This is a genomic window from Pseudomonas brenneri (genome assembly GCF_007858285.1).
Classification (GTDB): Bacteria; Pseudomonadota; Gammaproteobacteria; order Pseudomonadales; family Pseudomonadaceae; genus Aquipseudomonas; species Aquipseudomonas brenneri.
In genome coordinates this window covers 1-57362 of sequence record NZ_VFIL01000010.1, presented here as the reverse complement: position 1 = coordinate 57362, position 57362 = coordinate 1, and the positions used below count along the sequence as shown (strand labels likewise).

Genomic DNA, 57362 nt, shown 5'->3' with positions numbered 1-57362 from the left:
GCGCTCAACCGGCGGCGCTGCTGGGTACCAATAAGGTCGCGGCCGCCTGCGGCACCGCATTCGCGGCCCGGTCCTTCGTGCGCAAGGTGGTGATCGACTGGGGGCTTGTGATCCCTGCCGCCTGCGCGGCTTTTGTCATGGCTTTCTTCGGCGCCGCCACGGTGTCGTTCGTACCCCAGTCGATGATCCGGCCGGCGGTGCTGGTGTTGATTGTACTGATGGCGATCTACACCTTCTGGAAAAAGGATTTCGGCGCCCTGCACAAACCCATGCGCATCGGTACCAAGGAAAAACTGCTGGCGATCGTCATCGGCGGTGCCATCGGTTTCTACGATGGTCTGTTCGGTCCCGGCACTGGCAGCTTCCTGATCTTCCTGTTTATCCGCTGCTTCGCCTTCGACTTTCTTCATGCCTCGGCATCGGCCAAACTCGTGAACATCGCGACCAACGTCGCGGCACTGATGTTCTTCATTCCGACGGGTAACGTGCTCTACCTGATCGCAATCCCCATGGCGGCATTCAACATCCTGGGCGCGCTCACTGGCACCTGGCTGGCGGTTCACAAAGGCGTGCCTTTTGTCCGGGCTCTATTCCTGGTGTTACTGGTGATTCTGATCAGCAAACTGTCCTACGACCTGCTCCTGTAAACCTGAGGAAAACTACATGCATCCCATGTTCGATCGCCTCGTGGCACTACTCGATGCCCGCTCAGCCTCCTACCGGGTGTTGATGCACGATGCCGAGGGCCAGTCGGCGCGCGTCGCCGAAATCCGTGGCACCGAGCCCGGCCAAGGCGCGAAGGCCATGCTTTGCTCCCTCAAGGGGCAGGCCGGACCCTATGCACTGGTGATACTGCCGGGCGACCAGAAGCTGGACATGAAGAAAGTCGGAGCAGCCCTGGGCGGGAAAAAAGCCGAGCTGGTGAAGGCCGAAACCGCCATGGAACTGACCGGGTGCCGGATCGGCGCCATCCCTCCTTTTGTTTTCGATGAGCGGATTCAATTGATCGTCGATCCGGCCTTGACCACGGGCTACGCTGAAATAGCCTTCAACGCGGGGCGACTGGATGCGTCGATGGTGCTCGATACGCAGGATTACCTGGCGATTGCCATGCCTCGATTGCTGGATATCAGCCAGGCCTGAGCAGAGGTTTTCACATACGTGTCTAGTCCTGAGGTCCGCAATCGGCCAAACGCATCCGTTTACATCGATAGGGGTCATGCAGCAACGTAGACAAGAACCGGCTGGAGGCAAGTGAGCGGCGGTGCCGAATCAAGCATGTCGGTCGATTCACACCATGGATAGCTGCGACCTTGAAGCCAATCCATTATCTTGCGCATATGCTGGGAAGGGCACTCCAACATGTGTTCGATAGTAATGGACAGTTGAATGGCCAGGCCGCTTTGCGGTGAAAAGACCCAATGATATTCCCCGCAGCCTACACGCAACTCTCCAGTCGCTTTTGTTGACATGCCAACCAGCCATTTGCACTTATGAACATTTGCCTCGGGCTCTGGAGGGGCACCGAAGCAGAATGTATAAACGTTCTCATATTGCAGGCTAAAGCTGCGTACGAGTACTTCAGCAATAGCTTCGCGCCCTTGGACGTTGGGAGGAAACAGGATGGTGTTTGTCTGCACTAGCACGTTAAGCGTTGCGTCTGGGCTGAAAGCATGTTGCAACAGGTCAGGCCGATTTCCGTCCTTGCCGAAGATGTAGCTCTCAATCGCTTTGCTGGCATTTTTCATGCACAAATCCTAGTGCTGTCACAGGTTGGCTAATCGGGATTGCGCGCGGATTATGGGTTAACCGAAACTTCCCCCTGCGCGGACTTTGGTACATCAAACACTTTATCGAAGACCCACTGAAACGCCAGCGCGTAAAAGAAGAAGAAAACGAACAGCCCCAGATCGGTGACCAGTGCAGCCCACCAAGAAATCTCCAGCCACCATGCCACCAGTGGTACCAAGAGTAGAACTAGCCCGCCCTCAAAACCCAGTGAGTGGAGTAAACGTCTGCCCAACGTGCGAGTACGCTGTGGCTGATGCGCTTCCCAGCATTCAAAAGCGTAGTTAAACAGCACGTTCCACAGCAGCGCGCATACAGATAACATCAACGACAGCGCACCCGCATGGGCCAGGCCTTCGTCGTATATCAACGAGATACTGGGCGATAGCACCGCAACAGCGATTGATTCATAGAGGATGGCTTGAAGAATTTTTCGCGAAGGTCCTTGCATGGTGTTTTCCCAAGGGTGGGTAGATCGAATACCTGCGACGGTATCGCTGCGTACACACCAAGAAAAATGAGATAAATTGAATGCTCATCAATTCAATTCATCTAGGGAACGATGCGTGTTTTCCACTCTTGCGCTTAACGCGCTGCGCACCTTCGAGTCGGCTGCGCGACTGGGTAGTTTTAAAGCGGCAGCTGAGGAGCTATCTGTCACCCCCGCGGCCATTTCCCACCAGGTCAAGGCGCTGGAAGCCCGCCTCGGAGCGATGCTGTTCAAGCGGACTGGACAAGGTGTGGCATTGACCGAAGAGGGCGAGTTGCTCTATCGCCAGACTCATCGCGCCTTATTAGACATTCGCCGCAGCCTGGAGGCTTTCTATCCGGACACTGTTCCCCAAACCCTGACCATTTCCACTACGCCGGGCTTGGCGGCAGCCTGGCTGATTCCACGGCTGGGTGGTTTCTATCGGAGCTTTCCACACGTCAATGTGCGGGTCGATACCCGTAACGAACTAGTCGATCTGCTGCGTGATTCCAGCATCGATCTTGCTATTCGCTCGGTCAGCCGCGATGACCCGAAGTTGTTCTGTCAGGCGCTAATGAACGAGCAATTCTCGGCTTACGGCGCCCCAGGTCTGGTGGCCTCGCTGAATGTAAATCAGATCGAACTGATCAACCTGCACTGGAAAATCCCGGGAGCATTTTCAATCAACTGGGAAAGCTGGTGCGCGGCCGCAGAATGCCAGACCTGGCTCGAAACGGCGCAGATGCGTGAGTTCGACGATGAGCATTTTGCTTTGAGCGCTGCGATTGCGGGTCATGGGCTGGTGCTGGCAAGCAATGTACTGGTAGCCGACAGCCTCAGGGATGGAGAATTAGTGGCCTATAGACCAGAAGTAAGCCTGCCTGGTCCGCGTTACGTTGCGGTGTGCGTGCCAGGACGGGAGCGGCAGGTGCATGTGAGTGCGTTCCTGATGTGGCTGGCAGGTGCCGCTCTACAGGATGGGTGACGATACTTGTTTGCTGCTTCTTGCGACAGGCAGTAATCGACCCAAAGCTGTCGGTCAAGAACGCCGAAGACATGAATGCATTCATGCACTCATGTCGTTCAGACGCAGTTCAGATCATTGCTTGATCAAATCCCCCGGTTTCCATGCCTTGTCGAAGAACGCCTTGGTCGGGCCATATAACCGCAGAATCACGAAGTAGCCTTCGCCCGGCAGGGTTTTGATCCAGTTTTTGCCGGCGCCCGGTGAGTTCGGGCCGAAATGCACATCGATCGAGCCGTCGGCGTTGGTGACGGGCTTGTCCATGGTGTTCAGCGACGGGAACGGCTGGCCGTTATCCAGGCCTGATGCAGTGATCGAGTCATACGCCGTCACCGACCAGAACAATGCCGCCGGAATGCCTTTGGGCAGGTTCAGCGAGTAGCTGTTGCTGCCGGACAGGAATTGGCCTTTGGCATCGACGAAGGTGGCCGGGTACTTGGCACCGACGTTTTCCATGTTCACCGCCATGCCCGGGCTGGCCGAGTAGGCATTGGTGAAAAAACCGGTGCGCGGGTCGATGTAATTGAAGGTGTCGGCGGTGAACGTCGCATTGCCGGGGAATACGTTCAACCACTTGCGATCCGGATACCAGGTGCCATTGGCGACAATGGTTTGCGGCGTGTAGGAAATGGCATGGCCGATCTTGCTGGCGGTTTTCGCTGCCTTGTCGAGCAGGTCGCGGGTGGCTGGCTCCGGTTTGAACGGTTTGCCTTTAACGATACCCAGAGCGGCGAGCATGCCGCGCATTTCCATGTCTTGCGGGTCAACGTATTCGTGATCGATGAACCGCGACAGCATGTCGAACGCACTGCCGTCGGAGGGGTAGAGCATGTTGACTGGAGTTTTCGAGGCGTTGGGGAATTCCATCGCTTTGGCCGTGGCCTGTTTGCCCAGTGGATAGATGCGCGTCTGCTCCATGACTGCGACCGGTGCCTCCAGTTGTTTCGGGTCCTTGAAGAATCCGCGCCAGAACACGAACACACCGTAAGTGCGCGAGCGGTAAGTCAGGTAGCCCGGCGGTACCTCGCCCTTGTAGTCCGGTGGCAGCACCAGATACTTGGCACCCTTGCCTTTGTCCGGTCCCGGCAGCCCGACATCACCACACCATTGGCGACCTTCGATCTGGCCCTCGGAGCAGATCGGCCGTTGGAAGAAGTCATCGAGAATGCCCTGCAAGCCTGGCGGGACTTCGATCACCATCGGGCCGTCCTGCTTGAGATCCAGATAGCCCATGGCATAGATCACGTCGGAATTGGGCGTGGTGACGCGGGTCTTGGCGTTGAGGCGGTCCTTCCAGATCGGCAGCACGTTGTAGCCGGCACCGAAGGCTTTTTCCGAACCTTCTTTCATGGCGTACATGTTCAACGCCGGCAGTGCCCAGATGTACGACTGCACGGCACGCTGGAAAAGCAATTCGTTTTGCAGTTGCGCCACGCCCTCCAGTGTTGGATAGCCGCCGGCAAAAGGCAGATCGGCCAACTGTTCATAGTGCGTGGCCGCCTGGGCGCTGAGGCTGATCGAGATGGCCAGGCCCGTTGCAGTCAGTGATTTTGCAAATGTGCTCATCGCGAACGTCCTGTTCTGGTCAATTGGTTTTCAGTACGGCTGGGGGCACCCACTGGCCATTCAGCGCGGCCGGTTCAGGCCAGTAGGCGCGGATGTACAGCGAGAAATCAGCACCTTGGGGCGTCGGCAGCCAATTGCTTTCCTTGTCCTTGCCCGGTGATTCGCTCTGCACGTAAATCGTCAACGAACCATCGGCATTGGCCTGCAGTGATTTGTTCTTGGTGCCGATCGAATAGCGCTTAAGGTCATTCGGGGAAAAGAAGTGCTGCTCGTTGTACAGGGTCAGCGACCAGAAGCCTTTAACCGGCGGCAGTTGCCCCTTGGCAAAGGTCACGGAGTAGCTGTTCAGCCCATTGAGACGCGTACCGGACTTGTCCAAGTCCTGATAGAAGTATTTGGTCTCTTTCTGTTGGTTGACGAAAATATTCGAGCGCGCCACGGCGGTACGGCTGAAGTAGTCGGTGCCAAACGCTGCACCGTTGCTGATGGTGCTCCAGTGATCCGGCAGTTGTAGGCCATAGTTGCGGAACTGCAACAGCGGATCGATCACTTCGCTGTCGGCTTTTTTCGCTTCATCGATCATCGCCGCTTTCAGTTGCGGATCAGCCTTGGCGATGGCCGCGAGGGTGGCCATCTGCGCGTAGCGGGCTTCTTCGCCCGGCAACGGTTTGGCGTCCTTGAGTAGCGCCGGCAACTCGTCGAAGAATTTCTCCGGCATCACCCATTTGGTTTCGCCGCTGCCCGCCGCCTGCGCCGGGAATTTTGGCAGTTTCGCCCAGTCCCGGTGTTTGACCTTGCCGTCGTATTGCGACAACGGGTACATATCCACGCCCGACAGCGACGCTTGAATGGCTGTGCGGTCGGCTGCGGTATCGTCCTGGAACACTCGGGGAATCACGAAGCCGGTGCTGGTACGTGCCCGAAAGACTTTGGTGATGCCCGCAGGCACCTTGCCATTCCAGTCAGGGCCAACCAGCAGATAGAAGCCGGGTTTGCTGCCGTACATCTTGCCGAGTTCGGCAAAGCTATCGGAGCGTAGATCCACCACCTGATACACCCAAAAACGGCTGCCGAAGTCCGGCACTTGCAGCACGACCGGTTCCAGATCCAGCGCGATGCTGCCCGCGCCGTACACCACATCCTGATTCGGGCATGCGACCAGCCGTTCCGCCGGATCAATGTAATCACTGAGCATCGACAGTCGATTGATCGGCGCGACCGGAACGATGCCACCCATCAAGCCCGGTTCGGGCAGGTCTTTGAAGGCCTGGCGACGGTTGAAAATATTGGCCATCGGCCAACCCCAGAAATACGCTTCACGCGCCATCATGCGCACATAGGGTTCGGTGACCTTGGTGCCGGCGACAGGCCCGGCAACGGAAGCTTCGCCAGCGTAGCTGGGTGGCACCAGCAGGGATGTGGTTGCCAGTGCACCGAGCAGCGTCAGTGCGAACAGGTTCAGGCGATGGGGCGATTGATTCATAAAAGCATCCTTACTTGCGGGATCACCTTTTGCTGGTGAGTCGCAGGAAAGATAGCTCAAGTTTGGTGGGGTGACGCTTGATCGGCTTGAACGTCAGCTTTTGGCCGGTTTCTGCCTTTTGTGGCGGGCTTCAATCGGCCAGAGGCAAGCATTCGAAAATTTTACGAAGCCGGGGGGCGTTCACTCATTCATAACGAACAGCCCGTTGGTCGGTCCGCTGCAGGCGGCGGTCGAACTTGATTGATGGTACCGAACTAATCATCCGCTCAAGGTTTTTTGGCACGCCGATGAGGTCGCTTGCAGTATCTGGTCCGAAGAAGCGAGGTTGGATTAGAATAAAAAATTCTAGCAACTGAGTTTCGCAGAAGCCTTTATCATGACGATTTAGTGGGCGCCAATAATATGATTTAAAGGGGGGGAGGTTGTGAATGTAGTTGATAGTTTAAAGGTTAAGTATCCCGGAGCTATTGCATGGCAATTTGGGGATACTCCAGAAATGGCCGATGAGCTGGCTGAGCTTGTTGTTAACGGAATAAAAACAGCCGGGTGTAGCTCGCTCTCGTCATTCAAGCGTGAAGAAGAACCACCAACTATTGGCGGTTACAGCATCATTCTCAACAGCAGGGGAGAGCCTGTATGTGTCATTAGAGTTATTTCGATGCGTATCATTCGTTACTGCGACGTAGATCAAGATCTTGCAAGGAAGGAAGGCGAAGGGGATCTCAGTCTTAGGTACTGGATGCAGGGTCATAAAAATTTTTTCCAAAGGGAGGGCTCGTTTGACGAGTCTATGGAGCTTGTGGCAGAAGAATTTGAGTTGATGGAAGTATTGTAAAAGACAAGGTTCTCAAACTAACTGTTTTTAGCATGTAAGTGTTTGGAGTAGCTTGTCTTTATCTAGTGGTAATGTTCGTTTTTGGCCGATCGCTGCCTGTCGCAAGGTGCTTCAATCGACCCAAAGCAACCCTTGATGTATGTTTGTTGCCGCCAAACGTTATTGGCATTCATGGAGGAGTCTGACTGATGGCACGTGTGGGATTGATACTGACCCCCGGTTTTGCGGACTGGGAATATGCGTTCATTGCCGGAACTGCGTCCCCGTTTTACGGGATCGATGTCAGGTTTTTCGCTTCTACTACGGGGCAGTTCTGCTCGCAGGGTGGATTGGCTGTAACGGTTGATTGCAGTTTGCAACAATGTTTGGACTGGAAACCGGACGTTGTTGTCGTCATTGGCGGAATGATCTGGGAAAGTGCAGAAGCACCGGATATTCGAGACTTTCTTCATGCCAGTCGTGCAAATGGAGCGACACTTGCCGGTATTTGTGGGGGAACGCTGGCACTTGCTAGGGCCGGGCTTCTCGACACGGTGCCTCATACCTCGAACAGCGCTGACTTCTTAAAGCAAAATGCCGTAGGTTATGAAGGGCGCACGCTTTATCGAAATAGCCCAGTCGCTGTGGTTGCAGACGGCATCATAACGGCTCCGGGCCCTGCACCTGTTAGCTTCACCTGCGCAGTGTTCAAAGGTGCCGGGCTATCTTCAGAGATCATTTCTCAGTTCAGGTCAATGTTGGCTGCGGAACATCGGTGACTGCTTCGTCTTGCAAAACAACCGATCCAGATGATGTGTTCGAGTGGCCACTCTTGGCCGAAAACTGCCCCCTCATCCCCATACCGGTCTACCATGCCACCCCGGCAGCGGCCAAGCGCGCTATCGGCCCCAAGTCCTCAAGGTATCGCCAATGACCACGCTATCGCGCAACACACCATCCCTCACTTCATCCGAGGTGCCGCAATGAGCATCGACCAGATCAGCCTGCCCAAGGGTGTTGGCCCGCACGCGGCCAAATTGCTGGACGCGATCACCGGTGCCAGCACCCTTGAAGACTTGAACCGCGCGGGCGGTAAGGCTGAGGGTTTTGTGTTGGGGCTGGAGTCCAGCAAGGCCATCAAAAGCCAAATTGCCGAGTCGTTGTATGTGGCGTATGACGATGCGGCGAGTCATCGGGCGGGTGAGTTGAAGGGCTAGCCGGTGCAGGACGTTTCACGGTCGAGGCGTTTGGCTGTGTCGCTCAGTGGGTGGATGGCCAGCAAGGCGCTGTGGCTGTGCTTTTCACAGCGTCAGACTTAATAACCACCCCAGTCCGCCGCTTCCCACAACCACCAGCCACGGTGGCAGTTTCCAGAGCATCAGCGCCATCAGGGCGATTAACGCCAGGCCCAGGTCTTGTGCGGTGAATATCGCGCTGGTCCACACCGGCTGGTACAGCGCCGCCAGTAACAAACCCACCACCGCAGCGTTCACACCGGCCAGTGCGGCTTGTGTGCGGGGGCTTTGGCGTAGGTTTTCCCAGAAGGGCAAGACGCCGAATATCAGTAAAAACGACGGCGCGAAGATTGCCAGCAACGCGATCAGGCCACCCCACCAGGGGTTGATGGCGGCGCCGAGGAAGGCGGCGAAGCTGAACAGCGGGCCGGGTACGGCTTGGGCGGCGCCGTAGCCTGCGAGGAACAGGTCGTTGCTCACCCATTGGCGCGGCACCACTTCGGCTTGCAGCAGCGGCAGTACTACGTGGCCGCCGCCGAATACCAGCGAGCCGGTGCGGTAGAACGCGTCTATCAGGGTCAAGGCGAGGTTGGGCAGTGCTTGGGCGAGGAGCGGCAGGCCCACCAGTAATATCAGGAACAATGCCAGCCACATCGCGCCCGTGGGACGGCGGATCGGGATTGGCAGGGGTTCGTGGGCGCCGCCGTATGCAGGTTTGAAGAGCAGCAGGCCAACTACGCCGGCGCTGGCAATGATGGCCACCTGGGCCCAGGTAAATGGAAGCAGCAGGGCGGCGGCGGTCGCCAGTAGCATCAGGCTGATGCGGCCCGCGCTGCGGCACAGGTTGCGCGCCATGCCCCACACCGCCTGGGCGACCACGGCCACGGCCACCACCTTGAGACCGTGCAGCGCGCCGGCCGGGATGGCCGAGCCGTGCTGGGTAAGGCCCAGGGCAAACAGGCTCAGGAGCAAGGCCGACGGCAAGGTAAAACCGACCCAGGCCGCGACTGCGCCGCCGTAGCCCGCGCGTGCCAGGCCCAGAGCGATGCCGACCTGGCTGCTGGCCGGGCCGGGGAGGAACTGGCAGAGGGCGACTAGGTCTGCGTAACTGCGCTCGGTCAGCCAGCGGCGCCGGGTGACGAATTCGTCGCGAAAATAACCCAGGTGCGCGACGGGGCCGCCGAAGGAGGTCAGGCCCAGGCGCAGGAAGATCAGGAAAACCGACCAGGTGCTGCTGCGGTGATCAGTGGGGGAATTGGCCACGAGTAGAGTTCTCTGGGGCGGATGAGATCGGGGCTTTTACCTCACCCCGCCGCACGGTGCAGTTTTTTCACCCGGTACATATCACCATCGGCATGGCTGAGCAGGGTGTCGGCGTCTTCGCCATCGGCGGGGTACAACGCTACGCCGATGCTGCATGACGGCATGGTTACCCCGCCAAATTCAGCACCCAGGGGGGCGGCCATGACAGCAAGGATCTGTTGCACTTTTTCGGTCACGGCGTCTTCTGACTGCAGGTCTGTCAGCAGCACGGTAAATTCATCACCACCCATGCGCGCGACGGTGTCGGTTTCGCGCACGCAACCTTCCAGGCGCCGGGCAATTTCACACAGTACGCGGTCGCCGGCGGCATGCCCGTAACCGTCGTTGATACCTTTGAAGTCGTTGAGGTCGAGGAACAGCAACGCCAGGCTGCTGCTGTGGCGGCGTGCCCGATGCAGGGCCGAGTCCAGGCGATCGCTGAACAGCGAGCGGTTGGTCAGGGCGGTCAGCGGGTCGTGATGGGCGAGGAAGCGCAGTTCTGTCTCGGCCTGGGTGAGGGCCGTTATGTCCCGTGCCACGCCGATCCGCGCGCCGACGTCCTCGGACCAGAAAGCTGCCCACAGGATATGCACCACCCCACCATCCTTGCGGATGTAGCGGTTGCGAAAGTCCACATGGGGCTGGCCGTTCATCACCCGGATAATCGAGGCCCGGGTGGCCGCCAGGTCTTCAGGGTGCATGTAGTCGGTGATCAGGGTTCCGGTCAGCTCTTCGGGTCGATAACCGAGCAGCGTCTCGCAGGCATCACTGACAAATGCAATCTGGTTGTCCCGGTCGACCACGAAAACCGTGTCCAGCATCAGGTGGATCAGTTTGGGATACAGCGCTTGTAGGTCGACGTGCATAGGTCAGGGCGGTCCGGGTCAAAAACGCCCTGATCATATCCCGATCACGCTGGGGGACGGCGAGGAATCTCGTCGGATTACGTGCGATCGACCCATACCGTTTGCGCGTTGCAGAACTCTCGCACGCCGAAGTGCGACAACTCACGGCCAAACCCACTCTTTTTCACCCCGCCAAACGCCACCCGAGGGTCGGACACGCTGTAGGCGTTGATAAAGATGCCGCCGGTTTCCAGTTGGTTGGCGATGCGGCGTGCCTTTTGCGGGTCGGCGGTGAAGAGGCTGGCGGTGAGGCCGAATTCGCTGTCGTTGGCCAGGGCCACGGCGTGTTCGGCGTCGCGCGCGGTGATGATCGAGGCCACGGGGCCGAACAGTTCCTGTTTGAACGAGGTCATCTGGTCGGTGACGTTGGCCAGGACGGTGGGTGCGTAGTAGTTGCCCGCGCCTTCGATGGGGTGGCCGCCGAGCAGCAGGGTGGCGCCTTCGTCGAGGGTCGCCCGGACCTGGCCGTGCAGCTCGTCGCGCAAGTCGAAACGGGCCATGGGGCCGATGTACGTGTCGCTTGAGGTCGGGTCGCCCATCACCAGTTGACGGCTGGCGTCGAGGAACTTGGCGGTGAAGGCTTCGACCACGCCTTGCTCGATGATCAGGCGCTTGGCGGCGGCGCAGACCTGGCCGGAGTTCTGGAAGCGTCCGATCACGGCAGCTTGCACGGCGGCATCGAGGTCGGCGTCGTTGAGCACGATGAACGGGTCGGAGCCGCCCAGTTCGAGCACACACTTTTTCAGCGCGGCGCCGGCCTGGGAGCCGATGGCGATGCCGGCGCGCACGCTGCCGGTGAGGGTCACGGCGGCGATGCGTGGGTCAGCGATGGCTTGGGATACGCCGTCGGCGGTCACGTTGATCACTTCGAACAGGCCCTCGGCGAAACCGGCTTTGTCGAAGGCCTGTTTCATCAGGTACGCACTGCCCATCACATTGGGCGCGTGTTTGAGTACGTAGGTGTTGCCGCTGAGCATGGTCGGTACGGCGCCGCGCAGCACTTGCCAGACCGGGAAGTTCCACGGCATCACGGCGAGGATCGGGCCCAGTGGACGGTATTCGATCTGGGCGTGGCCGTTGTCTACCAGCGTCGGTTCCGGGGTGAGCATGGCCGGGCCGTGGGCGGCGTACCACTCGGCCAGCAAGGCGCATTTTTCGATTTCGCCACGGGCCTGGGCGATGGGCTTGCCCATTTCCAGGGTGATCATTTGCGCCATCGTTTCGGCTTGTTCGCGCAGGGCGCTGGCCAGGGCCGGGAGTAGTTCGGCGCGTTGTGCCACGGGGGTGTTGCGGCCGCTGCGAAAGGCGCTGCTGGCGCGGGTGAGGGCGGCGTCCAGTTGTGCGGCGGATTGGTACGGGTAGCTGGCCACGGTTTCGCCAGTGGCGGGGTTGATCGACAAGGCATGGGTCTGATGAGTAATGGCGTTCATGGCACCGTCCTGCGCAGTATTTGGGAAGGTGCCCAGCGTACGGCGCTGTACCTTTTCCGGGAACTGAATAATATTAAGCAATACGTTCACGTTTGGAGAATGATTTGGACCTGGTGCAGTTGGAGATTTTCAAGGCTGTGGCCGAGCAAGGCAGCATCAGTGCGGCCGCGCAGTTGATTCATCGAGTGCCGTCGAACCTGACCACGCGCATCAAGCAACTGGAGCAGGACCTGGGCGTCGAGCTGTTTATCCGTGAGAAAAGTCGACTGCGCCTGTCGCCTGCCGGCTGGAATTTCCTCGGCTATGCGCGGCGTATTCTCGACCTGGTGCAAGAGGCCCGCGCCACCGTGGCGGGGGAGGAGCCCCAGGGGCCGTTTGCCCTGGGCTCGCTGGAAAGCACCGCGGCTGTGCGTATCCCGGCGTTGCTTGCGGCGTATAACCAGAAACACGCCAAGGTGGAGCTGGACCTGACCACCGGGCCATCGGGGACGATGATCGAAGGTGTGCTGTCGGGACGCCTAGCGGCGGCGTTTGTCGATGGCCCGGTGCTGCACCCGACCCTGGAAGGGGTCGCGGTGTTTGAGGAAGAAATGGTGGTGATCGCGCCGCTGCACCACGCGCCGATCACCCGTGGCCAGGATGTGAACGGGGAGAGCATCTATACCTTTCGCTCCAACTGCTCATATCGGCACCACTTTGAGCGCTGGTTTTCCCAGGATGCATCGGTGCCCGGCAAGATTTTCGAGATGGAGTCGTACCACGGCATGCTCGCCTGCGTCAGTGCCGGCGCGGGGTTGGCGTTGATGCCACGCAGCATGCTGGAGAGCATGCCGGGGTTTACCACGGTGAGCGTGTGGCCACTGGCGGATGAGTTCCGCCTGCTCGACACCTGGCTGATCTGGCGGCGAGGGACGGTGTCGCAGAGCCTGGACAGTTTTGTGCGGTTGCTCGAAGAGCGGGGGACACTGTAGGAGTGATCCCGCCCACCTTTGTTCTGTGTCAGCCGCCAAATTGCAGGGTGCCCATCGCCAGTTTGGCCATCAGCGCCGTGGCGCCCAGTTGCACCAGCCACAAGGCCAGGCCGCCGAGGAACACGCCCAGGGCCACTTGCAGGACCAGGCTTTTTTGCCGCTTGGCTTGAGGCGTGCGCGGGGTGAAGTGGTCCAGTTCGTCGCGGTCGGCACGCAGGTCCAGGTCGTCGTTTCTCATAAAAGTCTCATCGCAAAGGGCAGTCGTGCTTCAGTCTAGGGGGCTTGCCTTGCCAGCGCTGAGCTTTTTGTAGGAGCGAGCTTGCTCGCGAAGAGCGTGAGGGCGCCGCGCTCCTTCAGGGGGCTCGCGTTATTGTTGAGGTTTTTCGTCGGAACGCCGCCCGGAGACAAGCTCGCTCCTACAGGGGCAAGGCACAAAAAAGGGGAAGCCATTGGCTTCCCCCTTCGTACTACGCGATCAGGCTTACAGCACCTGCACAATCGCCTTGGTCACTGCACCGATGTTCGCCTGGTTCAACGCCGCCACGCAGATGCGGCCGGTGTCCAGGGCGTAGATGCCGAACTCGCTGCGCAGGCGGGTGACTTGTTCTACGGTCAGGCCGGAGTAGGAGAACATCCCACGCTGGCGACCGACGAAGCTGAAGTCGTGGCCTGGGGCAGCCTTGGCCAGTTCGTTGACCATCTGCTCGCGCATGCCACGGATGCGCAGGCGCATTTGTGCCAGTTCGGCTTCCCACTGGGCGCGCAGTTCCGGGCTGTTGAGCACCGCCGCTACAATCGCTGCGCCGTGGGTCGGCGGGTTGGAGTAGTTGGTGCGGATCACGCGCTTGACCTGGGACAGGATGCGCGCGCTTTCTTCTTTCGATTCGCTGACGATGGACAACGCGCCGACGCGTTCGCCGTACAGCGAGAACGATTTGGAGAACGAGCTGGACACAAAGAAGGTCAGGCCCGATTCGGCGAACAGGCGCACCGCAGCGGCGTCTTCGTCGATACCGTCGCCAAAGCCCTGGTAGGCCATGTCGAGGAACGGCACCAGGTTCTTGGCCTTGACCACTTCCAGCACGTCTTTCCAGTCGGCTGGGCTCAGGTCGACGCCAGTCGGGTTGTGGCAGCAGGCGTGCAGCACGACGATGGACTGGGCGGGCAGGGCGTTGAGGTCTTCCAGCAGGCCGGCACGGTTCACGTCGTGGGTGGCGGCGTCGTAATAGCGGTAGGTCTGCACCGGGAAACCGGCACTTTCAAACAGGGCACGGTGGTTTTCCCAGCTTGGGTCGCTGATGGCGACGACGGCGTTGGGCAGCAGTTGCTTGAGGAAGTCGGCGCCGATTTTCAAAGCGCCGGTGCCGCCGACCGCTTGGGCGGTGATCACGCGGCCAGCGCTGAGCAGCGGCGAGTCGGTGCCGAACAGCAGCTTTTGCACGGCCTGGTCGTAGGCGGCGATGCCATCAATCGGCAAGTAGCCACGGGCGGCGTGTTGCGCCACACGAATGGCTTCCGCTTCGGCAACGGCACGCAGGAGCGGAATTTTCCCCTCCTCGTTGCAGTAAACGCCCACGCCAAGGTTGACCTTGGTAGTTCGGGTATCGGCGTTGAATGCTTCGTTGAGGCCCAGGATAGGATCGCGTGGTGCCATTTCGACAGCGGAGAACAGGCTCATTTTTGCGGCAGCTCTATGGGGGAATGGAGGGACGTGTCGCGCTCCAGCCGAATGCACTAGAGCGGTGCACAAACGGGGAGCTAGTATAGAGGCCAACACCGCTCGCGGCGACAGCCGAAACGGCTTTTCGGCCAAGTTTTTCGGTTTATTTATCGACCGTTAGTCTTATTGCAACATTGATGGTCACAGGCATGTAGGACGATTGCCTTGAAACCCATCACATTCACCTCCACTTCTACAGTTATCATGGTTTCTTCCTACGGCTCGCTCTGGAATTTTGCGGGCGGTGGTCTTTTTCGTTCCCGACGGGTTTACAGTCCGGGGTGACTTCAAGAGGTACGTTATGTCGGATTTCCAACTAGTCACCCGCTTTGAACCTGCTGGCGACCAGCCCGAGGCCATCCGCCTGATGGTCGAAGGCATCGAGGCCGGCCTGGCGCACCAGACGCTGCTCGGGGTGACCGGTTCAGGCAAGACCTTCAGCATTGCCAATGTGATCGCACAGATCAATCGCCCGACCCTGGTGCTGGCACCGAACAAGACCCTGGCCGCGCAGTTGTACGGTGAGTTCAAGGCGTTCTTCCCGAACAATGCGGTGGAGTACTTCGTTTCCTACTACGACTACTACCAGCCCGAAGCCTATGTGCCGTCCTCCGATACGTTTATCGAGAAGGATGCGTCGATCAACGACCATATCGAGCAGATGCGTCTCTCGGCGACCAAGGCGTTGCTGGAGCGCAAGGACGCGATCATCGTCACCACGGTCTCGTGCATCTACGGCCTGGGCAGCCCGGAAACCTATTTGAAGATGGTGCTGCACGTCGATCGCGGCGACAAACTCGACCAGCGCGCCTTGCTGCGCCGCCTGGCGGATTTGCAATACACCCGCAACGACATGGACTTTGCCCGCGCGACCTTCCGGGTGCGTGGCGATGTGATCGATATTTATCCGGCGGAATCGGACCTGGAAGCGATTCGTATCGAGCTGTTCGATGATGAGGTGGAGAGCCTGTCGGCCTTCGATCCGTTGACCGGCGAAGTGATCCGCAAGCTGCCGCGTTTCACCTTCTATCCAAAAAGTCACTATGTGACGCCGCGCGAGACCCTTTTGGATGCCATGGAAGGGATCAAGGTCGAGCTGGCCGAGCGCCTCGAATACCTGCGTTCCAATAACAAGCTGGTGGAAGCCCAGCGCCTGGAGCAGCGCACGCGCTTTGACCTGGAGATGATCCTGGAGCTGGGTTACTGCAACGGCATCGAAAACTATTCGCGCTACCTGTCGGGCCGTGAGTCCGGCGCACCGCCGCCGACGCTCTACGACTACCTGCCGGCAGACGCCTTGTTGGTGATCGACGAATCCCACGTCAGCGTGCCGCAAGTCGGCGCCATGTATAAAGGCGACCGCTCGCGCAAGGAAACCCTGGTGGAATACGGCTTCCGCCTGCCTTCGGCGCTGGATAACCGGCCGATGCGCTTTGACGAGTGGGAAAGCATCAGCCCGCAGACCATCTTTGTATCCGCCACGCCGGGCAACTACGAGGCCGAGCATGCTGGGCGGGTGATCGAGCAACTGGTGCGCCCCACCGGCCTGGTTGACCCGCAGATCGAAATCCGCCCGGCGCTGACCCAGGTCGACGACCTGCTGTCGGAAATCACCAAACGCGTGGCGCTCGAAGAGCGGGTGCTGGTCACCACGCTGACCAAGCGCATGTCCGAAGACCTGACCGATTACCTGGCCGACCACGGCGTGCGGGTGCGTTACCTACACTCGGACATTGACACGGTGGAGCGTGTGGAAATCATCCGTGACCTGCGCCTGGGTACCTTTGATGTGCTGGTGGGGATCAACCTGCTGCGTGAAGGCCTGGACATGCCCGAGGTGTCGCTGGTGGCGATTCTCGATGCCGACAAGGAAGGTTTCCTACGCTCCGAGCGCTCGCTGATCCAGACCATCGGCCGTGCCGCGCGTAACCTCAATGGCCGCGCGATTCTGTACGCCGACCGCATCACCGGCTCCATGGAGCGGGCCATCGGTGAGACCGAGCGTCGCCGCGACAAGCAGATTGCGTTCAACCTGGCCAATGGCATCACCCCTAAAGGTGTGTTCAAGGACGTGGCCGACATCATGGAAGGCGCCACCGTGCCCGGCTCGCGCAGCAAGAAGCGCAAAGGCATGGCCAAGGCGGCCGAAGAAAGCGCCAAGTACGAAAACGAATTGCGCTCACCGAGCGAAATCACCAAGCGCATTCGCCAGTTGGAAGAGAAGATGTACCAGTTGGCGCGCGATCTTGAGTTTGAAGCGGCGGCGCAGATGCGTGATGAGATTGGCAAGTTGCGCGCGCGGTTGCTGACTGTCTGATGTGTGCTGACTGTTGGGGCCTCATCGCAGGCAAGCCCGCTCCCACATTTGAATGTATTCACACATCCGAATATGGGAGCGGGCTTGCCTGCGATGGCGGCGCCTCGGTCTAATGGGCTTCCCCAGCCTTGAGCCCCGCCGGCAACGCCTTGGTCAAAAAGATCGCCAGCATACTCACCGCCAACGCCAACCCGACAAAGTGAAACGCATCGTTATAGGCCATGATCTGCGCCTGCTGATGCGCAATCTCGCTGAGCTTGGCCAGTGCCGCCGTTTCATTGCCAAATGTCTGCGTCAGCGTTGCCATGCGCTCGGCTACTTGCGGGTTGGTCGGCACAATCGCCTCGCGCAAGTAATCAAAGTAGGTCTTGGTCCGCGCATCCAGCAGGGTTGCCAGCAGCGCAATGCCGATGGCACCGCCCAGGTTGCGCAAGATGTTGAACAGGCTCGACGCCGAGCCCGCGTCCTGGGGCAGGATGTACGCCGTGGCGATCAACGAAATGGTGACCATGATCAGCGGCTGGCCAAGGGCTCGGATGATCTGGATCTGGTTGAACTGGCTGCCGGCAAAGTCCGGATTGAGTACGCCCGAGGAAAAACTCGCAAAGCCAAACAGGCCAAATCCCACCGCGCAAAGCCATTTCGGTGACACGTACTTCATCAATTTCGGCACCAGTGGGATCAGGAACAGCTGCGGCACGCCCATCCACATGATCACTTCGCCGATTTGCAGGGCGTTGTAGTTCTGGATCTGCGCCAGGTACAGCGGCAGCAGGTAGATCGAGCCATACAGCCCCACGCCCATGCCCAGGCTGGAAATACTCGACAGGCCGAAGTTGCGGTTGGCCAGGATCCCGAGGTTGATCAGCGGGTTGGGCTTGGACAACTGCACGATGACAAAGGTAATCAGGCTCAACAGCGCGATGCTGCCCAGGCTGACAATCAGGCTCGACTCCAGCCAGTCCTTGCGATGCCCTTCTTCAAGAAACACCTGCAGACAACCGAGGCCCACGGCCAGGGTCAGGATGCCCATGTAGTCGGTGCTTTTGAGTAGCTCCCAGTGCGCGGCCTTTTTCTCCAGGCCGTAGAGCAGGCCGGCGATCATCAACAGGCCTGGCGGTACGTTGATATAGAAGATGTATTCCCAGCCCCAGTTCTCCGTGAGCCAGCCGCCAATGGTCGGGCCAATGGAGGGGGCGAAGGTGGCCGTCATGGCGAACATTGCCATGCCCTTGGCGCGGTGGTGTTCGGGGAGTTTGATCAGGGTCAGGGTAAAGGCCAGAGGGATCAGGGCGCCGCCGGTGAAGCCTTGCAGGGCGCGGAACACAATCATGCTTTCCAGGCTCCAGGCCATGGAGCACATCAGCGAGGCGATCAGGAAACCCACCGAGACCCACACCGCCAGGCGCCGTGCCGATAGCAACTGCACCAGCCAGGCGGTGAGGGGGATCATGATGATTTCGGCGACAAGGTAGGAGGTGGAAATCCATGAGCCTTCTTCCAGGGTGGCCGACAGTGCGCCCTGGATATCTTTGAGCGAGGAGTTGGTGATCTGGATGTCGAGCACCGCCATAAAGGCGCCGAGCATCACGCTCATCACCGCGATCCAGTCGCGCCGGGTCGGTTCGCCGACGGGGCGCAGCAGTTGATCACCGGCCATGGTCAGGGTCTTGGATCTTTACTTTGACGGTGACCGACATGCCGGGGCGGATTTTGCCCTGCAGCGGGTTGTCGGCGGCAAACGTGAGTTTTACCGGGATCCGTTGTACGACTTTGGTGAAGTTGCCGGTGGCATTGTCTGGCGGTAACAGGCTGAACTGCGCGCCGGAGGCCGCGAACAGGCTGTCGACCCGGGCCTCGATGGGCGTGTCGCCGTAGGCGTCGAAGGTCAGTTCGGCCGACTGCCCGGGGGCCATATGGCCGATCTGGGTTTCCTTGAAGTTGGCCTGGATCCAGATGTCCTGGTCGGGAACGATGGACAGCAGGTAGGCGCCGGCCTGCACATATTGGCCATTGCGCGCGGCGCGCTGGCCGATCAGGCCGCTGATGGGTGCGTGGATTTCGCTGCGGGTCAGGTTCAACTCGGCTTGGGCCAGGTCAGCGCGGGCATTGGCGATCTGCGCGTCGAGACGCTTGATCTCGGCGTTCAGGGCGCTGACCTGCTGGCGCTGGCCTTGCAGGTCGGCCTGGGCCTTGGCCACTTGGGAGCGGGCGATATGGCTGTCGGCGGACAGGGTGGTGACGCGTTCTTCCGAGACGTAGCCGGGTTTGCGCAGGGTTTGCGCGCGGGACAAGTCGATCTGCGCGCGGCCCAGGGTCGCCTGGCTGGACGACACCTGGGCATCGGCGGCGGCGATCAGGCTGGCCTGCTGGGTCAGCTTGCTCGTGGCCTGCAAACGTTCGGCCTCACGGGTGGCAAGGGTCGCGTTGGCGCGGTCGATGGCCAGCAAGAAGTCGTCCTGTTCCAGGATGACCAGCAACTGGCCCTTTTCCACATGCTCGTTGTCGCCCACCTTGACCTCGGCGATACGTGCGCCGAGCTGGCTGGAGATCCGCGTTATCTCGCCCTGCACGTAGGCGTTGTCGGTGCTTTCATAGAAGCGCCCCTTGAAGAACCAGTGGGCAAAGAAACCCGCGGCGATCAGGGCGACGATAAACAGGAAGATAAACAGGCGGCGTTTGAGTTGGGCAGGCATGGCGGCGCAGTGTCAGTTACAAAAGGTAATGGAATATAGCCAGCTAACGATCTGGCAAATAGCTATGTCGTGGTTGCAGCCCCAACCTTGGCTTATATGCCCTTTGTTGATCGGCCCACGCTGGAGCCGGGGGGCTTGGGGCTGTTACCATTCGCCCCTTGTTTTATTTTCAGCTTTATTGCCCATTCGAGACCCGCCATGACCACCGTCCGCACGCGCATCGCGCCATCGCCTACTGGGGATCCCCACGTCGGTACTGCCTACATCGCCTTGTTCAACTACTGCTTTGCCAAGCAGCATGGCGGCGAATTCATCCTGCGGATCGAAGACACGGACCAGGTACGTTCGACCCGTGAGTCGGAACAGCAGATTTTCGATGCCCTGCGCTGGTTGGGCATTACCTGGGCTGAAGGCCCGGATGTGGGCGGCCCGCACGGCCCCTATCGCCAGAGCGAGCGCAGCGACATCTACAAGAAGTACACCCAGCAACTGGTCGACATGGGTCATGCCTTCCCGTGCTTCTGCACTGCCGAAGAACTGGACCAGATGCGCGCCGAGCAACAGGCCCGTGGCGAAACCCCACGCTACGACGGCCGCGCGCTGCTGCTGTCCAAAGAAGAAGTGGCCCAGCGCCTGGCTGCCGGCGAGCCTCACGTCATCCGTATGAAAGTGCCGAGCGAAGGCGTGTGCGTGGTGCCGGACATGCTGCGTGGCGACGTGGAGATCCCGTGGGATCGCATGGACATGCAAGTGCTGATGAAGACCGATGGCCTGCCGACGTACTTCCTGGCCAACGTGGTCGATGATCACCTGATGGGCATCACCCACGTGCTGCGCGGCGAAGAATGGCTGCCGTCGGCACCGAAACTGATCCTGCTCTACGAGTACTTCGGCTGGGAACAGCCGCAGCTGTGCTACATGCCGCTGCTGCGTAACCCGGACAAGAGCAAGCTGTCCAAGCGCAAGAACCCGACTTCGGTGACGTTCTACGAGCGCATGGGCTTTATGCCTGAAGCGATGCTCAACTACCTGGGCCGCATGGGCTGGTCGATGCCGGACGAGCGCGAGAAGTTCTCGTTGCAGGAAATGGTCGATAACTTCGACCTCTCGCGCGTGTCGCTGGGCGGGCCGATCTTCGATATCGAGAAGCTGTCGTGGCTCAACGGCCAATGGCTGCGTGACCTGCCGGTGCAAGAGTTTGCCAGCCGTGTGCAGCAGTGGGCGTTGAACCCCGAGTACATGATGAAGATCGCGCCGCTGGTGCAGGGCAGGGTGGAGACGTTCAGCCAGGTCGCCCCGCTGGCCAGCTTCTTCTTTGCCGGTGGCGTGAGCCCGGATGCCAAGCTGTTCGAGTCCAAGAAACTCTCGGGTGACCAGGTTCGCCAGTTGATGCAGTTGATCCTGTGGAAGCTCGAAAGCCTGCGCCAGTGGGAGAAGGATGCAATCACCGCGACCATCCAGGCCGTGGTCGAATCCCTGGAATTGAAGCTGCGCGATGCCATGCCGCTGATGTTTGCCGCCATTACCGGGCAAGCCAGTTCAGTGTCGGTACTGGATGCGATGGAAATCCTTGGCCCTGACCTGACCCGTTTCCGTCTGCGCCAAGCCCTTGATTTGCTTGGTGGTGTGTCGAAGAAAGAAAACAAGGAATGGGAAAAGCTGCTGGGCGCGATCGCTTAAACAGCCTGTTGCAGCGACGAAACCCCGGTTTTCTGGGGTTTCGTCGGTAAGTGATTGTTATCCCGGCAAAAAACTTTGGAAATTGTTGAAAATAAATTTGACACGTTTCCAAACCGCCATTAAGATTTGCCCCGTCCTCACCGATGAGGGGCTATAGCTCAGCTGGGAGAGCGCTTGCATGGCATGCAAGAGGTCAACGGTTCGATCCCGTTTAGCTCCACCAATTTACAGGTTCAAGGTCTGGCCACACCGTCCTTGAATCGATCAGTTCTCAGCGCTGATCAGTTGTACAGAAGGTTTTGTCCCCTTCGTCTAGTGGCCTAGGACACCGCCCTTTCACGGCGGTAACAGGGGTTCGAGTCCCCTAGGGGACGCCAGTTTCAACAAGCAGCTCGAAAGGTCTGCTGCGCCGCGAGGCGAAAAATCCGGGGCTATAGCTCAGCTGGGAGAGCGCTTGCATGGCATGCAAGAGGTCAACGGTTCGATCCCGTTTAGCTCCACCAATTTACAGGTTCAAGGTCTGGCCACACCGTCCTTGAATCGATCAGTTCTCAGCACTGATCAGTTGTATAGAAGGTTTGTGTCCCCTTCGTCTAGTGGCCTAGGACACCGCCCTTTCACGGCGGTAACAGGGGTTCGAGTCCCCTAGGGGACGCCACGATTACCCGCTCTGCGGGATTTTTAAGGGTCATTCAATTATTGAATGGCCCTTTTGTTTGTCTGGCGTTTGGGTTTTCTCCCTCCCTCTTCAAAAAACTTCTTCTGACCAACGGTCGAATTCACCGCTTGCTAAAAAGTATTATGAAGATAATATTTTAACCGTAATATTCGGAGGCCGTCATGAGCGATAAAAAAGCGCAAACCCGTGAACGTATTCTGCAGGCCGCCAGTTCCGCGCTGATCCAGCGTGGCCCGGCCGAACCGAGTGTGGGTGAAGTCATGGGGGCCGCGGGGCTGACCGTGGGTGGCTTCTACGCCCACTTTGAAAGCAAGGACGCCTTGATGCTGGAGGCGTTCGAGCAGCTATTGGCGCGGCGTCGGGCGTCTATCGACGACATGGATCCCAGCCTGACAGGCGAAGAGCGGCGCGCCCTGGTGGCGGCGTTCTACTTGTCGCGCAAGCACCGTGATTCTACCGCCCAGGCCTGCCCGATCCCGGCCACGGTCGGCGAGATGAGCCGCTTGCCGGATGAGTTTCGCGAGGTGCTCAACCAGCACGTCGAACTGATGGCTGCGCAACTGGCCGCCAGCCCGGAAGACACCGACAAGGCCCTGGCCGACATGGCCTTGATGATTGGTGGCCTGGCCTTGGCTCGGGCCTTGGGGCCTGGCGAATTGTCGGATCGTGTATTGCGCGCCTCCAAGTCGGCAGTGCGCTGAACAAGGCTCATGAGCCTGGGGAGTGAATGGATGAGCACCTTGAGCTGGATTCGTCGCGTCAATGGCACCTTGGGCAGGTTGGCGCCGCAGACCATTGCCAATCAGATGCGTCGCGCCTTCATGACGCCGCGGGACTTGCCGCCGAGGGATTGGGAGTTGCCGCTGCTGGCGCAGGCCGAGCGCATTACCTTGCGCTTTGGCCTGTCGGCCCTGCGCTGGGGCCAGGGCCCGACGGTGCTGATGATGCATGGCTGGGAAGGGCGTCCGACCCAGTTCGCCAGCCTGATCGATGCACTGGTGGGCGCGGGTTACTCGGTGATAGCCCTCGACGGTCCGGCCCATGGTCGTTCGCCGGGCCGCGAAGCCCATGTGGTGCTGTTTGCCCGGGCGATGCTGGAAGCTGCCGCTGAGTTGCCACCCTTGCACGCGGTGGTTGGCCACTCCATGGGTGGCGCCAGTGCGATGCTGGCCATCCAGCTGGGCCTGCGCACCAATGCGCTGGTGAGCATTGCTGCCCCTTCACGCTTGCTGGATGTATTGCGCGGCTTTGCTGGCGTAGTCGGCATGCCGGAGCGGGCGCGTGCGGCGTTTATCCAGGAGGTCGAGTATTCCCTGGGCATTCCGCTCAAGCACCTGGATGTGGCTCATTATCAAATGAATATCCCCGGGCTGATCGTGCATGCCGAAGACGATACCTTCGTCCCGGTCAAAGCTTCGCAGATGATTCACGAGGCCTGGTTCGACAGCCGCCTGTTGCGCCTGGAGCAGGGTGGGCACCAGAAGGTCCTGGCCGACCCGCGAGTGGTCGAAGGCGTGCTGGCGCTGCTGGCTGGCTGTCGTGAGCCGGCGCGGCAAACCGCTTGAGTGCAACGATGGGTTACACTGCTCCCCGCCGACACTAATCGACCGGGAGCAGGGCATGGGCTGGGACTTGGCAAAGCCGTTTATCATTGATCTGCAGGTGGCCCCTGAGGACATCGATGGCCTGGGGCATGCCAACAATGCTGTCTATGTGTCGTGGCTGGAGCGTTGCGCCTGGCGCCATTCCCAGCGCCTGGGCCTGGACCTCACCGAGTACCGGCGCCTGGACCGGGCCATGGCAGTGGTGCGCCACGAAATCGATTACCTGGCGGCCGGCTACGAAGGCGATGAGCTGCAACTGGCAACCTGGATCGTCGATTGGGACCAGCGCCTGAAAATGACCCGGCACTTCCAACTGATGCGCCCCAGCGATGGCACCACCTTGTTGCGTGCGCAAACCACCTTTGTCTGTATCGAACTCTCCAGCGGTAAGCCCAAGCGCATGCCGGCGGAGTTTATCGAGGGCTATGGCGTGGCGCTTACGGCATTGTCCATGTAGGAGCGAGCTTGCTCGCGAAGAGCGTGAGTACGCCACGGGTATCAGGTTCCCCGCGTTATCGTTGGCGTTCATCGCGAGCAAGCTCGCTCCTACAGGGGACGGTAGGGTTAACGGTTGCTGTGGGAAACCCAGTAAACTGCGCCACGTTTTTCGTTGAGTGTTTTCCATGCAAATTGCTTTGGCGCCCATGGAGGGGTTGGTCGACAACATCCTGCGGGACGTGCTGACCCAGGTGGGCGGTATCGATTGGTGTGTGACCGAATTTATCCGGGTCAACGACCGCCTGCTGACCCCTGCCTATTTCCACAAGCTTGCTCCTGAACTGTTGCACGGTGCCAAGACCGCTGCGGGCGTGCCGTTGCGCGTGCAGTTGCTGGGCTCCGACCCCGTGTGCCTGGCGGAAAACGCCGCGCTGGCCTGTGAGCTGGGTTCTGAAGTGATTGACCTGAACTTCGGCTGCCCGGCCAAGACCGTCAACAAGTCCCGCGGTGGCGCGGTGCTGCTCAAAGAGCCGGAACTGCTCAACCAGATCGTCGAACACGTGCGCCGCGCTGTGCCAGCGCATATCCCGGTGACCGCCAAGATGCGCCTGGGCTTCGACAGCCCGGACGGCGCGCTGGTGTGCGCCACGGCCCTGGCCGAAGGCGGTGCAGCGCACATTGTGGTGCATGCACGGACCAAGGCTGATGGCTACAAGCCGCCAGCCCATTGGGAGTGGATCCCGCGTGTGCAGGACGTGGTCAAGGTGCCGGTGTTCGCCAACGGCGATATCTGGAGTGTTGATGACTGGCGGCGCTGCCGGGAAATCAGCGGTGTCGAAGACATCATGCTCGGTCGCGGCCTGGTTGCACGGCCCGACCTGGCCCGGCAAATCGCGGCCGCGCGGGCTGGCGAAGAAGTGGTCGAGATGACTTGGGAGCAGATGCAGCCCATGCTCCAGGAGTTCTGGACGCAATCGGTGGCGCAGTTGACTGAGCGCCAGGCGCCTGGCCGACTGAAGCAATGGCTGGCCATGTTGACGCGTAATTACCCGCAAGCCGTTGAGCTGTTCACAGCCTTGCGGCGTGAAACCGATCTGGAGCAAGTCAGCCGCTTGCTGGGGATGCCCCATCCGCAAGCGGTCTGAAAGTTTCTTGAAAATGTCTCTTGAAATGCAATCAGCGGGCCTTATCTAGGGATTACACGATGCCGAATTCGGGTCGTGGAGATAAAAAACCTTGCTGATATTTCAGGAGATTTGACCATGAGTACCGCATTTTCCCTGGCGCCGCTGTTCCGCTCTTCCGTGGGTTTCGATCGTTTCAACGACCTGTTCGAGACCGCACTGCGCAATGAGCCTGGCAGCAGTTACCCTCCCTATAACGTCGAGAAGCACGGCGAAGACCACTATCGCATTGTCATTGCGGCCGCTGGTTTCCAGGAAGACGATCTGGAATTGCAGGTGGAGAAAGGCGTCTTGACCGTCAGTGGCGGCAAGCGCGACACCAAGACCGAGAGCGTCACCTATCTGCATCAAGGCATTGCCCAGCGGGCTTTCAAATTGTCGTTCCGCCTGGCGGACCATATTGAGATCAAGGCCGCTGACCTGAATAACGGGTTACTGAGTGTCGATCTATTGCGAGTTGTGCCGGAAGAAGCGAAAGCCAAACGCATCCCGATCAATGGGGTGCAGAAGCCGGCTCTGCAACACTGAGTGCATGTTTTTAAAATTGTCATCACTTTGAAAAAGGGCGCCTCTGGCGCCCTTTTTTTGTTTAAGGCACTGAGGGAAACGTAGGTGGTTTAACGGGTGGCAGTGATAGTTATGACTAGTTGAGGCATGGTGTTTTATTTTTTTGTACTAGCAGGTATGTGTAACTTGTTTTTGTTTTTATGCAGAATTGGATGTTGTAGAGGAGGTTTTGTTTTTAGGTTTTTCCGGGAGTAACAACTGTATTGTTTGCGCGGGAGATATCATGAGGCGTGTCGCAAGGGGGCAAGCAATGATGACGTTTTTTTTCATTAAGGCAGTTTATTAATGGGTGTGACGTTATTTCTTTCAAGGAAAGGCCTGGAGAACCGGTGTTCTGTAGAAGTCCATAGGTAAAAATCCGAAGTTTTCTATTGGTGTCCTTATGTTTTTGACGATTTCTGGAACTCGAACGATTTTTGCCCCACGAAACCAGTGACTTTGATTCGGTTGCTGCCGCTTCAGGTCGTAAGTAAATAGTGTTCGTTCTGGGTATTTGAATACCCTGGTGCTGTTCTGAGAAGAGGAATGACTAATGTCTTATCTATCTGTTAATAATCCTCCGAGCGTTAATCTCGGTAATCGTCAAGTTGATCTGCCTGCACCGATACCTACTCCACTTGGTGGTAGTGATGCGAGTAAGTTACTTGGCCATAACCCGAAAGTTTTTCCCGAGCAAATCCGGAATGTTGAGGTCGGGCGGGACAGCGCAACCGTTGGTACGGATGCTCTTTCAAAACTGCTTGATATGTTTGAGCTTCTATTCAAGGCCATGCGAGATGTTTTGTCTGGCAAAACAAAATCGCCTGACGCCCAGCCCGCTGCTGATAAGCCTTCTGAGACCAGGCCGCTACCAGGGAGCAACCCGGTGATTGGGGGCAAGGACGCCAAGGTGCAGCTTGAGGCAGACAAGCAACCCGAGAAGAAACCGGACGCCGAAGGCAAGCCAGCGATCCCGGGCAAGGACGCCAAGGTGCAGGTTGAGGCAGACAAGCAACCCGAGAAGAAACCGGACGCCGAAGGCAAACCTGTGGTCCCGGGCCAAGACGCCAAGGTGCAGATTGAGCCTGGCAAGCAACCGGTGGTGATACCGGAGATCAGGATTCTGCCAAGGGTTCCGGGCAAGGATTTGAACGTGTTGTCTGACACTGCTGTTCGGGTGAATGTTGATGTCCATGTGAACAATTGCCACTGTCCTGCACCCCTTCGGCCAGCGGTTCCAGGGGGTGATGTAAGTGTGATGTCTGATACGCAGCCCAAGCCTGCGGTGGTACCTGGGACAGAAGGACGAGTGAGGCCGAGTTTGGAGTCCAAGCCTGCGGTGGTACCTGGTACCGACGCTCAAGTTAAGCCTGATGTAGTTCCTCCGCTTGTCCCGGGTGTGGTACCCGATAAGCCCGTGCCGGATACCGATTTGACTTCTCCCGGTCCTGAGTGTGGTCCTGGTGAGATGAGTTGGACTCGGAATTTTTATCGCCGTCGATAGTCCTTCTCTCGATTTCGTAAACGTCAACTTAAGAGATTAAATTCAATCATTTGCTTCTCCGGCCAGTTGCCGGTCGGAGAGGCCATTTGTGTGGGAGAAAATTATGTCTGTTTTAAGCGTTAATAGAGCTTCTAACGTCATGTGTGATTGTTCAGCAGGGTATGGGATGGTTTTTGGCCAAATAGCTGAGCTCCCCTTGATACGCGCGGCAGGTGTAAATGGATTGCCCTGTAATCCCTCTGTAAATAATAACTTGGCTGAGGTGAATAACTCGATAAAGAATCAGGATGCGGATGTTAATAACATTGTTGCAATGCTCAAATCTTTTTTAAGTCAGATTTCGACCCTATTAGCTGGGTGGAAAGAGAACAAGCCAGTCACTGTGGATGTTGTACCTGATTCTGTTAGTCCTAAGGTCAATCCTACGCCGGTGGTACCCAAGCCAGAGACGAGTCCAGCGCATATTTCTGAGTTGTCGAACAAGCGCAATGGTGCAAAGGCTGACGATATCTGGGGTGGCTTTCGACAGGGGCCTGATGGGAATTGTGTGACCGTCTCGGCGATCAAGGCCGCAATGCATAAATTTGGGCAAAGCCCTACCGATATTTATAAAAGTGTCAGTGAGACTGCGCGCGGGTATGACGTCACGATGCGAGATGGCTTTAACTTGACGTTGACCAAGCCGGAGTTGGCGCAGGCGTCAGCAGGCGCGCGGTTTGTTGGAAGAGATAGAGGGATGCTCAAGGATGCTCAATTCCTATTTGCCGTCAGTTGCAAACGCGCACAGATTGAAAATAACGATGGCAAGGCGGCTAGAAGTTTTAGTGCGGCAATACAGACTCTCAATAATGGTGAGGATGAGTGGGGGGGCGGAGAGGGATTTCTACGTCTGGGGTTGAAAAAGCACATGAAAAAGGTCCCTGTCAGTACGTTGGCAAATGGGCAAGTAGGTATGGTTAATCGGGCTCGTCATTCCGTTGCGATAATTGATGGGAAAGAGGAGTTGTGGGGGAGTAAAGGAAAAGCGCCAAGGTATGGGGATGCAGTGGCGTTGATTGGTTGATTGAGGTTTATTTGTATCTTTGATGGTTGCTATAAGTTTGTAAGGTATAACTATAAAAGTGTGTGTTGTTATCCTGCGCAGGTTTTTTGCTCGCTGTGTTTGTCGGTTTTTAATGTCGGTGGGTCGTCATTTTTTAAATGATGCCTTTGTTGGCGTGTTTTTTAATATTTTAATAGTCGAGGTGTTGTCATGAATGTGGATATGCGTTATCGGTCACTTTTTGAAGGTTACAGGTCGAGTCATGAACCAACCAATAGTTTTTCTCCAGACGCCCTCGTAACGACACGTGGCGAGAAACCCACGGATATCCTGAATGCATTTACAGCGACCAGGCGTGGATTTGGTGAGTGTTTTGACAATAGTACGCATGCCGCGGTTATCAAGTTGATGATGATGACATTTGGTCAAAGTCCACACGGTATGTTCGATGAGGTCAAAGCATCGGGGGATGGGTATGACATTACGATGAAGGATGAATTCAAGGTTCATGTGTCTCATGAGGAGTTAAAGCAGGTTGCAAAGGCTTCGCGATTTTCCGGTAATGACAGTTCGGCCATAATGGATGCCAACTTTGTGCTCGCAGTTTTTACCAAGCGCAAACAAATTTTAGGGGAACAGGGCAGTTTCGAAAAAGTCTTGTTGAAGACGCTTGAAGGTGAGACGACGCAAAATTGCCTGCGGGGCATGGGGGTGATGGGCCTTGCCCAATTTGTGCCTGCAACTGATATGGCCGCTAGTGGTGCGCTGGGGGTCGTGGAGACGCATAATTTTGGCTCGGCTTTTGTTATGGATAATGCCCAGCACAGTTATGGTGAAAAAAAGAGCGTTGATAAACGTTACGGTTATATGTTGTTCAATGATAAGAAAATATCTGATGCAGTGCCTGGGGCGCTCGATAAAAATATTCTGCATTTATCAAGTGTGCCGCTGGGTGTCAGGCCTGCGGATATATGGGGCGGCTTTTACCAGGGCGTAGAAGGCAACTGTGTCACCGTATCGGCGATCAAGGCGGCGATGGTGAGATTTGGGCAAAGTCCGGAAAGTATCTATAAGAAAATTTCCGCCACCGCTGACGGTTATGAAGTCGTTATGAGAGATTCTTTCAAATTGAATGTGACTCACGACGAGTTGAAAAAAGCCCGGCTGGCTTCCAACTTCAAGGGCTCTGATCAGGCGCTGCTGGAGGATGCCAACTTCTTGTACGCCGTGAGTGCCAAGCGGGCACAGCTAGAGAACAACGATGGACGTGGGAACCAGAGTTATGAGGTCGCCATGGAAACGCTGAACGACGGTGAATATCCGGGGTCGGCGCTGCGCAGACTTGGACTGTCTGCCTATGTCCGCGAAAGTACGATTAAGGAGTTGCTAGGGGGAGCCATTGGTACTCTGGCCAACTCCCGGCACTCAGTGGTGGTCATTGACGGGATGTTGGACGTGTATGGGCAAAAGTGCAGCCTGGCCCCGCTGGACTGGCAGGGTTACTTCCAGCGAGCGTTGAAATTGGTGTGATGCTGGGTGCCAGGGCCGAGGATTATCCGGCGATCTTCACGTTTGCGTCCTTGATCTCAATAGCTGCATAAACGCCTCCAGGGGCAATGGTCGGCTGTGAAAGTAACCTTGATACAGATGGCAACCCAACCCTTGCAGGAACGCCAATTGCTCGGATGTTTCCACGCCTTCGGCAATCACCTCAAGGTTGAGGCTGCGCGCCATGGCCACGATAGCGCGGATGATCTCCGCGTCGTTCGGGTCGTGGGTGGCGTCCCGCACAAATGACTGATCGATCTTCAAGGCATCTACCGGCAGGCGCTTGAGGTAGGTCAATGACGAGTAACCGGTGCCGAAATCGTCCATGGCAAAGCTGACCCCGAGTTTTTTCAGGCGGCGCATTTTGCTGATCGTGTCTTCCAGGTTCTGGATCACGATGCCTTCGGTGATTTCCAGTTTCAGCAGGGTGAACGGCAACTGGTGCTGCTTCAGGCTGCGCTCCACCCGTTCGACAAAGTCGTTCTGGCGAAACTGCCGGGGGCTGATATTGACGCATAGGCTAAAGCCCTGCGGCGGCACCAGGCTTTCGGCGATCAGCCGGGCAAACGCGCCGCAGGCTTCGTCGAGGATCCAGGTACCGACTTCGAGAATCAACCCACTGTCTTCCAGGACCTTGATGAACTCTGCCGGTGATTGGGCGCCCAGTTGTGGGTGCTGCCAGCGCACCAGTGCCTCGGCGCCGACAATGCGATTGCCCCGGGCATCGACCTGGGGCTGGTAATGCACGCTGAACTCGCCGCGCGACAACGCCAGGCGCAGGTCCGTCTCCATGCGCAAGCGTTCGCTGGCCGTGCGTTGCATGCTGTTATGAAACATCTGCGTGGTGTTGCGCCCCGAATCCTTGGCCCGATACAGGGCTATATCCGCGCGCTTGAGCAAGTCCGCCGGCGTCGAGCCATGATCGGGAATCAACGCCACGCCGATGCTCGGAGTGACCTGCAAGCGATGGCCATCGAGAAACATCGGTTCGGACAGCAATTCGCGCAGGGTATCGGACAGCAGTTGCACCTGTTTGCTGACCTCCACCCGCGAACCTTCCAGGCCGCTGAGCAGCACCACGAACTCATCGCCGCCCAGGCGTGCGACGGTGTCCTCCATACGCACGCTGGCCTCCAGGCGTGCGGTGACGATTTTCAGCACGGTATCGCCCACCGGGTGCCCGAGGGAATCGTTGATGTGCTTGAAGTGGTCCAGGTCGAGGAACAACAGGGCACCGCGCAGGCTGTGGCGTTTGAGCAGGGCGATCTGCTGGCTCAGGCGGTCCATCAGCAATGCGCGGTTGGGCAGGTTGGTCAGTGGATCGTGATACGCCAGGTGACGGATCTGCGCCTGGGCACTTTTCAGCAGGCTGACATCCCGCGCGGTCAGCAGCAGGCACGGCATTTCATTGAGGGTAATGGGTTCCACCGACACTTCCACTGCCAGCAACTCGCCGCGCTTGTTGTGCCAGAGCATGTCCAGGTGATGGATGCGGCCCTTGATCTGCAATTCGGCCAGCAGCGCGGCACGCTGGTTTTCATCGGCCCAGATGCCGATCTGGTACAGCGTCAGGCCAATGGCCTCTTCGGCGCGGTAGCCGGTCAAGCGACAAAAACCGTCATTGACCTCCACGTAGCGCCCGGTATCGCGCTCGGTAATGGACACCGCGTCGGGGCTTGAGTGGAAGGCCTTGGCGAATTTCTCCTCGCTGGCCTTGAGCGCTGCCTCGGAACGCTGTTGCTGGGTAATATCGCGCAGGGTGGTGACCACACAGGGCTGGTTGTCGACCTTGATCAGCCGGCTGGAAATCATGCAGGTCAGGCGCTGGCCATTTTTGTGGTGGACGATGATCGCCACATTGTTCAGTGCTTGTTCGCGGATCACCTGCTCGATGCGTTGCAGGCGCTGGGTGGGTTCATCCCACAGGTCGATTTGCTCGGCGGTGTGGTTGATGGCTTCGGCGGCGGTCCAGCCAAAGGTCTGGGTAAAACTGGGGTTGATTTCAATGAATTCGCCGCTGGAAAGGCTCGTGACGCAGATCGGGTCGGGGCTGGCGAGGAACAGACTGGCGAACTTCTCTTCAGAGGCGCTCAGGCGCTGTTCGCGTTCCACCTGGTCGGTGATGTCGAGCAAGGTGCCCGCCATGCGCACCGGTGCGCCCTGCTCGTCACGGTAGAGGCGGGCGCGGCTTTCCAGGTAGCGCGAGCTGCCATCTTCCAGTTGCACGCGGTACGTCAGTTGGTAATTGCCGGCCGGGCCTTCACGCAGGGTGCGATAGGCGTCGCGCATGCTGGCGCGCTCTTCATCGGGCATACCTTCAAAAAAAGCGTCGAAGGACTCATGGAACGGATGCGGTTCCAGGCCATGCAACTGCGCCGCCCGGGCTGAGCCATAGAGCATGCCGCTGGGGATATGCCAGTCCCAGGTGCCCAACTGGGCCGAGTCCAGGGCCAGGTCCAGGCGTTCCTGGCTGTCCTTGAGGGCCTGCTCGGCATTCTTGCGCTCAGTGGTGTCGAGGAAGGTACTGATCAGGTAGGCCTGGCCGTCGAGTTCGACTTTTTGCGCGCTCAGGGTACCGTCATGGATTTGCCCGTTGCTGGCGCGAAACTGCACTTCCATGGTGATGGGTTCGCCCTTGCGCTGGGTCGCCTTGACCAGCAAGGCCCGTTGCTCCGGATGCACCCACAGCCCCAGGTCCAGGGTGGTGCGACCAATGGCATCGGCCACCGGCCAGCCGAACAGGCTTTCAAAATACTCGTTGGCCTCACTGATCAGGCCGTCCTCCTGGCGAGTCAGCAGGACCATGTTCGGGCACAGGTGAAACAGTGTGGCGAAGCGTTTTTCCGAGTGGCCGAGGGCATGTTCGCGCTCGCGCTGCTGGGTGGTTTCGCGAATCACCCCGATCATGCGGCGGCGCCCGGATGCGTCCGGCAACAGGCTGCCGTTGATTTCCAGCCAGTGCAGGCTGCCATCCGGCCACTGGATGCGGTGATGCATGGCTTGCTCGAAGGGGGCTCCCGCCAGGACGGCGTGAAATGCCCGTATCACACGGCCACGGTCCTCGGCGGCCAACAGCTCAAGGTAGTCCAGGTCCTTGGGCAGCGGCTGGCGTGGATCGAAACCGAACAGCGCCTGGGTGCCCCGCGACCAACTGATCCGCCCACTGTCGATGTCCCAGCTCCAGGCGCCCAGCCGTGCGGCATTGAGCGCCGCCAACAGTTGCGGGGCATTTTCCCAGTTTTGCTCCGCCTGCTGGGGATCCAGGGCGTGGATGCGTGGCAGCGGCGGAAAGGGATCGACGGGGTTGGGCATTATCAAGGGGCCTTGGCTCGATGGGCATTCGGCGGGGGAGCAGGATCTACAGGCCGCACGGCCTCATGCCGGCATCCCTGCCAGATCGACCTGTGCATCCAACAGGCTCATGAAAGCCCGCGCAGCGTTCGACAGTGTCCTTTCGGTGTGCACGATATAGCCTAGCTGGCGACTGAGCTGTATGCCCGGTAAAGCGATGCTGGCCACTTGATCATCAAGCATAGTGCGCGGCAGCACGCTCCAGGCCAGGCCGATGGACACCATCATCTTGATGGTTTCCAGGTAGTTGGTGCTCATGGCGATGTTCGGCGTCAGGCCCTGGGCTTCGAACAGGCGGTGCACGATATGGTGGGTAAAAGTATTGCCGCCAGGGAATACCGCCGGATGCAGGGCGATGTCGGCCAGGCTGACTGTGCCGTTATTGGCCAGGCTATGTTCGGGTGCCACTACGAAATCCAGAGGGTCATCCCACACCGGCGTGGCCCGCACCAGGGTGTGCGGCTCCGGCGCCAGGGTGATGACGGCCACTTCGGCACGGCCATGGAGGATTTCCTCGTAGGCGACTTCCGAATCCAGGAACTGAATATCCAGGGCTACGTTTGGGTATTCCCGGGTAAACGTGCGCAATACCGGCGGCAGGCGGTGCAGGCCGATGTGATGGCTGGTGGCTAGAGTGAGCCGCCCGCTGACTTCGCCGGTCAGGTTGGTCAGGGCGCGGCGGGTGTCGTCCAGCACATTGAGGATCTGATAGGCGCGGGGCAACAGGGCGCGCCCGGCCTCGGTCAGGCCGACTTCACGGCCCAGCCGGTCGAACAGGCGCACCTTCAATTGCTGCTCCAGCCCCGCAATACGCTTGCTGATTGCCGGTTGCGTCAGGTGTAGCCGTTCGCCTGCACCGGAGAAGCTGCCGGTCTCGGCGATGGCAATAAAAGCATTGAGGTTGGCCAGGTCCATGGTGGTATTCCAGTAGGTTATCCAAAGCATGAAAAATATGAATTTGAGTTATTTAATGTAACGCCATAGCATCAGCCTCACAAGCCAAAGGGTTATTGAATCGTTCAACGCCCAGGGCATAGAAAGACGCTGATGAGGACCGACTGATGGCCGGCAAAACGCTTTACGACAAACTCTGGGATTCCCATGAAGTGAAACGGCGCGATGATGGGTCGTCGCTGATCTACATCGACCGTCACATCATCCATGAAGTGACCTCGCCTCAAGCGTTCGAAGGCCTGCGACTGGCCGGGCGCAAGCCTTGGCGCGTCGACTCGATCATCGCCACCCCGGACCACAACGTGCCGACCACGCCGGAGCGCAAGGGCGGTATTGATGCGATCGTCGACACCGTGTCGCGCCTTCAGGTGCAGACCCTCGACGACTATTGCGACGAGTACGGCATTACCGAATTCAAGATGAATGACGTGCGCCAGGGCATCGTCCACGTGATCGGTCCGGAGCAGGGCGCGACCTTGCCGGGCATGACCGTGGTCTGCGGCGACTCCCATACCTCGACCCACGGCGCGTTCGGCGCCCTGGCTCACGGTATTGGCACTTCCGAGGTGGAGCATGTGTTCGCCACCCAGTGCCTGGTTGCCAAGAAAATGAAGAACATGCTGGTGCTGGTCGAAGGCACCTTGCCGTTCGGTGTGACCGCCAAGGACATCGTCCTCGCAGTAATCGGCAAAATCGGCACCGCTGGCGGCAACGGCCATGCCATCGAATTCGCCGGCAGCGCCATTCGCGACCTGTCCATCGAAGGCCGCATGACCATCTGCAACATGTCCATCGAAGCCGGTGCCCGTGTGGGCATGGTGGCGGCGGATGAAAAAACCGTGGAGTACGTCAAGGGGCGTCCGTTTGCACCGCAAGGCGCCGATTGGGATGCCGCCGTGGAGGCCTGGAAAGACCTGGTCTCCGACACGGATGCGGTGTTCGACACCGTGGTCGAGCTCGACGCCGCCCAGATCAAGCCGCAAGTCAGCTGGGGCACCTCGCCGGAAATGGTCCTGGCCGTTGATCAAAACGTGCCGGACCCGGCCAAGGAAACCGACCTGGTCAAGCGCGGTTCCATCGAACGCGCGTTGAAGTACATGGGCTTGAAAGCCAACCAGGCGATCACCGACATCCAGTTGGACCGCGTGTTTATCGGCTCCTGCACCAACTCACGGATCGAAGACCTGCGCGCTGCGGCAGTCATCGCCAAGGGCCGCAAAGTGGCCGCGACTATCAAGCAAGCCATCGTGGTGCCAGGTTCGGGCCTGGTGAAGGCTCAGGCTGAAGCCGAGGGCCTGGACAAGATCTTCCTCGAAGCCGGTTTTGAATGGCGCGAGCCGGGCTGCTCCATGTGCCTGGCGATGAACCCGGACCGCCTGGAGTCCGGTGAGCATTGCGCGTCCACCTCCAACCGTAACTTCGAAGGGCGTCAGGGCGCCGGTGGCCGTACCCACCTGGTCAGCCCGGCCATGGCCGCTGCGGCTGCCGTCAACGGTCGTTTCATCGACGTTCGCGAATTGATCTGAGGAATACCCGATGAGAGCTTTTACCCAACACACAGGTCTTGTCGCGCCGTTGGATCGTGCCAACGTGGACACCGACCAGATCATCCCCAAGCAGTTCTTGAAGTCGATCAAGCGCACCGGTTTTGGCCCGAACCTGTTCGACGAATGGCGCTACCTGGACGTGGGCTACGCCTATCAGGACAACTCCAAGCGCCCGCTGAACAAAGACTTCGTGCTCAATGCCGAGCGTTACCAGGGCGCCAGTGTCTTGCTGGCCCGGGAAAACTTCGGTTGCGGTTCCAGCCGTGAACATGCGCCGTGGGCCCTGGAAGAATATGGCTTTCGCAGCATCATCGCGCCGAGCTACGCCGACATCTTCTTCAACAACAGCTTCAAGAACGGCTTGTTGCCGATCATCCTGACCGACGAAGAAGTCGATGAGTTGTTTCAGCAGGTGGAGGCCGATGTCGGCTACCAGTTGACCGTCGACCTCGCGGCACAGACCGTGACCCGCCCGGATGGCAAGGTGTATCACTTTGAAGTGGATGCTTTCCGTAAACACTGCTTGATCAACGGCTTGGACGATATCGGCCTGACCTTGCAGGACGGCGATGCCATCGCGGCGTTTGAAACCAAGCACCGGGCCAGCCAGCCTTGGTTGTTTCGTGATGCCTGATTTGCGGTAAGCCGTGCGGGCCCCATCGCGGGCAAGCCCGCTCCCACATTTTGATCTGTGAACACGGTCAAGTGTGGGAGCTGGCTTGCCTGCGATAGCGCCAGTACTAACACCACAAAACCCAAGGAAAACCACCGCCATGACCACCACCGCCCACACCCAAGTCGTGCAAAAACAATTCGGTGAACAGGCCTCGGCCTACCTGAGCAGTGCCGTGCACGCCCAAGGCACCGAATTCGCACTGCTGCAGGCCGAACTGGCCGGGCAGGGCGCGGCACGCCTGCTGGACCTGGGCTGTGGCGCCGGTCACGTGAGTTTCCACGTAGCGCCGCTGGTCAAGGACGTGGTGGCCTACGACCTGTCGCAGCAGATGCTCGATGTGGTTGCCGCCGCTGCCACAGACCGTGGCCTGGACAACATCCGCACCGTCCACGGCGCCGCCGAGCGCTTGCCGTTCGCCGATGGTGAGTTCGACTTCGTGTTCAGCCGCTACTCGGCCCACCACTGGAGCGACCTGGGCCTGGCCCTGCGCGAAGTGCGCCGGGTGCTCAAGCCGGGCGGCGTGGCGGCGTTCGTCGATGTCTTGTCACCGGGCAGCCCGCTGTTGGACACTTACCTGCAAACCGTCGAAGTACTGCGCGACACTAGCCACGTGCGCGATTATTCCTGCGGTGAGTGGATGCGCCAGCTCAGCGAAGCCGGCCTGCATGTGCGCAACAGCAGCCGCCAACGCCTGCGCCTGGAATACACCTCGTGGGTCGAGCGCATGCGCACGCCAGAGGTATTGCGTGCAGCAATCCTTGAGCTGCAAAAGGCGATGGGCCAGGAAGTCCGCGATTATTTCGAGATTCAAGCCGACGGCACCTTCAGCACCGACGTGCTGGTGGTCTGGGCCGAACGCTAATAATTTTCCCGACCTGCCTGTGGGCGGGCCGCTTGATGAAATGAGGAACCCATGAGCAAGCAGATTCTGATTCTCCCTGGCGACGGTATTGGTCCGGAAATCATGGCCGAAGCGGTCAAGGTCCTGGAATTGGCCAACACCAAGTACAGCCTGGGCTTTGAATTGAGCCACGACGTGATCGGCGGTGCCGCCATCGACAAGCATGGCGTACCGCTGGCCGACGAAACCCTGGACCGCGCCCGTGCCGCCGATGCCGTGCTGCTCGGCGCCGTGGGTGGGCCGAAATGGGACAAGATCGAGCGTGATATCCGCCCTGAACGCGGCCTGCTGAAAATCCGCGCGCAACTGGGCCTGTTCGGCAACCTGCGTCCGGCGATCCTCTACCCGCAACTGGCCGATGCGTCGAGCCTCAAGCCAGAAGTGGTGGCGGGCCTGGATATCCTGATCGTGCGCGAGCTGACCGGCGGTATCTACTTTGGCTCGCCACGTGGCGTGCGTGAGTTGGAAAATGGCGAGCGCCAGGCCTACGACACCCTGCCGTACAGCGAGAGCGAAATCCGCCGTATCGCCCGTGTCGGTTTCGACATGGCCCGCGTGCGCGGCAAAAAGGTCTGCTCGGTGGATAAGGCCAACGTGCTGGCCTCCAGCCAACTGTGGCGCGAGATCGTCGAAGAAGTGGCCAAGGATTACCCGGACGTCGAACTGAGCCACATGTACGTCGACAACGCCGCCATGCAGTTGGTGCGTGCACCCAAACAGTTCGATGTGATCGTCACCGACAACCTGTTCGGCGACATCCTGTCCGACCAGGCCTCGATGCTCACCGGTTCCATCGGCATGCTGCCGTCGGCGTCCCTGGACACCCACAACAAGGGCATGTACGAGCCGTGCCACGGTTCGGCGCCGGACATCGCGGGGCAGGGCATTGCCAACCCGCTGGCGACCATCCTGTCGGTCTCGATGATGCTGCGTTACAGCTTCAACCTGAGCGAGGCGGCGGACGCGATCGAGAAGGCGGTGAGCCTGGTGCTGGACCAGGGCCTGCGTACCGGCGACATCTGGTCGCAAGGTTGCACCAAGGTCGGGACGCAGGAAATGGGCGACGCAGTAGTCGCCGCGCTGCGGAATCTGTAATCTCTCGGGCCCGCTTGCAGTTGTTGCTGCAAGGCGGCCCACTTTTTAACAAGGTGTAGTTGCGATGAAACGTGTAGGTCTGATCGGTTGGCGCGGGATGGTCGGTTCCGTGCTCATGCAGCGGATGCTGGAAGAGCAGGATTTCGATCTTATTGAGCCGGTGTTTTTCACCACTTCGAATGTCGGTGGCCAAGGGCCGTCCGTGGGCAAGGATATCGCCCCGCTCAAGGACGCCTACAACATTGAAGAGCTCAAGACCCTCGACGTCATTCTGACCTGCCAGGGCGGCGACTACACCAGCGAAGTCTTCCCCAAGCTGCGTGAAGCCGGCTGGCAGGGCTACTGGATCGACGCTGCGTCCAGCCTGCGCATGCAGGACGACGCAGTGATCGTCCTCGACCCGGTCAACCGCAAGGTCATCGACCAGCAACTGGATGCCGGTACCAAGAACTACATCGGTGGTAACTGCACCGTCAGCCTGATGCTGATGGGCCTGGGCGGCCTGTTCGAAGCCGGGCTGGTGGAGTGGATGAGCGCCATGACCTATCAGGCGGCCTCCGGTGCCGGCGCGCAGAACATGCGTGAGTTGATCAAGCAGATGGGCGCAACCCACGCCGCTGTCGCCGATCAACTGGCCGACCCGGCCAGCGCGATCCTCGACATCGACCGCCGTGTGGCCGAGTCCATGCGCAGCGACGCCTACCCGACCGAGAACTTCGGCGTGCCATTGGCCGGTAGCCTGATCCCGTGGATCGACAAGGAACTGCCGAACGGCCAGAGCCGTGAAGAGTGGAAGGCCCAGGCCGAGACCAACAAGATTCTTGGCCGCTTCAAGAGCCCGATCCCGGTGGATGGCATCTGCGTGCGCATCGGCGCAATGCGCTGCCACAGCCAGGCGCTGACCATCAAGCTCAACAAAGACGTGCCGATCGCCGATATCGAAGGGCTGATCAGCCAGCACAACCCTTGGGTCAAGCTGGTGCCGAACAACCGCGATATCAGCATGCAGGAGCTGAGCCCGACCAAGGTCACCGGCACCCTGAATGTACCGGTGGGGCGTCTGCGCAAGCTGAACATGGGCACCCAGTACCTGGGCGCCTTCACCGTGGGTGACCAACTGCTGTGGGGCGCGGCCGAACCGCTGCGTCGGATGTTGCGGATCCTGCTGGAGCGTTGATCGCTTTTTGGTGTTGAACAAACCCGCGTTCTGGTGACAGGCGCGGGTTTTTTTATTGCTCTTTAGGGCTCTTTCGCGAGCAAGCCCGCTTCACATTTGATTGCATTCACACATCAAAATGTGGGAGCGGGCTTGCTCGCGAAAGGGCCATCAGCCACACCACAAAACCTGGGTTAATTGCCTCACCCCCAACCACCCGGTAAAGTGCCGCTCCCCCCCGCAATGCCCGAGGCAGCCCCCATGACCCAGACCTTTGATATCGCCGTGATCGGCGCCACCGGCACGGTTGGCGAAACCCTGGTGCAGATCCTCGAAGAGCTGGATTTCCCGGTCGGCACCCTGCACCTGCTGGCCAGCAGCGAGTCGGCCGGTGCCTCGGTGCCGTTTCGCGGCAAGAATGTGCGGGTGCGGGAAGTCGATGAGTTTGATTTCAGCAAGGTACAACTGGCGTTTTTCGTCGCAGGCCCGGCGGTCACCTTGAGTTTTGCCCCGCGCGCCACTGCGGCCGGCTGCTCGTTGATCGACCTGTCCGGCGCGCTATCGGCCGAACAGGCACCCCAGGTGGTGCCGGAAGCCAATGCCCAGGTACTGGACGGCTTGAAAAAGCCCTTCCAGCTCGCCAGCCCAAGTCCTTGCGCGACTCACCTGGCGGTGGTCCTTGCGCCGCTGCGCGGCCTGCTGGATATCCAGCGTGTCAGCGTCACCGCCAATCTGGCGGTGTCTGCCCAAGGCCGTGAGGCCGTCAGCGAGTTGGCCCGGCAAACCGCCGAGCTGCTGAATGTGCGGCCCCTGGAGCCCAAGTTCTTTGATCGGCAGATGGCGTTCAACCTGCTGGCCCAGGTCGGCACGCCCGATGCCCAGGGCCATACCAACCTGGAGAAGCGCCTGGTCCACGAGTTGCGCACACTGCTTGAATTACCGTTACTGAAAATTTCCGCGACATGTGTTCAAGCTCCAGTGTTTTTTGGCGATAGCCTGAGCGTGTCCCTGCAACTGGCGTCTGCTGTGGACCTTGGCGCAGTCAGTCGCGTGTTGGAGGCAGCACCGGGCATCGAACTGGTGGAAGAGGGCGATTACCCTACAGCTGTTGGGGATGCGGTCGGTCAGGACGTGGTCTATGTGGGCCGGGTGCGTGCCGGTATTGACGACCCGGCGGAACTAAACTTGTGGCTGACGTCAGATAACGTACGTAAAGGCGCTGCACTTAACGCGGTGCAGCTGGCACAGTTGTTGATAAAACACCTTGTGTAAAAGATACTTGGCGGCAATTTGTAGATTGATTCTAGCTAAGCGCTATGCTTGGCCCCATGCAGGAAAAGTTGCGCGTCGGTGACCTATCGGCTCGCGATGCCGAATGGCAGCGGTACCCAACCTTCTCGCAGGCCGAGGAGTGTTCAAACAAAGGAAGAGGCTATGGTTCAAGTTCGCAAACTGGTGTTAGCAATAGCGGCCGCCTCGGCGCTGTCCTCCGGTATGGCGCAAGCCCTGCAACTTGGGGAGATGACCCTCAAGTCGAAGTTGAACCAGCCGCTGTCGGTGGAGATCGAGTTGCTCGACGTGGGTGGGCTGACTGCCTCCGATATCGTGCCTAGCCTCGCGTCTTCCCAGGCCTTTGTGGATGCGGGTGTCGATCGTCAGGCGTTCCTTGATGAGCTGACCTTTACCCCAGTGCTCAACAGCAGTGGTCGCAGTGTGGTTCGCGTGACTTCCAGCAAGCCGTTGCCCGATTCCTACGTGCGCTTCCTGTTGCAGGTGCAATGGCCCAATGGCCGATTGATGCGTGACTACAGCGTATTGCTGGACCCGGCCAAGTTCGAGCAAAAGGCCCCGCAGGCCAGTGCCCCGGCACCGCGTCTTGCCACGCCTGCTGCCACCAGCGTCAGCAAGGCTGCTGAACACACCACGACTTCTCGCGACACGCTATGGGAAATCGCTGCGAAAAACCGCAATGGCGGCTCGATCCAGCAGACCATGCTGGCGATCCAGGCGTTGAACCCGGGGGCCTTTGTCGACGGTAATATCAACCGCATGAAAACTGGCCAGGTGCTGCGCCTGCCAGATCCGGTCCAGAGCACCAGCCTGCCGCAACCCCAGGCGATTGCCGAAGTGACTGCGCAGAATGCGGCCTGGCGTCAGGGCCGTCGCGGTGCCACCAATCAAGCGGCGGGGCGCCAGCAACTGGACGCCACCAAACGCACCCAGGCCGGCGCAGCGCCGTCGCAGACGGCCGCCAAGGACAACCTGAGCCTGGTCTCGGCCGAGGCCGCCAAGGCCGGTGTCAAAGGCGCCGCAGGCGATAGCAAGGCTTTGAGCAACAAGCTGGCGGTGACCCAGGAAAGCCTGGACTCGACCCGCCGCGAAAACGAAGAGCTGAAAAGCCGCATGACTGACCTGCAAAGTCAGTTGGACAAGCTGCAGCGGCTGATCGAACTCAAGAACAATCAACTGGCCAAGTTGCAAGCCGAAGGCGGCACCCCGGCGCAGCCTGCGGTCATGCCAGCCGAGCTGGCTGCGGTACCGGCTATACCTGCAGCGCCCGCAGCTGAAGCGCCTGTGGTTGCACCAGTGGAAAAACCGGCAGAGCCGGCAGAAGTTGCCAGCACCGAAGGTAAATTCAATGAGCTGCTGACCAACCCTATCGTCCTTGGGGTGATCGGTGGCGCCGCCGGCCTGTTGGTGCTGCTGCTCCTGCTGCTGTGGGCGCGTCATCGCAATGCGCGCCTGGAAGAAGAGAAACACCTGCGCATGGCGCGGGCGCTGGCCGAGGAGCCAGAGTTCTCCTCGAACCTTGAGCAGGACATGCCATCGGACAGTTTCGAAGGCCTTGAAGTCCCGGCGGCAAACGTCACGCTGGCTCCAGCTCCAGCTCCAGCTCCAGCTCCAGCTCCAGTTGCCGTGGCCCCTGTGGTTGCACCTGCGACCAGCATGGCACCTCCAAGCAAGCCGATCATTGAGCCCGGCTCCGCCGACGCCCTGGCCCAGGCCCAATCCCATCTGGATCGTGGCCACTTGAACCAGGCGGCTGCGGTGCTGGAGGAAGCGATCAAGCTGGAGCCCAAGCGCAGCGATCTGCGCCTCAAACTGCTGGAAGTCTACGGCCAGCAGGGCGACAAGGATGGTTTCGTGAGCCAGGAGCGCCAACTGGTTGCCAATGGCGAGAACCATGCCCAGGTCGAGTTGTTGAAAAATCGCTACCCGGCCATGGCCGTGCTGGCTGCGGGCGTCAGTGCGGCGGTCGCCGCTGCTGCGCTGGACGCACAGTACGTCAAGGATCTGCTCCAGGAAGAGCCGGCGCCTGCCGCCGCGCCTCAAACCGATACGTTCGACACCGACTTCGACCTGAGTCTGGATGATCTGGAAGCCGCGTCACCGGCAGTGGTCGCGCCCGAGGTCGATGACCTGAGCTTCGAGTCGGTGTTGCAGCAACAGACCGAAACCAAGGCCAGCGAGGACGATCTAGCGGATTTTGACCTCGACTTGCAGTTGGATGCGCCTGCCTCGCAGTCCGACGACGATTTCCTCTCTGGCCTGGAAGAGCAGATGAAGGACCTGCCGCCGGTCGAGCCACCTATCTTGACGCCGGCCGCGCTGGACGATTTTGACTTGCCGGAAGACTTCGACCTGTCCCTGGCTGACGAGCCCGCGCCAGCGGACAAGCCGGACGCCTTCGCCTCGGAGCTCGACGATGTCAACGCCGAGCTGGAACGTCTGTCGCAGAGCCTGGAAAGCCCGTCGATCGAGCCGAGCTTCACCGCAGAAGATGCCGCCAAGGGCGACGATGAGCCGGAGTTCGACTTCCTGTCGGGCACCGATGAAGTCGCCACCAAGCTCGACCTGGCCCAGGCCTATATCGACATGGGCGATGCGGATGGCGCGCGCGACATCCTTTCCGAAGTCCTCACCGAAGGTGATGAAAAGCAACGGGGTGAAGCCAAGGAAATGCTCAGCAACCTAGCCTAAAGCCATCGCGCAACCCCTGTAGGAGCGAGCTTGCTCGCGAAGGTCGTCAACGATAACGCGCCCATCCTGGATGATCGCGGCGCTCTTGAGTTTTTCGCGAGCAAGCTCGCGCCTACAAAAAGCTTCAAGCCATATATAATGGCTGCCTTTGCGCAACTCATCAGGCTCTCAGCTCTTGGCAAATATAGATAACGCGGCCGCCGAAATGGCGGCCGCCGGCTTTTTCAGAATCGCCCTGGGCGTGGAATACAAAGGCTCGCGCTATCGCGGCTGGCAGCGCCAGGCCTCTGGCGTGCCGACCGTGCAGGAAACCCTGGAGAAGGCCCTGTCGAAGGTCGCCGACTCCCCGGTTTCATTGATGTGTGCCGGGCGCACCGACGCGGGCGTGCATGCCTGTGGGCAAGTGGTGCATTTTGACACCCAGGCCGAGCGTTCGCTGAAGGCATGGGTCATGGGCGCCAATATCAATCTGCCCCACGATGTCAGCGTCAGTTGGGCCAAGGTCATGCCGGCGCACTTCCATGCACGGTTCAAGGCCATCGCCCGGCGTTACCGTTATGTGATCTACAACGATCAGATCCGTCCGGCGCACTTGAACGAAGAAATCACCTGGAACCATCGCCCGTTGGACGCCGAACGCATGGCCGAAGCGGCCCAGCATCTGGTGGGGATCCACGATTTCAGTGCATTCCGGGCCGGCCAGTGTCAGGCCAAGTCGCCGATCAAGGAAGTCCATCACCTGCGCGTGACACGTCACGGCAAGATGATTGTCCTGGATATCCGCGCCGGTGCGTTCCTGCACCATATGGTGCGCAATATCGCCGGGGTGTTGATGACCATTGGCACTGGCGAGCGCCCGGTGGAGTGGGCCAGGGAGGTGCTGGAGAGCCGAGTCCGGCGTACTGGCGGGGTGACGGCACACCCGTTCGGCCTGTACCTGGTGGATGTGGAGTACCGCGATGAGTTCGAGCTGCCGCAGCGTTTCATCGGGCCACACTTCCTCACAGGTTTCACTGAACTTGGCGGCTGACGCCCGGAAAAGCATTTGTTACCATCCGGGACTTTCCTGGACAGCCCCCTGAGGTTTCGACGATATGTCAGGCGTTCGCAGCAAGATTTGCGGGATTACCCGCATGGAAGACGCGCTGGCGGCAGTCGAGGCGGGGGCTGACGCCATCGGTTTTGTATTTTATGCCAAAAGCCCGCGGGCGGTGACGGTGCAGCAGGCCCGGGCGATCATTGCCGGTTTGCCGCCATTCGTGACCACCGTGGGGCTGTTCGTCAACGCCAGCGCCTGTGAGCTCAACGAAACCCTGGATGCCGTGCCGCTGGACCTGCTGCAGTTCCATGGCGACGAATCGCCGGAGGAGTGCGCTGGCTACCATCGTCCGTATATCAAGGCGTTGCGGGTCAAGGCGGGTGACGATATCGCCGCCAGTTGCGCCGCCTACGCCGGGGCCAGCGGGATTTTGCTCGATGCTTATGTCGAGGGCATTCCTGGCGGGACGGGCGAGGCCTTTGACTGGTCGCTGATTCCCCAGGGCTTGAGCAAGCCGATCATCCTGGCGGGTGGCTTGTCTGCCGACAATGTGGCCCAGGCCATTGCCCAGGTGCGTCCCTATGCAGTGGACGTCAGCGGCGGGGTGGAGCAGGGCAAGGGCATCAAGGATTCAGGCAAGATTCGCGCATTCATGCAAGCGGTGCGCAGCAGCAGTGGCGCGATGTGACGGCTGGCAGTCTGCCGCCGTCAGTAACTACCACTGTGTAAAACAGGCCGGCGTTGCCCTCGGGCGGCGCCAATGAAGTGGCAGCCACGCACTGGCGGGTTGTCTGGAAGGCTGAGGGCAGGTGCAGGAAATGGCTGGTCGAACGTCTGACCCCGTCCTGCAGGTGTCATCGCCACATCAATGAATTTAGCTCAAGGGCATACGCGGGGCTGTGTTCAAGCCACCGGTACTGGAGAAAGAAAGCATGAGCAACTGGTTAGTAGACAAACTGATCCCCTCGATCATGCGTTCCGAGGTGAAAAAAAGCTCGGTCCCTGAAGGTCTGTGGCACAAGTGCCCATCCTGCGACGCGGTGTTGTACCGCCCGGAGCTGGAAAAGACCCTGGACGTTTGCCCCAAGTGCAACCATCACATGCGTATCGGCGCCCGCGCCCGTATCGACATTTTCCTCGACGCCGATGGCCGTGCCGAACTGGGTGCTGACCTGGAACCGGTGGACCGTCTCAAGTTCCGCGACGGCAAGAAGTACAAGGACCGCCTGACTGCTGCGCAAAAGCAGACCGGTGAAAAAGACGCGCTGATCTCCATCAGCGGCAAGCTGTTGGGCATGCCGGTGGTGGTGTCCGCGTTTGAGTTTTCCTTCATGGGTGGCTCCATGGGTGCCATTGTCGGTGAGCGTTTTGTACGTGCCGCCAACTACGCCCTGGAAAACCGTTGCCCGATGATCTGCTTCGCCGCCTCCGGTGGTGCGCGGATGCAGGAAGCGCTGATCTCGCTGATGCAAATGGCCAAGACCTCTGCGGTATTGGCGCGTCTGCGTGAAGAAGGTATCCCGTTCATCTCCGTGCTGACCGATCCGGTCTACGGCGGCGTTTCCGCCAGCCTGGCGATGCTGGGCGACGTGATTGTTGCCGAGCCGAAGGCGCTGATCGGTTTTGCCGGCCCGCGCGTGATCGAGCAGACCGTGCGTGAAAAACTGCCGGAAGGCTTCCAGCGCAGCGAGTTCCTGCTGGAGCACGGCGCCATCGACATGATCATCGCCCGTTCCGAGCTGCGTCCGCGCCTGGGCAACCTGCTGGCACAGATGATGGACCTGCCGACGCCTGAGTACGTTGCCGCACCTGTCGAGCCAATCGTGGTGCCACCGGTGCCTGCAAACCTATGACCCAACGAACCCTGGGCGAATGGCTCGCCTACCTTGAGCAGTTGCATCCGTCAGCCATCGACATGGGCCTGGAGCGCTCGCAACAGGTAGCGGCCCGCCTTGGGTTGGGTCGACCTGCGCCGCGGGTGATCACGGTCACCGGCACCAACGGCAAGGGTTCTACCTGCGCCTTTGTCGCCGCGTTGCTGCAGGCCCAGGGCTTGAAGGTTGGCGTCTACAGCTCGCCACACTTGCTGCGTTACAACGAGCGCGTGCAACTCAACGGTGTCGAAGCCACCGATGAGCAGTTGTGTGAAGCCTTTGCGGCGCTGGATGCCGGGCGTGGTGAAACGTCCCTGACCTATTTCGAGATGGGCACCCTGGCCGCGTTCTGGCTGTTCGAGCGTGAACAGCTGGATGCGGTGGTGCTGGAAGTCGGCCTGGGCGGGCGCCTGGACACGGTCAATGTGGTGGATGCCGATCTTGCGTTGGTCACCAGTATTGGCGTGGATCACGTTGATTACCTGGGCGATACCCGCGAATCCGTGGCCTATGAAAAGGCCGGGATCTTCCGCCAGGGCAAGCCGGCGTTGTGCGGTGACCTGGATCCGCCACAGACCTTGCTGGACAAGGTGCGCGAACTGGATTGCCCGTTTTTCCTGCGGGGCCGGGACTTCTCCCTGGAAGTGGCTGACGATCAATGGTCGTGGCGCGGTGTCGACGCGCGGGGCCAGGGTGTCGAGCTGCACGGCCTGCCGCTGCTGAACCTGCCTATGGAAAACGCTGCACTCGCCCTGCAGGCATACCTGTTGTTGGATCTGCCGTGGAATGCCGGGCAGATTGCCGATACCTTGCAGCGTACCCAAGTGGTTGGGCGCCTCGATCGTCGTTCGTTCGAATGGCAGGGCAAGCGCTTGAACCTGTTGCTGGATGTCGGGCATAACCCGCATGCTGCGCAGTACCTGGCGCGTCGTTTGGTGCGTCAAGCGCCAGCGGGTCGGCGCCTGGCGGTGTTCGGCCTGCTGTCGGACAAGGATCTGGACGGTGTGGTCGCACCGCTGTTGGGTAATGTGCAGTCCTGGGCGGTCGCCCCGTTGGATACGCCACGCACCCGCACGGCTGATGAGGTGCAGGTGGTGTTGCAGAACCTTGGGGCGACGGTGACGTCCCATGCAAGCGTGAGCGCTGCGTTGGAGGCTCAATGCGCGGTGGCAACGGCCGAGGACGAGATTCTGTTGTTCGGATCATTTTATTGTGTTGCCGAGGCGCTTGAATGGTTGGCCCGGCGCTCCACGGAGGAAGCTGCACATGGCATTACTGGATAGCGCATACAAGCAGCGAATGGTCGGAGCCCTGGTGCTGGTGGCATTGGCGGTGATTTTCCTGCCGATGCTGTTTTCTCGCCAGGACGAGCAGCGCCAGGTCACGGTTGAGGCCCCGGCTGCACCCCAGGCCCCGGTGATACCGCAGGTTCAGGTCGAGCCGGTGGTGGTGCCTGAGCCGCAGGCGTTGCCCGAGGAGGAACCGGTGCCGACTGACGCTGAGATTGCCCAGCAGCAGGCGCCCACGGCGCCGATTCAGCCCAGCGTTCCCGTGGTGAAGCCTGCGCCAGTCGTGGCTGCCAAGCCTGCGGCGCCTGCCCCGGCACCAAAACCTGTCGCGCCGCAGCCTGCTGCGCCAGGCAAACCGGATGTCGGCCAAAGCCGTATTGATCCCAATGGCCTGCCGATCAGTTGGTCGGTGCAGCTTGCCAGCCTGTCCAATCGCGAGAGTGCCGAAGCTTTGCAGAAAACCCTGCGTAGCCAAGGTTATAACGCCTATATCCGTACTGCCGATGGCAAGAACCGGGTGTTTGTCGGGCCGCTGATCGAACGCGCCGAGGCGGATCGCCTGCGTGACCTGTTGGGGCGCCAGCAGAATCTGAAGGGTTTTGTGGTGCGCTTCCAGCCAGAACGTGGCTGATTCTGGCAATACCTCAAAATGTGTGTGCAGGCTTGTGTGGGAGCGGGCAAACCCGCTCCCACATTGGTTTTTGCCTGTCTTGAGATGGCCGCAGCCTGCCACAACCTATTGATTTGCAATGGACCGCCAATCACCGCTTACCGATAGCCCGGCGCTCTGCTAAAATGCGCCGCCTTATCCGTCTGTAGGCTGCACTGTGCCATTTACCTGGGTTGATTGGGCGATCGTAGCCATCATCGCCATCTCCGCATTGATCAGTCTAAGCCGCGGCTTCGTCAAAGAAGCATTGTCGCTGCTGACCTGGATCGTTGCAGGAGTCGTCGCCTGGATGTTCGGCGGATCCCTGGCCGTTTACCTGGCCGGCTACATCGAAACACCTTCGGCTCGTGTCATCGCGGGCTGCGCCATCATGTTCATCGCCACGCTGCTGGTGGGAGCAATGGTCAATTATCTTATCGGCGAATTGATACGTGTCACCGGCCTCTCCGGGACCGATCGATTTCTCGGCATGGCCTTTGGTGCCGCGCGTGGCGCGTTGCTGGTGGTCATTGCGGTCGGGCTGTTGAGCCTGGGCCCGGTACAGCAGGATGCATGGTGGCAGGAGTCGAGTCTCGTGCCAAAATTTCTATTGGTTGCAGATTGGTCCAAGAACCTCATATTGGGGTGGAGCAGTCAGTGGCTGGCCAGCGGAATCAGCGTACCCGCTGATCTTCCGTTCAAGGAACACCTCTTGCCGGGCAACGCGCCGCAGTAAGCAGGGTTCAGTCAAGATTCATTAAGTAGGGGTTGCGTCGCATGTGTGGCATCGTCGGTATCGTCGGTAAGTCGAACGTCAATCAGGCGCTGTATGACGCGCTAACCGTCCTCCAGCACCGCGGCCAGGACGCTGCCGGTATTGTGACCAGCCACGACGGCCGGTTATTCCTGCGCAAGGACAATGGCCTGGTACGTGACGTGTTCCATCAGCGTCACATGCAGCGCCTCGTCGGGCACATGGGCATTGGTCATGTGCGTTATCCGACGGCTGGTAGTTCGACTTCGGCCGAGGCTCAACCGTTTTACGTCAACTCGCCTTACGGCATTACCCTGGCGCACAACGGCAACCTGACCAATGTTGAGCAACTGGCCAAGGAGATTTACGAATCTGACCTGCGCCATGTCAACACCAATTCCGACTCGGAAGTGCTGCTCAACGTGTTTGCCCACGAACTGGCCCAGCGCGGCAAGTTGCAGCCGACCGAAGAAGACGTGTTTGCCGCTGTGACTGACGTGCACAACCGCTGCGTCGGTGGCTACGCGGTCGTGGCCATGATCACCGGCTACGGGATTGTTGGTTTCCGCGATCCGCATGGCATTCGTCCGATCGTGTTCGGCCAGCGCCACACCGACGAAGGCGTCGAGTACATGATCGCCTCCGAAAGCGTATCCCTGGATGTGCTGGGCTTTACCCTGGTCCGCGATCTGGCCCCGGGCGAGGCGGTGTACATCACCGAAGACGGCAAGCTGCACACCCGTCAGTGCGCGGTCAACCCGAAACTCACCCCGTGCATCTTCGAACACGTCTACCTGGCGCGTCCGGATTCGATCATCGACGGTGTCTCGGTGTACAAGGCGCGTCTGCGCATGGGCGAGAAGCTCGCCGAGAAAATCCTGCGCGAGCGTCCGGAGCACGACATCGACGTGGTGATCCCTATCCCGGACACCAGCCGCACTGCGGCGCTGGAGTTGGCCACCCGCCTGGGCGTCAAGTTCCGCGAAGGTTTCGTCAAGAACCGCTACATTGGCCGCACCTTCATCATGCCGGGCCAGGCAGCGCGCAAGAAGTCGGTCCGCCAGAAGCTCAATGCCATCGAGCTGGAGTTCCGCGGCAAGAACGTGATGCTGGTGGATGACTCCATCGTGCGCGGCACCACCTGCAAGCAGATCATCCAGATGGCTCGCGAAGCCGGGGCGAAGAACGTGTACTTCTGTTCCGCCGCACCAGCCGTGCGTTACCCGAACGTGTACGGTATCGACATGCCGAGCGCCCACGAACTGATTGCCCACAATCGTTCGACCCAGGATGTGGCTGATCTGATCGGTGCTGATTGGCTGATCTATCAGGATCTTCCTGACTTGATCGAAGCGGTGGGTGGCGGCAAGATCAAGATCGAGCAGTTCGATTGTGCGGTCTTCGATGGCAAGTACGTGACGGGTGACGTCGACGAGGCTTACCTGAACAAGATCGAGCAGGCGCGCAACGACTCCTCGAAGATCAAGACCCAGGCGGTCAGCGCGATCATCGATCTGTACAACAACTGAGTAACGACCGGCCCTGAGGGGCCGGTTTTGTATCTTAAATAAAGAATTGAGTGAAGGAGTGGCAGCATGAGTCAGGAATGGGATGCCGGTCGGTTGGACAGCGACCTCGATGGCGTGGCTTTCGATACCCTGGCTGTGCGCGCCGGCCAGCACCGCACGCCGGAAGGTGAGCACGGTGACCCGATGTTCTTCACTTCCAGCTACGTGTTCCGTACCGCAGCCGACGCGGCGGCACGCTTTGCTGGCGAAGTGCCGGGCAATGTCTACTCCCGTTACACCAACCCGACCGTACGCGCCTTCGAAGAGCGTATCGCGGCGCTGGAAGGGGCAGAGCAGGCTGTCGCCACGGCCACTGGCATGGCGGCCATTCTCGCCGTGGTCATGAGTCTGTGCAGTGCTGGCGATCACGTGTTGGTGTCGCGTAGCGTGTTTGGTTCGACCATCAGTTTGTTCGAGAAGTACTTCAAGCGTTTTGGTATTGAAGTCGACTACGTGCCGCTGGCGGATCTTTCCGGTTGGGACGCGGCGATCAAGGCCAATACCAAATTGCTGTTCGTCGAGTCGCCGTCCAACCCATTGGCAGAGTTGGTGGACATCGCCGCCCTCGCCGAAGTGACGCATGCCAAGGGCGCGATGCTGGTGGTGGATAACTGCTTCTGCACGCCAGCCCTGCAGCAGCCACTGACGCTGGGGGCGGACATCGTGGTGCATTCGGCCACCAAGTTCATCGATGGCCAGGGCCGTTGCATGGGGGGCGTGGTTGCCGGCCGTGGCGAGCAGATGAAGGAAGTCGTGGGCTTCTTGCGCACTGCTGGCCCGACCCTGAGCCCGTTCAATGCATGGGTTTTCCTCAAGGGCCTGGAAACCCTGAGCCTGCGGATGAAGGCCCATTGCGCCAACGCCCAGGCCCTGGCGCAGTGGCTGGAGCAGCAGGACGGAATCGAAAAGGTTCACTACGCTGGCTTGAAGAGTCACCCGCAACACGAACTGGCCCAGCGTCAGCAGCGGGGCTTTGGTGCGGTGGTCAGCTTCGAGGTCAAGGGTGGCAAGGAGGGCGCATGGCGCTTTATCGATGCCACGCGCCTGATTTCCATCACCGCTAACCTGGGCGATAGCAAAACCACCATTACCCATCCAGGCACCACTTCCCATGGTCGCCTTACCCCGCAGGAGCGTGAAGCGGCCGGTATTCGTGACAGCCTGATCCGCGTTGCAGTGGGCCTGGAAGACGTGACTGACTTGCAGGCTGACCTGGCTCGCGGGCTGGCTGCCTTGTGATCGAGTGGTCCCTGGAGGCGGCTGGTGCCAGTAATGGTCGAGTCGCGCTGGTGACGGGCGCGGCACGGGGCATCGGCCTGGGGATCGCGGCCTGGTTGATCAGCGAAGGCTGGCAGGTGGTGTTGGCCGATCTGGATCGCGAGCGGGGCGCCAAGGTGTCCAAAGTCCTGGGCGATAACGCCTGGTTTATCACCATGGACGTGGCCGACGAGCAGCAGGTGGCCCTTGGGGTGGCTGAAGTGCTTGGCCAGTTCGGGCGCCTGGATGCGCTGGTGTGCAATGCCGCTGTGGCCGATCCGCGCAATATCACGCTGGACAGCCTGGACCTGGCTTACTGGAACCGGGTATTGGCGGTGAACCTCAGTGGGCCGATGCTGCTGGCCAAGCATTGCGCGCCTTATCTGCGCGCTCATGGCGGTTCTATCGTCAACTTGGCCTCGACCCGGGCCCAGCAGTCGGAGCCCGATACCGAGGCGTATGCGGCGAGCAAGGGCGGCCTGTTGGCCCTGACCCATGCGCTAGCCATCAGCCTGGGGCCAGAGGTTCGGGTCAACGCTGTCAGTCCTGGTTGGATTGATGCCCGTGATCCCGCAGCGCGCCGCGCAGAGCCGCTGAGTGACGCCGATCATGCGCAGCATCCTGCGGGCCGGGTTGGGACGGTTGAGGATGTGGCGGCCATGGTGGCGTGGCTGCTGTCGCGCAGCGCTGGGTTTGTGACAGGGCAAGAGTTCGTAGTGGATGGCGGCATGAGCAAGAAGATGGTCTATGAGCCGTGAGGGGCAGCTTCAAACTACAGGCTGCAAGTGAAAGCGGATTTTCGGTGGCTTTTGACTTGCAGCTTGAAGCTTGCAACTTACAGCTGTTTTTGAAAAAAAACTCAATCCTGCTATTGACTTAGGTCCGCTACCTGCGTAAATTTCGCGGCCTCAACGAAGCAAAGGGTGATTAGCTCAGCTGGGAGAGCATCTGCCTTACAAGCAGAGGGTCGGCGGTTCGATCCCGTCATCACCCACCACTTCTTGAGAGTTTTGCCTTCGGGCAAGACGCAACGTTAAAGGTTGCACCGACGCGCAGCGGTAGTTCAGTCGGTTAGAATACCGGCCTGTCACGCCGGGGGTCGCGGGTTCGAGTCCCGTCCGCTGCGCCATATTTTCCAGGTCCGATGATTCGGATTTGAGATTGAACAGCCAAGGCTGCTCAGTCAGATGTTTGAAGGCGGTTGAAGGTGACACTTCAGCAGTCTGAGCGATACGCAGCGGTAGTTCAGTCGGTTAGAATACCGGCCTGTCACGCCGGGGGTCGCGGGTTCGAGTCCCGTCCGCTGCGCCATATCTGTTCCAGGGTCCACTGAACACCCTGAGAGTGCCAAGGCAAGCTTCATGCTTGATTGGATCGATAGCAAAGACCCTGGTCGAAAGACTGGGGTTTTTTGTGTCTGCGATTTGATGATGCGCCCTGTAGGAGTCGGCAAGCCGGCCCCTACAGGGTGTCGATCAGAAGCCCAGCTTGTCCCGCAGCCCGTAGTACCACGCGCCCAGCGCCGCAAACGGGGTTCGCAGCAGTTGGCCGCCCGGGAACGGATAGTGGGGCAGGTCGGCAAACGCATCAAAACGCTCGGCCTGGCCTTTGAGGGCTTCGGCCAGCACCTTGCCTGCCAGGTGGGTATACGTCACACCATGGCCGCTACAGCCCTGGGAGTAGTAGATGTTGTCACCCAGGCGCCCGACCTGAGGCAATCGCGACAGGGTCAGCAGGAAATTGCCGGTCCAGGCGTAGTCGATTTTCACATCCTTCAATTGCGGGAACGCCTTGAGCATCTTCGGGCGGATAATCGCTTCAATATTCGCCGGATCCCGCGCGCCATACACCACGCCACCACCGAAGATCAGGCGCTTGTCGCTGGTCAGTCGGTAATAGTCGAGCAAGTAGTTGCAATCTTCGACGCAGAAATCCTGGGGCAGCAGGGTTTTAGCCAGTTCATCACCCAGAGGGGCTGTGGTAATTACTTGTGTGCCGCAAGGCATCGACTTGGCTGCCAGCTCAGGCACCAGGTTGCCCAGGTAGGCGTTGCCGGCGACGATGATGAATTTGGCCTTCACCTTGCCTTGGGCGGTGTGGACGACAGGATTGGCGCCGCGCTCGATACGCACCGCTGCGGACTGCTCGTAGATCGTGCCGCCGAGGGACTCCACCGCCGCCGCTTCGCCCAATGCCAGGTTGAGCGGGTGGATATGCCCACCGCTCATGTCCAAAAGGCCGCCGACGTAGTTCTCACAGGCCACCACATCGCGGATGCGCCGCTCATCGAGCAACTCCAGCTGAGTATGGCCATAGCGCTCCCACAGGCGCTTCTGCGACTCCAGGTGGCCCATGTGCTTGCTATTGAGCGCGGCAAATACACCACCGTCCTTCAGGTCGCACTGGATCTGGTATTTGGCGACCCGCTCACGAATGATCCTGCCGCCTTCAAACGCCATTTGCCCCAATAGCTGCGCCTGCTGGGGGCCGACGCTACGCTCGATCACATCGATATCACGGCTGTAGCTGTTGACGATCTGCCCACCATTGCGCCCTGAAGCCCCGAACCCCACCTTGGCGGCTTCCAGTACCGTCACGCGAAAGCCGCTCTCCAGCAGGAACAGTGCACTCGACAACCCGGTATAGCCGGCGCCGATTACGCACACGTCGGTTTCGACTTCGCCTTGCAGGACCGGCCGGGGAGGAACCGCATTGGCGGACGCGGCGTAATACGACTGGGGGTAGGGGGTGTTCGCCATACTGGAACCTCTGTTTTATATTTTTTACGAGTGCGCCGATCCTACCTGAGTTGAAAATCCCCTGCCAGCCATGCGGGAAAAGCAGCTCTACCGAGCAAAAATAAAAAATTCGCATATTCATAGGCTTAGCTGCAAAAAAGGTGTTGACACCCCTCGGGAATTCCGTAGAATGCCGCCTCACAGCAGGCACGTAGCTCAGTTGGTTAGAGCACCACCTTGACATGGTGGGGGTCGTTGGTTCGAGTCCAATCGCGCCTACCAAACAAAATCCGCTCTGCTGGGCGGTCTAGAAGGGCTCACCGAAAGGTGGGCCCTTTTTTGTTGTCTATCGTTTGGGCAAACATTGGGAATACTTTGGGCAAACGACCTTCGAGCTACACGTTTAGGTCGGCTTTCACCTTCATGTAAATGACCTCATCATCCCCGTGGCCAGACTGATAATGCTCGGTCATTTTCACGTCAGCGTGACCCATCAATCCCTGTATATATTCCTGTGCAAATCCCTGCTGTTCGTACAGCCAGGCACCCAATGCGCGGATCTCATGAAACGTTGGCCGCTCACCCGCTGGCACATTGTCGTAGGCTTGTGAGTCGTCCCGAGCCTGGCCACGGTGCTGGTATGCCCGCAGAAATTAGAGCGATGGAAGCTCGAATTAAAAGAGAGGAAATGCACCTCCTCTCAGGTTATTACGAGCAGAAAGGTGGCCCGGTTCGCGGTGGCTCGCCAGGGTCTGGTCGCCGCAGCTAAAAAAGCTTTCCGCAAAACCCTTCGCAAGGCTTTCTGGAGAGCATCCGGCCCGCACATGGCTGGCCGGTAATCTCAGGATTTTTCTCACAGTCCGCGGATCTTCCCGACTGCACTCTTGTTCTCGCACGGATCTAAGCTGCTCCGGCCGGGTCGAGGCACGATTCTCATCGCGGTTACCCGTGGGTCGATTAAGGCTCGACCTCGCTAACCGGCGGGGCCACGCACTACTACGCAACCACGATGCCCAAGGCCCCGGCCTGGGCGGCGAAGGCCAAGCAGACGCTACGCCTCGGGCACCACGTCTTTTTCAAGGATGTGCCGTGATGACGCCCGTCCAGAAGCTGGCCGGGCTGGTGGTGATGGTCCTGGTGCTGATGGGCATCGCCGCCGGAGTCACCTGGCAGGTGCAGGACTGGCGCATGCTCAACGAATTATCGCCATCACCGATGCCGGCGATAGAGGATTGATCGCGCTGCGGGCGTGCCAGGCGTATGTCAGAGCCATTGCGCGCTGACGGGCTGGAGATATCTATTGTGCCGGAGGGGAATTCAGTCACTGATATGTAATCGTGAATGTTGCCGATGCATTAGCCGGCCCTGGTGTTACCTGCTTCTCGGTCTGCAAGTAACGGGCACGCAGAGGGATCGAATAACTCCCCTCGCTGGTTCTTAGGCTGAGTCCACTACTCCGATTCCTTCCAAGTGGCACGGGGGCATTATTGGGTGTGGCAATCTGAATGCCAACGCCGCTGGCTGCGGGGGCACCATCCGTAGCGCTCGGGTCAAGGCTCAAAACGCCGGTGGGCGCGCTAATCGGTGGTCGAGCGGGATCAATGCGAAACAGCAGGCTGTTGTTATCTCTAGATCCACTAGTGCCTACACCGGACGGATAATCTCCGCTCTGCGAAGTCCAGCTCGGGACGTTCGTGCTATATGTACCGTGGAACGCTGGGCAGTTGTTCAAATCAATGGAAAAGTTCTGCCAACCGCTGGCGCTGTTAAGCCCAGTAAATTCCTTGGTCTGATGTGTTCCCATCGGTACCACCACATCCGGAGTGCTGCAGGTTCGCGAAACAATCTGGATGGTGCCTGCAATCTCAACATAGAACCCCAACATTCTGACGGTGTTGGCGTTGAAGTAGAGCTGTACTGCGGGCAAAGTTCCGCCCCGGAGCACGCCAGGTTTCACATCACCAATTTTCACCAAAATCAACTCAAAGTTAGTAACGTTGTAAAGAGGGATAGGGCATGGAGTGGAGGAGTTACAATTCGTTGGCCGTCTAGGGCCTAGCCCGGGCAGCACCAGCCCCGAACTATTTTTGAAGGCGACTCCCAGCCCATCGATGTTGGTTTTGTAGACTTTATTTGCATACGGTCCACTGGACCAATTGGCTCGGCTTGAGTTGGGAAGAACATATTCGGACCACATATCAAACGGCGCATATTTGCATTCGATTGTCGGGGACTGTCCTGATGCGACCTGAAATGTCTGGCGATAGACCTCAGACCCCAGCGGTACATCGCGCCCAACGGTGATTGCCGATATTTGCAGCGGCATGAAGCCGTCAGCCGGCTTAATGCCATCCTTGTAGTCGCAAGTCAGTGCCATGGCCGTATCGGCCACTGTCCACAGTGCAGCAGATGCTAATACTGACTTGATCAAAGCGCTAAATTTCACAACGGTATCCTTTGAATCGCCCCGGATTCTCTAGACACCTTGCAAGCTCATTGCGTAACGCTTTTCAAACTCTACCGGTGACAGCTGATTGTTGAAACCATGGCGGCGTTTTGCGTTGTAGAACATCTCGATGTAATCA

At 59.4% G+C, this 57362-nt stretch carries 50 protein-coding genes, 8 tRNA genes and 2 pseudogenes (1 of these 60 running past the window's edge); 43 read left to right on the top strand and 17 right to left on the bottom strand.

Translation table 11 applies throughout. The annotated features are described in order from the left end of the window. Positions 1 to 647, top strand: the 3' portion of a protein-coding gene (locus tag FJD34_RS21115) for a sulfite exporter TauE/SafE family protein (RefSeq protein WP_032859412.1). The gene continues 112 nt to the left of window position 1, outside the view; only the last 647 of its 759 coding nucleotides appear in the window; the start codon falls outside the window, past its left edge; it ends in the stop codon at positions 645 to 647. A gap of 16 nt (positions 648 to 663) precedes the next feature. Next, entirely contained in the window at positions 664 to 1143 is a 480-nt protein-coding gene (locus FJD34_RS21110) for a YbaK/prolyl-tRNA synthetase associated domain-containing protein (RefSeq protein ID WP_016964635.1), read from the top strand. A 74-nt stretch (positions 1144 to 1217) separates the two neighbouring features. Here FJD34_RS21110 and FJD34_RS21105 read toward each other — a convergent pair whose 3' ends face one another. Both FJD34_RS21105 and FJD34_RS21100 read right to left on the bottom strand, forming a co-directional pair. Next, positions 1218 to 1748 carry a hypothetical protein gene (locus tag FJD34_RS21105; protein ID WP_032859415.1) on the bottom strand — a complete coding sequence of 177 codons (531 nt, stop codon included), beginning with the start codon at positions 1746 to 1748 and terminating at the stop codon, positions 1218 to 1220. A 50-nt stretch (positions 1749 to 1798) separates the two neighbouring features. Beyond that, positions 1799 to 2239: a PACE efflux transporter gene (locus FJD34_RS21100; RefSeq protein WP_032859416.1), complete on the bottom strand. Its 441-nt coding sequence runs from the start codon at positions 2237 to 2239 to the stop codon at positions 1799 to 1801. 115 nt (positions 2240 to 2354) lie between these two features. On the opposite strand from FJD34_RS21100, the gene FJD34_RS21095 reads away from it, so the two are divergent. Further along, positions 2355 to 3245 carry a LysR substrate-binding domain-containing protein gene (locus tag FJD34_RS21095; protein ID WP_090290744.1) on the top strand — a complete coding sequence of 297 codons (891 nt, stop codon included), beginning with the start codon at positions 2355 to 2357 and terminating at the stop codon, positions 3243 to 3245. A gap of 114 nt (positions 3246 to 3359) precedes the next feature. Here the strand turns inward: FJD34_RS21095 and FJD34_RS21090 are convergent, their stop codons facing one another. Further along, complete coding sequence (locus FJD34_RS21090) at positions 3360 to 4850, bottom strand: DUF1254 domain-containing protein (RefSeq protein ID WP_032859420.1); 1491 nt, start codon at positions 4848 to 4850, stop codon at positions 3360 to 3362. 19 nt (positions 4851 to 4869) lie between these two features. Next, on the bottom strand, positions 4870 to 6333 hold the full coding sequence (locus FJD34_RS21085; protein WP_090290745.1) for a DUF1254 domain-containing protein: 1464 nt from the start codon (positions 6331 to 6333) through the stop codon (positions 4870 to 4872). Positions 6334 to 6757: 424 nt separating this feature from the next. On the opposite strand from FJD34_RS21085, the gene FJD34_RS21080 reads away from it, so the two are divergent. From FJD34_RS21080 to FJD34_RS21070, 3 genes are all read left to right on the top strand, one after another. Then, positions 6758 to 7168, top strand: a complete 411-nt coding sequence (locus FJD34_RS21080; RefSeq protein WP_090290746.1) for an ASCH domain-containing protein — start codon at positions 6758 to 6760, stop codon at positions 7166 to 7168. Between the two features lie 188 nt (positions 7169 to 7356). Next, on the top strand, positions 7357 to 7926 hold the full coding sequence (locus tag FJD34_RS21075) for a DJ-1/PfpI family protein (RefSeq protein WP_032859423.1): 570 nt from the start codon (positions 7357 to 7359) through the stop codon (positions 7924 to 7926). Positions 7927 to 8130: 204 nt separating this feature from the next. After that, a complete protein-coding gene (locus tag FJD34_RS21070; protein WP_032859424.1) occupies positions 8131 to 8364 on the top strand; it encodes a hypothetical protein in 234 nt (77 codons plus the stop codon). Between the two features lie 84 nt (positions 8365 to 8448). On the opposite strand, the gene chrA is transcribed toward FJD34_RS21070, so the two are convergent. From chrA to FJD34_RS21055, 3 genes are all read right to left on the bottom strand, one after another. Continuing rightward, on the bottom strand, positions 8449 to 9645 hold the full coding sequence (gene chrA / locus FJD34_RS21065) for a chromate efflux transporter (protein ID WP_090290747.1): 1197 nt from the start codon (positions 9643 to 9645) through the stop codon (positions 8449 to 8451). A 41-nt stretch (positions 9646 to 9686) separates the two neighbouring features. Continuing rightward, positions 9687 to 10550 (bottom strand): GGDEF domain-containing protein, encoded by an 864-nt coding sequence (locus FJD34_RS28725; protein ID WP_090290748.1) that lies wholly within the window; start codon positions 10548 to 10550, stop codon positions 9687 to 9689. A gap of 77 nt (positions 10551 to 10627) precedes the next feature. Further along, positions 10628 to 12019, bottom strand: coding sequence for an aldehyde dehydrogenase family protein (locus FJD34_RS21055; RefSeq protein WP_090290749.1), 1392 nt, complete (start codon positions 12017 to 12019; stop codon positions 10628 to 10630). Between the two features lie 104 nt (positions 12020 to 12123). Between FJD34_RS21055 and ptrR the strand changes: the two genes are divergently transcribed. Next, positions 12124 to 12990, top strand: a complete 867-nt coding sequence (gene ptrR / locus FJD34_RS21050; RefSeq protein ID WP_065942640.1) for a putrescine utilization regulator PtrR — start codon at positions 12124 to 12126, stop codon at positions 12988 to 12990. Between the two features lie 28 nt (positions 12991 to 13018). On the opposite strand, the gene FJD34_RS21045 is transcribed toward ptrR, so the two are convergent. Together FJD34_RS21045 and FJD34_RS21040 are read right to left on the bottom strand one after the other, a co-directional pair. After that, entirely contained in the window at positions 13019 to 13228 is a 210-nt protein-coding gene (locus FJD34_RS21045) for a hypothetical protein (protein ID WP_029294097.1), read from the bottom strand. Positions 13229 to 13471: 243 nt separating this feature from the next. Continuing rightward, positions 13472 to 14668 carry an amino acid aminotransferase gene (locus FJD34_RS21040; RefSeq protein WP_032859434.1) on the bottom strand — a complete coding sequence of 399 codons (1197 nt, stop codon included), beginning with the start codon at positions 14666 to 14668 and terminating at the stop codon, positions 13472 to 13474. 343 nt (positions 14669 to 15011) lie between these two features. Here FJD34_RS21040 and uvrB point away from each other — a divergent pair, with 343 nt between their 5' ends. After that, complete coding sequence (gene uvrB, locus FJD34_RS21035) at positions 15012 to 17027, top strand: excinuclease ABC subunit UvrB (RefSeq protein ID WP_032859436.1); 2016 nt, start codon at positions 15012 to 15014, stop codon at positions 17025 to 17027. Between the two features lie 109 nt (positions 17028 to 17136). Here uvrB and FJD34_RS21030 read toward each other — a convergent pair whose 3' ends face one another. After that, entirely contained in the window at positions 17137 to 18687 is a 1551-nt protein-coding gene (locus FJD34_RS21030) for an MDR family MFS transporter (protein WP_029294103.1), read from the bottom strand. Beyond that, on the bottom strand, positions 18677 to 19723 hold the full coding sequence (locus tag FJD34_RS21025) for an HlyD family secretion protein (protein WP_032859438.1): 1047 nt from the start codon (positions 19721 to 19723) through the stop codon (positions 18677 to 18679). The genes FJD34_RS21030 and FJD34_RS21025 overlap by 11 nt, the downstream gene beginning before the upstream one ends. A gap of 198 nt (positions 19724 to 19921) precedes the next feature. On the opposite strand from FJD34_RS21025, the gene gltX reads away from it, so the two are divergent. The 13 genes from gltX (at position 19922) to FJD34_RS20960 (ending at position 29930) form a co-directional block, all read left to right on the top strand. After that, positions 19922 to 21403 carry a glutamate--tRNA ligase gene (gene gltX / locus FJD34_RS21020; RefSeq protein WP_032859440.1) on the top strand — a complete coding sequence of 494 codons (1482 nt, stop codon included), beginning with the start codon at positions 19922 to 19924 and terminating at the stop codon, positions 21401 to 21403. Positions 21404 to 21550: 147 nt separating this feature from the next. Continuing rightward, positions 21551 to 21626, top strand: a tRNA-Ala gene (locus tag FJD34_RS21015). Positions 21627 to 21704: 78 nt separating this feature from the next. Next, a tRNA-Glu gene (locus FJD34_RS21010) sits at positions 21705 to 21780 on the top strand. 50 nt (positions 21781 to 21830) lie between these two features. After that, positions 21831 to 21906 (top strand) — tRNA-Ala (locus FJD34_RS21005). Between the two features lie 79 nt (positions 21907 to 21985). Then, positions 21986 to 22061, top strand: a tRNA-Glu gene (locus FJD34_RS21000). Between the two features lie 182 nt (positions 22062 to 22243). Beyond that, positions 22244 to 22783 carry a TetR/AcrR family transcriptional regulator gene (locus FJD34_RS20995; RefSeq protein ID WP_032859442.1) on the top strand — a complete coding sequence of 180 codons (540 nt, stop codon included), beginning with the start codon at positions 22244 to 22246 and terminating at the stop codon, positions 22781 to 22783. A gap of 30 nt (positions 22784 to 22813) precedes the next feature. After that, positions 22814 to 23647, top strand: coding sequence for an alpha/beta hydrolase (locus tag FJD34_RS20990; RefSeq protein WP_032859445.1), 834 nt, complete (start codon positions 22814 to 22816; stop codon positions 23645 to 23647). Between the two features lie 55 nt (positions 23648 to 23702). Further along, a complete protein-coding gene (locus FJD34_RS20985) occupies positions 23703 to 24143 on the top strand; it encodes an acyl-CoA thioesterase (protein ID WP_032859447.1) in 441 nt (146 codons plus the stop codon). Between the two features lie 166 nt (positions 24144 to 24309). Continuing rightward, positions 24310 to 25269: a tRNA dihydrouridine synthase gene (locus FJD34_RS20980; protein WP_032859448.1), complete on the top strand. Its 960-nt coding sequence runs from the start codon at positions 24310 to 24312 to the stop codon at positions 25267 to 25269. Between the two features lie 117 nt (positions 25270 to 25386). Then, a complete protein-coding gene (locus FJD34_RS20975) occupies positions 25387 to 25836 on the top strand; it encodes an Hsp20 family protein (protein ID WP_032859450.1) in 450 nt (149 codons plus the stop codon). 571 nt (positions 25837 to 26407) lie between these two features. Next, positions 26408 to 27358: an MPN domain-containing protein gene (locus FJD34_RS20970; RefSeq protein ID WP_146552269.1), complete on the top strand. Its 951-nt coding sequence runs from the start codon at positions 26408 to 26410 to the stop codon at positions 27356 to 27358. Between the two features lie 103 nt (positions 27359 to 27461). After that, a complete protein-coding gene (locus FJD34_RS20965; RefSeq protein ID WP_223232737.1) occupies positions 27462 to 28421 on the top strand; it encodes a hypothetical protein in 960 nt (319 codons plus the stop codon). A gap of 189 nt (positions 28422 to 28610) precedes the next feature. Beyond that, positions 28611 to 29930: a hypothetical protein gene (locus FJD34_RS20960; RefSeq protein WP_032859454.1), complete on the top strand. Its 1320-nt coding sequence runs from the start codon at positions 28611 to 28613 to the stop codon at positions 29928 to 29930. 36 nt (positions 29931 to 29966) lie between these two features. On the opposite strand, the gene FJD34_RS20955 is transcribed toward FJD34_RS20960, so the two are convergent. Next, positions 29967 to 33260, bottom strand: a complete 3294-nt coding sequence (locus tag FJD34_RS20955; RefSeq protein WP_090290751.1) for an EAL domain-containing protein — start codon at positions 33258 to 33260, stop codon at positions 29967 to 29969. A gap of 63 nt (positions 33261 to 33323) precedes the next feature. Then, positions 33324 to 34214, bottom strand: a complete 891-nt coding sequence (locus tag FJD34_RS20950; protein ID WP_065942506.1) for a LysR family transcriptional regulator — start codon at positions 34212 to 34214, stop codon at positions 33324 to 33326. 146 nt (positions 34215 to 34360) lie between these two features. On the opposite strand from FJD34_RS20950, the gene leuC reads away from it, so the two are divergent. The 19 genes from leuC to FJD34_RS20855 all read left to right on the top strand — a co-directional run bounded on the left by leuC (position 34361) and on the right by FJD34_RS20855 (position 53350). Next, positions 34361 to 35779 carry a 3-isopropylmalate dehydratase large subunit gene (gene leuC / locus FJD34_RS20945; RefSeq protein WP_032859460.1) on the top strand — a complete coding sequence of 473 codons (1419 nt, stop codon included), beginning with the start codon at positions 34361 to 34363 and terminating at the stop codon, positions 35777 to 35779. Between the two features lie 10 nt (positions 35780 to 35789). Continuing rightward, positions 35790 to 36434: a 3-isopropylmalate dehydratase small subunit gene (gene leuD, locus FJD34_RS20940; protein WP_032859461.1), complete on the top strand. Its 645-nt coding sequence runs from the start codon at positions 35790 to 35792 to the stop codon at positions 36432 to 36434. A 139-nt stretch (positions 36435 to 36573) separates the two neighbouring features. After that, entirely contained in the window at positions 36574 to 37338 is a 765-nt protein-coding gene (locus FJD34_RS20935) for a class I SAM-dependent methyltransferase (protein ID WP_090290752.1), read from the top strand. A 51-nt stretch (positions 37339 to 37389) separates the two neighbouring features. Continuing rightward, positions 37390 to 38472 (top strand): 3-isopropylmalate dehydrogenase, encoded by a 1083-nt coding sequence (gene leuB / locus FJD34_RS20930; RefSeq protein WP_032859464.1) that lies wholly within the window; start codon positions 37390 to 37392, stop codon positions 38470 to 38472. Positions 38473 to 38536: 64 nt separating this feature from the next. Then, positions 38537 to 39649, top strand: a complete 1113-nt coding sequence (asd, locus tag FJD34_RS20925; RefSeq protein WP_090290753.1) for an aspartate-semialdehyde dehydrogenase — start codon at positions 38537 to 38539, stop codon at positions 39647 to 39649. Between the two features lie 240 nt (positions 39650 to 39889). Beyond that, positions 39890 to 40900, top strand: coding sequence for an aspartate-semialdehyde dehydrogenase (locus FJD34_RS20920; RefSeq protein WP_090290754.1), 1011 nt, complete (start codon positions 39890 to 39892; stop codon positions 40898 to 40900). Positions 40901 to 41062: 162 nt separating this feature from the next. Then, positions 41063 to 43609 (top strand): FimV/HubP family polar landmark protein, encoded by a 2547-nt coding sequence (locus FJD34_RS20915; protein WP_090290755.1) that lies wholly within the window; start codon positions 41063 to 41065, stop codon positions 43607 to 43609. 205 nt (positions 43610 to 43814) lie between these two features. Further along, entirely contained in the window at positions 43815 to 44639 is an 825-nt protein-coding gene (gene truA, locus FJD34_RS20910) for a tRNA pseudouridine(38-40) synthase TruA (RefSeq protein WP_032859472.1), read from the top strand. Between the two features lie 64 nt (positions 44640 to 44703). Continuing rightward, entirely contained in the window at positions 44704 to 45336 is a 633-nt protein-coding gene (locus FJD34_RS20905; RefSeq protein ID WP_032859474.1) for a phosphoribosylanthranilate isomerase, read from the top strand. A 244-nt stretch (positions 45337 to 45580) separates the two neighbouring features. Continuing rightward, positions 45581 to 46501: an acetyl-CoA carboxylase, carboxyltransferase subunit beta gene (accD, locus tag FJD34_RS20900; protein WP_032859684.1), complete on the top strand. Its 921-nt coding sequence runs from the start codon at positions 45581 to 45583 to the stop codon at positions 46499 to 46501. After that, entirely contained in the window at positions 46498 to 47805 is a 1308-nt protein-coding gene (folC, locus tag FJD34_RS20895) for a bifunctional tetrahydrofolate synthase/dihydrofolate synthase (protein ID WP_032859476.1), read from the top strand. The genes accD and folC overlap by 4 nt, the downstream gene beginning before the upstream one ends. Next, positions 47789 to 48442, top strand: coding sequence for an SPOR domain-containing protein (locus FJD34_RS20890; RefSeq protein ID WP_032859478.1), 654 nt, complete (start codon positions 47789 to 47791; stop codon positions 48440 to 48442). The genes folC and FJD34_RS20890 overlap by 17 nt, the downstream gene beginning before the upstream one ends. A 196-nt stretch (positions 48443 to 48638) precedes the next feature. After that, the gene (locus tag FJD34_RS20885; protein ID WP_032859479.1) at positions 48639 to 49196 is read left to right on the top strand and encodes a CvpA family protein; all 558 of its coding nucleotides are present in this window, start codon (positions 48639 to 48641) and stop codon (positions 49194 to 49196) included. A 41-nt stretch (positions 49197 to 49237) separates the two neighbouring features. After that, positions 49238 to 50743, top strand: coding sequence for an amidophosphoribosyltransferase (gene purF / locus FJD34_RS20880; RefSeq protein WP_032859480.1), 1506 nt, complete (start codon positions 49238 to 49240; stop codon positions 50741 to 50743). 66 nt (positions 50744 to 50809) lie between these two features. Next, positions 50810 to 52021, top strand: a complete 1212-nt coding sequence (locus FJD34_RS20875) for an O-succinylhomoserine sulfhydrylase (RefSeq protein ID WP_090290756.1) — start codon at positions 50810 to 50812, stop codon at positions 52019 to 52021. An 11-nt stretch (positions 52022 to 52032) separates the two neighbouring features. Continuing rightward, positions 52033 to 52797, top strand: a complete 765-nt coding sequence (locus FJD34_RS20870) for an SDR family oxidoreductase (RefSeq protein ID WP_090293079.1) — start codon at positions 52033 to 52035, stop codon at positions 52795 to 52797. Positions 52798 to 52960: 163 nt separating this feature from the next. Beyond that, positions 52961 to 53036, top strand: a tRNA-Val gene (locus FJD34_RS20865). 55 nt (positions 53037 to 53091) lie between these two features. Beyond that, positions 53092 to 53168, top strand: a tRNA-Asp gene (locus FJD34_RS20860). A 105-nt stretch (positions 53169 to 53273) separates the two neighbouring features. Next, positions 53274 to 53350 (top strand) — tRNA-Asp (locus tag FJD34_RS20855). A 164-nt stretch (positions 53351 to 53514) separates the two neighbouring features. Here the strand turns inward: FJD34_RS20855 and FJD34_RS20850 are convergent. Next, a complete protein-coding gene (locus FJD34_RS20850; protein WP_032859482.1) occupies positions 53515 to 54798 on the bottom strand; it encodes an NAD(P)/FAD-dependent oxidoreductase in 1284 nt (427 codons plus the stop codon). Between the two features lie 184 nt (positions 54799 to 54982). On the opposite strand from FJD34_RS20850, the gene FJD34_RS20845 reads away from it, so the two are divergent. After that, positions 54983 to 55059, top strand: a tRNA-Val gene (locus tag FJD34_RS20845). Positions 55060 to 55172: 113 nt separating this feature from the next. Here the strand turns inward: FJD34_RS20845 and FJD34_RS20840 are convergent. Then, entirely contained in the window at positions 55173 to 55370 is a 198-nt protein-coding gene (locus FJD34_RS20840) for a tyrosine-type recombinase/integrase (protein ID WP_167360816.1), read from the bottom strand. A 383-nt stretch (positions 55371 to 55753) separates the two neighbouring features. Here FJD34_RS20840 and FJD34_RS28480 point away from each other — a divergent pair. Continuing rightward, positions 55754 to 55870 (top strand): annotated as a pseudogene (locus tag FJD34_RS28480) (cell wall hydrolase); the annotation flags it as partial. Positions 55871 to 55955: 85 nt separating this feature from the next. Then, a pseudogene (locus FJD34_RS28475) lies at positions 55956 to 56060 on the top strand (lysis protein); the annotation flags it as partial. A 38-nt stretch (positions 56061 to 56098) separates the two neighbouring features. On the opposite strand, the gene FJD34_RS20825 reads toward FJD34_RS28475, so the two are convergent. Further along, positions 56099 to 57223, bottom strand: coding sequence for a fimbrial protein (locus FJD34_RS20825; RefSeq protein WP_090290758.1), 1125 nt, complete (start codon positions 57221 to 57223; stop codon positions 56099 to 56101). 30 nt (positions 57224 to 57253) lie between these two features. Then, the coding region (locus tag FJD34_RS20820) for an IS3 family transposase (RefSeq protein WP_130926105.1) at positions 57254 to 57362 on the bottom strand (109 nt) is incomplete at its 5' end.

Excerpts from the sequence above, each read along its gene's own strand:
- FJD34_RS20935 (WP_090290752.1), top strand. The coding sequence starts at position 36,574 with ATGACCACCACCGCCCACACCCAAGTCGTGCAAAAACAATTCGGTGAA.
- FJD34_RS21110 (WP_016964635.1), top strand. The coding sequence starts at position 664 with ATGCATCCCATGTTCGATCGCCTCGTGGCACTACTCGATGCCCGCTCA.
- FJD34_RS21085 (WP_090290745.1), bottom strand. The coding sequence starts at position 6,333 with ATGAATCAATCGCCCCATCGCCTGAACCTGTTCGCACTGACGCTGCTC.
- FJD34_RS28725 (WP_090290748.1), bottom strand. The coding sequence starts at position 10,550 with ATGCACGTCGACCTACAAGCGCTGTATCCCAAACTGATCCACCTGATG.
- gltX (WP_032859440.1), top strand. The coding sequence starts at position 19,922 with ATGACCACCGTCCGCACGCGCATCGCGCCATCGCCTACTGGGGATCCC.
- FJD34_RS20960 (WP_032859454.1), top strand. The coding sequence starts at position 28,611 with ATGAATGTGGATATGCGTTATCGGTCACTTTTTGAAGGTTACAGGTCG.
- uvrB (WP_032859436.1), top strand. The coding sequence starts at position 15,012 with ATGTCGGATTTCCAACTAGTCACCCGCTTTGAACCTGCTGGCGACCAG.
- FJD34_RS20950 (WP_065942506.1), bottom strand. The coding sequence starts at position 34,214 with ATGGACCTGGCCAACCTCAATGCTTTTATTGCCATCGCCGAGACCGGC.
- FJD34_RS20890 (WP_032859478.1), top strand. The coding sequence starts at position 47,789 with ATGGCATTACTGGATAGCGCATACAAGCAGCGAATGGTCGGAGCCCTG.
- FJD34_RS20970 (WP_146552269.1), top strand. The coding sequence starts at position 26,408 with ATGTCTTATCTATCTGTTAATAATCCTCCGAGCGTTAATCTCGGTAAT.
- FJD34_RS20975 (WP_032859450.1), top strand. The coding sequence starts at position 25,387 with ATGAGTACCGCATTTTCCCTGGCGCCGCTGTTCCGCTCTTCCGTGGGT.
- FJD34_RS21070 (WP_032859424.1), top strand. The coding sequence starts at position 8,131 with ATGAGCATCGACCAGATCAGCCTGCCCAAGGGTGTTGGCCCGCACGCG.
- FJD34_RS21105 (WP_032859415.1), bottom strand. The coding sequence starts at position 1,748 with ATGAAAAATGCCAGCAAAGCGATTGAGAGCTACATCTTCGGCAAGGAC.
- purF (WP_032859480.1), top strand. The coding sequence starts at position 49,238 with ATGTGTGGCATCGTCGGTATCGTCGGTAAGTCGAACGTCAATCAGGCG.
- FJD34_RS20990 (WP_032859445.1), top strand. The coding sequence starts at position 22,814 with ATGAGCACCTTGAGCTGGATTCGTCGCGTCAATGGCACCTTGGGCAGG.
- FJD34_RS20980 (WP_032859448.1), top strand. The coding sequence starts at position 24,310 with ATGCAAATTGCTTTGGCGCCCATGGAGGGGTTGGTCGACAACATCCTG.
- FJD34_RS20985 (WP_032859447.1), top strand. The coding sequence starts at position 23,703 with ATGGGCTGGGACTTGGCAAAGCCGTTTATCATTGATCTGCAGGTGGCC.
- leuB (WP_032859464.1), top strand. The coding sequence starts at position 37,390 with ATGAGCAAGCAGATTCTGATTCTCCCTGGCGACGGTATTGGTCCGGAA.
- leuC (WP_032859460.1), top strand. The coding sequence starts at position 34,361 with ATGGCCGGCAAAACGCTTTACGACAAACTCTGGGATTCCCATGAAGTG.
- FJD34_RS21075 (WP_032859423.1), top strand. The coding sequence starts at position 7,357 with ATGGCACGTGTGGGATTGATACTGACCCCCGGTTTTGCGGACTGGGAA.
- FJD34_RS21030 (WP_029294103.1), bottom strand. The coding sequence starts at position 18,687 with ATGGCCGGTGATCAACTGCTGCGCCCCGTCGGCGAACCGACCCGGCGC.
- accD (WP_032859684.1), top strand. The coding sequence starts at position 45,581 with ATGAGCAACTGGTTAGTAGACAAACTGATCCCCTCGATCATGCGTTCC.
- FJD34_RS20915 (WP_090290755.1), top strand. The coding sequence starts at position 41,063 with ATGGTTCAAGTTCGCAAACTGGTGTTAGCAATAGCGGCCGCCTCGGCG.
- FJD34_RS21045 (WP_029294097.1), bottom strand. The coding sequence starts at position 13,228 with ATGAGAAACGACGACCTGGACCTGCGTGCCGACCGCGACGAACTGGAC.
- FJD34_RS21100 (WP_032859416.1), bottom strand. The coding sequence starts at position 2,239 with ATGCAAGGACCTTCGCGAAAAATTCTTCAAGCCATCCTCTATGAATCA.
- FJD34_RS20995 (WP_032859442.1), top strand. The coding sequence starts at position 22,244 with ATGAGCGATAAAAAAGCGCAAACCCGTGAACGTATTCTGCAGGCCGCC.
- FJD34_RS20905 (WP_032859474.1), top strand. The coding sequence starts at position 44,704 with ATGTCAGGCGTTCGCAGCAAGATTTGCGGGATTACCCGCATGGAAGAC.
- truA (WP_032859472.1), top strand. The coding sequence starts at position 43,815 with ATGGCGGCCGCCGGCTTTTTCAGAATCGCCCTGGGCGTGGAATACAAA.
- FJD34_RS21040 (WP_032859434.1), bottom strand. The coding sequence starts at position 14,668 with ATGAGCCTGTTCTCCGCTGTCGAAATGGCACCACGCGATCCTATCCTG.
- FJD34_RS20875 (WP_090290756.1), top strand. The coding sequence starts at position 50,810 with ATGAGTCAGGAATGGGATGCCGGTCGGTTGGACAGCGACCTCGATGGC.
- leuD (WP_032859461.1), top strand. The coding sequence starts at position 35,790 with ATGAGAGCTTTTACCCAACACACAGGTCTTGTCGCGCCGTTGGATCGT.
- FJD34_RS21055 (WP_090290749.1), bottom strand. The coding sequence starts at position 12,019 with ATGAACGCCATTACTCATCAGACCCATGCCTTGTCGATCAACCCCGCC.
- asd (WP_090290753.1), top strand. The coding sequence starts at position 38,537 with ATGAAACGTGTAGGTCTGATCGGTTGGCGCGGGATGGTCGGTTCCGTG.
- FJD34_RS20850 (WP_032859482.1), bottom strand. The coding sequence starts at position 54,798 with ATGGCGAACACCCCCTACCCCCAGTCGTATTACGCCGCGTCCGCCAAT.
- FJD34_RS20920 (WP_090290754.1), top strand. The coding sequence starts at position 39,890 with ATGACCCAGACCTTTGATATCGCCGTGATCGGCGCCACCGGCACGGTT.
- FJD34_RS21090 (WP_032859420.1), bottom strand. The coding sequence starts at position 4,850 with ATGAGCACATTTGCAAAATCACTGACTGCAACGGGCCTGGCCATCTCG.
- FJD34_RS20965 (WP_223232737.1), top strand. The coding sequence starts at position 27,462 with ATGTCTGTTTTAAGCGTTAATAGAGCTTCTAACGTCATGTGTGATTGT.
- folC (WP_032859476.1), top strand. The coding sequence starts at position 46,498 with ATGACCCAACGAACCCTGGGCGAATGGCTCGCCTACCTTGAGCAGTTG.
- FJD34_RS21025 (WP_032859438.1), bottom strand. The coding sequence starts at position 19,723 with ATGCCTGCCCAACTCAAACGCCGCCTGTTTATCTTCCTGTTTATCGTC.
- FJD34_RS20955 (WP_090290751.1), bottom strand. The coding sequence starts at position 33,260 with ATGCCCAACCCCGTCGATCCCTTTCCGCCGCTGCCACGCATCCACGCC.